The sequence below is a fragment of the Candidatus Eisenbacteria bacterium genome (genome assembly GCA_035577985.1).
GTDB lineage: Bacteria > Desulfobacterota > Binatia > DP-6 > DP-6 > DATJZY01.
On record DATJZY010000103.1, the window covers coordinates 1 to 55,954 of the forward strand.

The window sequence follows — 55,954 nt, forward strand, 5'->3', positions numbered from 1 at the left end:
TCGCGCACTTCGCGGAGCGCCGTCTCCTCCATGCTCTCGCCCTCTTCGACGTGCCCCTTGGGCAGGATCCACACGAGGTCGCTGCCGGGATGGATGCGACGGCCCGCGAGGCACACCGTCCACGCCCCGCGGATGCGTCGAGCCACGAGGCCGCCCGCCGAGAACTCGCGCACGACCGGCGGTCGCAGCGCGGGCGATCTCAGCCGCCGTGCCTGGTCGCCTCGTCGAGCCATGCCAGATACGCCGCCGAGCCGTCACCGATCGGCAGCGCCAGGATCTCGGGCACTTCGTACGAATGGAGCGCGCGAATGCGGGCCTCGAGCCGCGCGAAGTCGGGGGCGCGCGCCTTCACGACGAGCAGATGCTCGTGCGCGTCCTCGACCGTGCCTTGCCAGCGGTAGATCGAGCGCACGCGCCCGACCACGTTGACGCACGCCGCGAGCCGCTCCTCGACGAGCGTCCGTGCGATGCGCTCGGCCTCGTCCTCGCTCCCCGCGGTCACCAGGACGACGATCACGTCGCGTGCCGTCATGCGGAGGCCTTCGCCGCTTCGAGGCGATCCAGGATGGCCTCGTAGTCGAGCGGCGTCGCGCGCGGCAGGCGCGGGATCGCGGAGCCCATCCGGGGCCGGTGACCGAGCCGCCCGACCGCGCGCCGGAGCCACCCGTGACGTTTGCCGGCGACGGCGGGCAAGAGGTCGGCCTGGCGGAGCGGGCCTGCGAGCAATCGCCCGGCGTCCGCGGTGAGGAGCTGGCGCCGCACGAGATCCGAGAGCGAGTTCTCGAGTCGTCGCGGCGTGTAGCCCGAGCGGTCGACGAGCGAGCGGGCGACCCGCTCGACGTCTCCCGAATCGACGTATCCTTCGGCGGCCAGCACGAGTGCGGTCTGAAAATAGTTGAACGTCGGCACCAAGCGAACCCCGTACAGGCGCAGGACCGCCGGCGGTGTCCGGCGGGCCAGGTTGATGAAGATGTGCTCGACGCCCCCCGACCCGCTGAGATCCCGGGCCAGGTCGCGCAGCTCCGGGACGAGCGCCGGATCCGCCCCGATCCGGCCGAGGAGCCGGGTGAAGCCCTCGACGCCGAGCGTGCCGTCGAGGAGGTCGGCGTACATCGAGTAGGTGAGCGGATCCGACTCCCAGTCGTCCCCGAACAGCAGCTCGCGGGTGGCGGGTGGGGCCCCGGCCCGCCCGCGCAGCAGTGCGCCCAGCTTGAACCCCACGTGCTCGCGGAGCTGCCGCAGCCGCCCCCGCCGCAGGTGCTGGAGCTGATCCTTGAAGACGATGCCGTCGTAGGGCACGCCGTCGAGGCCGAGCTTGTCGCGGATGGCCTTGCCGATCTGCGGGGGGCTCGCGGACACGAAGAAGATGCCGAGCCACCGCCCGCTCCGATCGGCCGCCGCGCGCAGCGCCTTCAACACCTCGGGCACGCCCGGCACCTCCACCTTGTCCTCGCCGCGCTCTCGCGCCGTGCGCCAGAGCTGCCCCAGGGTCTCGAACTCGCTGTGGAGGTACGTCTTGTCGAGATCCCAGCGGCACAGGAGCGGCGGCGGGGCGGCGACCGCACGGCGGCGGGCGAGGCGGAGCGCCATCACGTCACCGCCCGCGCCCGAGCGCGTCGCGCATCTCGTCCGGAACGCGATCGCGGACCGCCTTGGCCGCGACCTTGATGGCGTTCGCGATCGCGCGTGCGTCCGCCTGCGCATGACAGACGACGACGACGCGCTCGAAGCCGAGGATCGGCGCGCCACCGTAGCGTGCGTAGTCGGTGAGCGCCTGCACCCGCTCGACGCCTTGCGAGAGGAGGCGCAGGCCGACGCGCCAGACGAGCCGCTGCTCGGCGGCGGCGCGCGCGAGGCCGGCCACCGTCTCCGACATGCCACGCAGGAGCGACGCCGCCACGCTGCCGAGAAGCCCCTCGCAGACGACGGCGTCGGCTTTGCCGCGCACGAGCTCGTCGCCCGTGACGTTGCCGACGAAGTGGAGGCGCGGATGCTGCCGCAAGCGGCGGTGCGTCTCGGCGAGGACCGGTCCTCCCGTCGTCTCGTCGGCGCGCATGTTGAGGAGGCCGATGCGCGGCTCCGCGACCTTCGAGACGCCACGCGCCCAGGCGTTCGCCATGAGCGCGAGCTGCACGAGCTCGTCCGCGTCGCAGCGGACGGTCGCGCCGGCGTCGACGAGCAGCGCCAGTCGATCCTGCCCCTCGTGCTCGATCTGGCGCGGATGGACGCTCGCGAGGACGGGGCGCTTCACACCGGAGAGAAGCGAGAGATGCTTCGCCGCCACGACGATGGCGGCCTCCGCGCCGCCCGCGGAGACGATCGCGTCGGCTCGTCCGTCGGCGACGGCGCGGATCGCGTCCTCGACGCCGCTTGCGCGGGCGCCGGCGATCGCGATGTGCTCGGGGTCGTAGGGAACGCGATCGAGGATCGCCTGCAGGCGCATCTCGTCACCGACGAGCAGCGTCTCGATCTCGGTCGTGGTCGAGACGAGCGCCGCGCCCTTCACCACCTCGTCCGGGGCGTGATCGCCGCCCATGGCATCGACCGCGATGGTCGGCATCCGGGGCTACCTCGCCCCTCGCGCGAGCCGGGCGCGGAGCGCGGCAGCCGTCACTTTCACCGAGAAGGCCTTCTCGCCGTCCACGCACAGGACCGGGATCTCGAGGTCGTACTTCGCCGCCGCCACCGGATCGGTGTCCACATCCATCTCCTCGAATCTCGCGCCGACCTCCCGCGCGACGGGCTCGGCGATCGCACGCATCGACTCGCAGAGGTGGCAGCCCGGGCGGGTGTAGAGGGTGATCGTCACGGTTGACACCCCGCGGAGCCTCAAGTACAGACGATCCCCCGGCGCAGCAAGCGGCTGCGCCCTTTCTCGTCATGGCGTTCGCCGTCATCCGTACCGGTGGGAAGCAGTATCGGGTCGAGCCCGGCGCGGTGATCCGCGTCGAGAAGCTCCCCGGCGACGTCGGTGCGGCCGTCGAGTTCGGCGAAGTGCTGCTCGCCGGCGGCGACACCATCCGCATCGGCACGCCGCTCATCGAGGGCGTGAAGGTGCGCGGCGAGATCGTCGCGCAGGGGCGCGACCGGAAGGTCCTCATCTTCAAGAAGAAGCGCCGCAAGAACTACCGGCGCCGTCGCGGCCACCGGCAGTCGATCACGACGGTGCGGGTCACGGAGATCGGCTGATGGCGCACAAAAAGGGGCAAGGCTCGAGCCGCAACGGGCGCGACAGCCAGGGACAGCGGCGCGGCATCAAGATGTACGGCGGCGAGCGGGCGCAGGCGGGCAACATCCTGGTGCGCCAGGTGGGCACGCGCATCCACCCCGGGCCCAACGTCGGCGTCGGCCGCGACTGGACCCTGTTCGCCATGGTCGACGGGCTCGTGAAGTACGAGCGGTACGGCAAGGACCGCACCCGGGTCCGCATCGTTCCGCCGCAGGCCTGACCCTACCGCCCGGTCGTCGGCGCTCGGGCTGCCTGCCCCCCGGCCTTCGGGTACGATGGCACGGGGATGAAGTTCGTCGACGAGGTCCGCATCCGGGTCGAGGCCGGTGACGGCGGCGACGGGTGCGTCGCGTTCCGGCGCGAGAAGTACGTCCCGCGCGGCGGCCCGAGCGGCGGCGACGGCGGGGACGGCGGCGACGTCGTCCTGCGCGTCGATCCCGGGCTCTCGACCCTGCTCGACCTGTCGTATCCGCAGGCGCTCCGCGCCGGCCGCGGCGAGCACGGGCGCGGCAAGGAGCAGTCGGGCGCGCGCGGCGCCGACCTCGTCCTGCGCGTGCCGCCCGGGACGCTCGTCTACGACGAGGACACGGACGCGGTGCTCGCCGACCTGCGCGCCGACGGCGACGAGATGATCGTCGGGCACGGCGGCCGGGGCGGCCGCGGCAACCAGCACTTCGCGACCTCGACACGGCGGGCGCCGCGGCGCGCCGATCCGGGCGGCCCCGGCGAGCGGCGTACGCTGCGACTCGAGCTGCGCGTGCTCGCCGATGCCGGTCTGCTCGGCTTCCCCAACGTCGGGAAGTCGACGCTGATCCGCGCCGTCTCGGCGGCGCGCCCGCGCGTCGCCGATTATCCGTTCACGACGCTCGTGCCGCACCTGGGCGTGGTGCGCGTGGACGAGGAGATGTCGTTCGTCCTCGCCGACGTGCCGGGGCTCATCCCCGGCGCACACGAGGGCCACGGTCTCGGGACGCGTTTCCTGCGCCACCTCTCCCGCACCGCCGTGCTCGTACACCTGCTCGACGTCTCCGGCCTCACCGGCCGCGATCCGATGGACGACTACGACGTCATCTGCGACGAGCTCGGGGCGGCGAGCCCCGAGCTGGCGGCGAAGCCGCAGATCCTGGTCGCGGGCAAGCTCGACCTCGTCGAGACGCGCGAGCGCCTGCCCGCCGTGCGCGAGCGCTTCGCGGCCCGCGGCATCGAGCTGATGGCCGTGTCGGGTGCGACCGGCGAGGGCACGCGCGAGCTCGTGCGCCGGATCGCCGCCGCGGTCGTGGACGCGCGTCGCAGGGCACGCGCCCTCGCGGACGCCGCGGTGGCGCCGTGAGCCAGGACGCCGACCACAAGCGGCTTCTCCGGCGCGTCCGGCGGGTCGTCGTCAAGGTGGGAAGCAACGTGCTCGCCGGGGCGGACGGGCTGCGGCCCGCGCGCGTGCGCGCGCTCGCCGGCGACGTCGCGGCGTTGGTCGCCGGCGGCAAGCACGTCGTGCTCGTCAGCTCGGGAGCGGTTGCCGCCGGCGCGGGGCGGCTCGGACCGCGCCGGCCCGGCCTCGAGTGGCGGCAGGCCGCCGCGGCGGTCGGCCAACCGGCCCTCATGGCGGCCTACACACGCGCCTTCGCGCGCCATGAACGACCGGTGGCGCAGGTGCTCCTCACGCACGCCGATCTCGCCGATCGCCGCCGCTATCTCAACGCGCGCCACACCCTGCGCACGCTGCTGGGCCTCGGCGTCGTCCCGATCGTCAACGAGAACGACACGGTCGCCGTCGAGGAGCTGAACCTCGGCGACAACGACAACCTCTCCGCGCTGACGGCGACCCTCGTCGAGGCCGACCTGCTCGTGATCCTCTCGGACGTCGCGGGGCTCTACACCGCCGACCCGCGCGTCGACCCGGGCGCCACCCGCATCGGCTTCGCGCGCGCCGACGATCCCGCGCTGACGCGCATCGCCGGCCCGTCGCGATCGGGCCTCGGCCGCGGCGGGATGGTCTCGAAGCTCGCCGCCGCGCGCACGGCCGCCGCCGCCGGGATCGCGACCGTCATCGCCGAGGGCTCGCATCCCCACCCGCTCACCCGCATCTTCGATCCCGAGGGCGACGCGGGAACGCTGCTGGTCGCCGACGGCGACGCGCTCCAGCACCGCAAGCACTGGATCGCGCACACCCTGAAGCCGCAGGGCACGCTGCACCTCGACGCAGGCGCCGTACGTGCGCTCGCCCAGGGCGGCCGGAGCCTGCTGCCGTCGGGCGTGCGCGCCGTCGACGGCCGCTTCGGCGTCGGCGACTGCGTGTGCTGCGTCGGCCCGGACGGCGAGGAGGTGGCGCGCGGTCTCGTGACGTACGGCGCCGCCGACCTCGACAAGATCAAGGGCGTCCACACACGCGAGATCCCCGCCCTGCTCGGCTACAAGGGCAGCGACGAGGTGATCCACCGCGACGACCTCGTGCTCGTCGGCGGCGATCGTCGCTGACGCGGGTTGGCACGGCCGAAGTCGAGCGGCTACACTCGAACCGATGCAGGCCCCGGCTGCCAGCGGCGACGTCGAACGCACCGTCGACGCGCTCGTGCGCGCGGCGCGCGGGGCGGCGCGGCAGCTCGCGGGTGCGTCGACGAGCGCCAAGGACGATGCGCTGCGCCGCGCGGCGGCCGGGCTCAGGGGGGCGGAAGCCGCGCTGCTCGAAGCGAATCGCGGCGATCTCGAGCGCACGCGCGCGCTCGGCGAGAGCGCCGCGTTCCTCGACCGCCTGACGCTCACGCCCGCGCGCATCGAAGCCATGGCGAAGGGCTTCGAGGAGATCGCCGCCCTGCCCGATCCGATCGGCGAGACGATCTCGGCGTGGCGGCGGCCGAACGGGCTCGAGATCGCGCAGGTGCGGGTGCCGATCGGCGTCGTCTTCAGCATCTACGAGTCGCGGCCGAACGTGACCGCCGACTCGGCGGGGCTGTGCCTCAAGACGTCCAACGCATGCCTCTTGAAGGGTGGCTCCGAGTCCCAGGGGACGAGCGGCGCCATCGCCGACGTCGTGCGGCGCGCCCTCGCCGACGCCGGCCTGCCGCCCGACGCCGTGCAGCTGGTCACCGGCGGACGCGAGGTGACGCGCGGGCTCCTGCATCGCGACGACCAGATCGACGTCGTCATCGCGCGCGGCGGCGAGGCGCTCAAGCGAACGATCCTCGCCGAGAGCCGCATTCCGGTCGTGAAGCACTTCGAGGGCATCTGCCACCTCTACGTCGACGCGCGCGCCGACCTCGCGATGGCCGAGCGCATCTGCCTCGACGGCAAGGTGCGGCGGCCGAGCGTCTGCAACGCGCTCGAGAACCTGCTCGTGCACGAGGCCGCCGCGCCGGCGTTCCTGCCACATATGGTGCGCGCGCTGCGCGACGCCAGGTGCGAGGTGCGCGGCTGCGCGAAGACGCGAACCGTCGTCCCCGACGTCGTCGCAGCGACCGACGCCGACTGGGACACGGAGTACCTGGACCTGGTCCTCTCGGTCTGCGTCGTGCCGTCGCTCGACGAAGCCATTGCGTTCATCGCGCGCCACGGGACCGGCCTCGCCGAGACGATCGTCACCGAGGACTACGCCCATGCGGAGCGTTTCCTGCGCGAGGTCGACTCGGCCGCCGTGTACGTCAACGCCTCGACGCGCTTCACGGACGGCTTCGAGTTCGGCTTCGGCGCCGAGGTGGGCATCAGCACGAACCGGCTCCACGCGCGCGGGCCGATGGGCCTCCGCGAGCTCACGACCTACAAGTACCAGGTGCGCGGGAACGGTCAGATCCGGGGCTGATGCCCGGCGGCATCGGCATCCTGGGCGGCACGTTCGATCCCATCCACCTCGCGCACCTGCGCGTCGGCGAGGAGCTCTTCGAAGCCGAGGCGCTGGACGAGCTGCGCTACGTCCCCTCGGCCGTCCCGCCCCACAAGGCGCGCGCCGACGTCGCCGGGGCCGCGCACCGGCTGCGGATGGTCGAGCTCGCGATCGCGGGACGACCGGGCTTCCGCGCCTGGGACGTCGAGCTGGGGCGTTCGGGGCCGTCGTACTCCGTCGACACGCTGTGCGCGCTCCGCGCCGAGATCGGCGACCGCGCGCGGGTCGTCTTCGCGCTCGGCCGCGATGCGTTCGCGGAGCTCCACACGTGGAAAGAGTACGCGGCGATCTTTGCGCTGTGCGATCTGGTCGTGTTCACGCGCCCGCCACAATCGACCGGGCTCGCGATCGAGGATTTTCCCGTTGCCACACGAGAGGCGTTTCGTTATGATTCGGTCAGTGCGGGATTCCGACACGTGTCGGGGCATCGGGTGACGCTCCTGCGGGTCACCGGCCTCGACATCTCGGCGACGGACATCCGCGTGCGCGTGCGTGCGGGCCGCTCGATTCGCTACCTCGTGCCCGATTCCGTGCGTGACTACGTGCAGGCACACGGGCTCTATGACGCGTCACGGAGGATCTCACAGGTTGAGTAGTCTCTCGAGCCGGGAGCGCATGCTCGAATGCACGCGCGCGGCTCTCGACAAGAAGGCCTACGATCTCGTCGTGCTCGACACGGCCGAGTTCACGTCGATCGCCGACTACTTCGTCATCTGCAGCGGCCGCTCCGACACGCAGGTGCAGGCCATCGCCGACGCCGTCGCCGGGCACATGGAATCGTTCGGCGTCCGGCCGCTCGCGATCGAGGGCTACGAGCGGGGCCAGTGGGCGCTCCTCGACTTCGGCGACGTGGTGGTGCACGTCTTCTACGTGCCGGTGCGCGCCTTCTACGACCTCGAGCGCCTGTGGGCGCGCGTCCCCCGCCTCGAGCTGCCCGAGCCCTTCCAGACGCAGGCCCGCAGCCTCAAGACCGGCACCGAGCACGCCTGACGAGACGGACCGTGGGCCGCTGGCTCGTCGCCGTCGTGATCGTCCTGGCCGCCCTCGCCGCAGGTGCCGTCGCGTTCTTGAACGGTGGCGAGCCGGTGACGATCCGCCTGACGCCGTCGCGCTCGACCGCCCTGCCCCTCGGCACGGCGCTCGCGCTCGCGTTCGCGACCGGCGCCGCCGCGACCGCCGTGCTCGCGCTCGGGGGCGCCGCCGTGCGCAGCGCCCGCACCTGGCGCGCCCGGCGGGCGAGCGAGCGCGCGGCGGCACGCCTGCAGCGCGAGCGGGTGCGCGCGGAGTCGCTCCTCGCACAGGGTGAGGCCGACGAGGCGCGCACGCGCCTGTCGGAGGCCCTGGAAGCGCACGGTGCCAACGAGCGCCTGCTCGAGCTGCTCGCCGGTGCGTCCGAGCGCAGCGGCGATCTCCCCGGGGCGATCGCGGCGGTGGAGGAAGCGCGCCGGGGTCGACCGCAGAGCCCGCTCCTGGCCCGGCGCCTGCGCGCGCTGTACGTCGCCGCCGGCCGGTGGGAGGACGCCCTCGCCCTCGAGAGCGACCTGCTGCTGGACCTCCGGTCGCCCGCGGCCCTCGCCGACGAGACGCAGGTCTTCTGCGGGCTCCGCTACGAGGCCGCCATGGCCGACCCCGACCAGGACCGCGGCCTGCGCCGTCTGCTGTCCCTCGCGCGCGAGCACCCGCCGTTCGTCCCGGCGTGGGTCGCGGCGGGCGATCGCCTGCGCGCCGCCGGTCGGCTCTTCCGCGCCCGGCACGCCTACGAGCGCGGCGCCCGCATCCGCCCGGCGGCCCCGCTCCTGGATCGCCTGGTGGCCGTCCACACCGAGGCCGGACGGCCCGACCGTGCGCGGAGCGCGCTCCGCCGCCTGCACGCCCGCCATCCCGACGACGTCGCGCTCGCCGCCCACCTGGTGCGGATCGACCTCCGCGACGGTGCGCTCGACGACGCCGAGGCCCTGCTCGCAGCCTTGCCGACCGACGCCGCGGCACCGGCCACGATCGAGGCGTTGCGGGGCGAGGTCTGCCGCCGCAAGGGACGAGCCGAGCAGGCGCTCGTCCACTTCGCGCGGGCTGCCGCCGAGCACGTCGCCCCCACCGGCGCGCAGCGCTGCCGCGCGTGTGGGCAGATGACGACGTCGTGGGCAGCACGCTGCGCGCGCTGCGGGCGTTGGAACACGATCGACGAGGACTCATCAGCCGATCTTATGCCGGCCGGAAGCCGATCTACGGCCGGCGACCATTGCGTAGAAGACGCGCCCGGTTAACACTCGGCGGCGTTCATGCCGCAGACCTTCCACCGCAGCACGAACACGCTGTCGCGGCTCAGCATCTTCGGCGCGCTGTTCGTGGTGGCGGGAGGTCTCTGGGGTCTGGCGACGATCAACCGGTCGTCGTACGTGACCGAAGTCGGCGTCGCACGCCAGCAGCCGGTGCAGTTCAGCCACAAGCACCACGCCGGCGAGCTCGGCATCGACTGCCGCTACTGCCATACGGGCGTCGAGCGCGGCACGATCGCGAACGTGCCGCCGACGGCGACGTGCATGAACTGTCACGCGCAGATCTGGCGCGACAGCCCGTTCCTCGAGCCGGTGCGGCACAGCCTCGCCGCCGACGTCGCGATCGACTGGATCCGCGTGCACGACCTTCCGGACTTCGTCTACTTCAACCACCAGGTGCACGTGCTGAAGGGCGTCGGCTGCGCCACCTGCCACGGCCGCGTGGATCAGATGAACCAGATCTATCAGAGCTCACCGTTGCAGATGGAGTGGTGCCTCGACTGCCACCGCCATCCCGAGCGCTACGTACGGCCGCTCGATCGCGTCTTCGACATGGGATGGGCGGCGGACGACCAGACGACGCTCGGCCCCGAGCTCGTCCGCGACAACCACATCCGCACCCGAACCGACTGCTCGACGTGCCACCGATGACCGACCTCGCCGCCATCCGCGAGCGCCTGCGCGGCACGACCGGCCGCGCCTTCTGGCGCAGCCTCGACGAGGTCGTCGAGACACCGGAGTTCCTCGAGTTCCTGCGCTACGAGTTCCCGCGGCAGGCCGCGGGCATCGTCGCCGCGCTCGATCGCCGCGACTTCCTGCGCCTCATGGGCGCGTCGTTCGCGCTCGCGGGCCTGGGCGCGTGCACGAAGCAGCCCGAGGAGAAGATCGTCCCGTACGTCCGGCAGCCCGAGCGCCTCGTGCTCGGCGAGCCGCTCTACTACGCGACCGCGATGCCGCTGCACGGGTTCGGGCTCGGGCTCCTGGCCGAGAGCCACGAGGGGCGGCCGACGAAGGTCGAAGGAAATCCCGAGCACCCCGGAAGCCTCGGCGCGACCGACGCCATCGCGCAGGCGTCCATCCTGGGACTCTATGATCCCGACCGCTCGCAGACGGTCGTCTCCGCCGGCGCGATCCGCACCTTCGACGCGTTCCTCGCCGCCATGCGTCCCGCGCTCGAAGCGCAGGAGCAGAAGCAGGGCGCGGGGCTCCGCGTGCTCACCGAGACGGTGACCTCGCCGACCCTGGCGCGCCAGCTCCGGGACCTCCTGAAGAAGCATCCGCGCGCCACCTGGGTGCAGTACGATCCCGACGGCCGCGACAACGTGCGCGCCGGCGCGCGGCTCGCGTTCGGCGAGATCGTGGAGTCGCAGTACCGCCTCGCGGAGGCGAAGGTGATCCTCACGCTCGATGCGGATCTCTTCGGGCGCGGCCCGGCGCGCCTGCGGCACGCGCGCGACTGGAGCCGTGCGCGGCGCATCGACGGCCCGACGGCGACCCCCGTGCGCCTGTACGCGGTCGAGGCCACGCCGACCACGACCGGCGCGGTGGCCGATCATCGGCTCCCGATGCGCGCGGGCGACGTCGAGACCTTCGCCCGGCGGGTGGCCGCCCTCGTCGGCGTCCCCACGCCGGGGAGGACGATCGCCGTGGCGCCGGAGCACAAGCCGTTCACCGATGCGCTCGTGCGCGACCTCGCCGCGCATCGCGGCCGGAGCCTCGTCGTCGCCGGGCAGGATCAGCCGCCGGCCGTCCACGCCCTGGCGCACGCCATGAACGCGGCGCTCGGCAACGTCGGACACACGGTCGTCTACACCCAGCCCGTCGAGGCCGCACCGCAGATCCAGCTCCCGGCGCTCGCGACGCTCGTCGACGACATGCGTGGCGGGCGGGTCGACGTGCTGCTGATCCTCAGCGGCAATCCGGTCGTGACCGCGCCCGCCGATCTCGCCTTCGAGGACGCGCTCGGCAAGGTCGGGCTCCGCGTCCACCTGGGGCTCCACGACGACGAGACGTCGCTCGCCTGCCACTGGCACCTGCCGGAAGCGCACTACCTCGAGAGCTGGGGCGACGTCCGCGCCCACGACGGCACCGCGACGCTGATCCAGCCGCTCATCGCGCCGCTCTACGGCGGCCTCTCCGCGAGCGAGGTCCTGGCGGCGCTGCTCGAGTCGACCGAGCGCAGCGGCTACGACGTCCTGCGCGCGACATGGCGGGCCGAGCACGCCGGCGACTTCGAGACGTTCTGGCAGAAGGCGCTGCACGACGGCGTCGTTCCGGGCACCGCCGTCGCGCCGGCGACCGTGGCGATGCGGGCCGACTGGGACACCCAGCCCGCGGGCCCCGCGAACGGCGCCGGCGTCGAGGTCGTCTTCCGTCCCGACCCGTACCTCGTGGACGGTCGATTCGCGAACAACGGCTGGCTCCAGGAGCTGCCGCGTCCGATCACCAAGCTCGTGTGGGACAACGCCGCGCAGATCGCGCCGGCGACGGCCGAGCGCCTCGGGGTCGGGAACGGCGACGTCGTCGAGGTGCGCCACGGCGATCGCGGGCTCCGCACGCCGGTCTGGATCGTGCCGGGCCACGCGCCGGAATCCGTGACGCTCAGCTACGGCTACGGGCGCGTCCGGGCCGGCCGGGTCGCCACGGGCGCGGGCGTCGACGTCTTCCGCCTGCGCACCAGCGCCGAGCCGATCATCCTGCGTGGCGCGACGATCACGCCGACCGGCGACCGGACCGAGCTGGCGACGACCCAGGATCACCATTCCATGGAGGGCCGCCCGCTCGTGCGGACGGCGACGCTCGCGCACTATCGCGAGCACCCCGACTTCGCCGCGCACATGGAGCACATGCCGTCGCGCGACGACACGCTCTACCCGAACCGGGAGTACCCCGGCTACGCGTGGGGCATGGCGATCGACCTCGGCGCCTGCATCGGCTGCAACGCGTGCGTGTCCGCGTGCGTCGCCGAGAACAACATCTCGATCGTCGGCAAGACCGAGGTGCTGCGCGGGCACGAGATGCACTGGATCCGCGTCGACCGCTACTGGTCCGGCGAGCTCGACAACCCGACGACCGTGCACCAGCCCATCCCGTGCATGCAGTGCGAAAACGCGCCGTGCGAGGTCGTGTGCCCGGTGAACGCGACCGTGCACTCGAGCGAGGGCTTGAACGACATGGTCTACAACCGCTGCGTCGGCACGCGGTACTGCTCGAACAACTGCCCGTACAAGGTCCGCCGGTTCAACTACTTCCTGTACTCGAACTGGACCGACGAGACGGTGAAGATGGCGATGAACCCCGACGTCACGGTGCGTTCGCGCGGCGTCATGGAGAAGTGCACCTACTGCGTGCAGCGCATCGAGTACGTTCGCGGCAAGGCCGAGTCCGAGGGCCGGCAGATCCGCGACGGCGAGATCGTGACCGCCTGCCAGCAGGTGTGCCCGGCGGAGGCGATCGTGTTCGGCAACGTCAACGACCCCGAGAGCCGCGTCGCGAAGACGAAGAAGGACCCGCGCAACTACGCGCTCCTGGGTGAGCTCAACACGCGCCCGCGGACGACGTACCTGGCCCAGGTGCGCAATCCGAGCCCCGATCTGGAGACGCACGAAGGATGAGCACGCCCGAGCGCCGCGCGCTGCGCGATACGCCGCTGGTCGAGCCGGGGCACGACTTCGGGTCGATCACCGACAAGATCAGCGCCGTCGTCCTCACCAAGCCGACGCCGCGCTTCTGGTACATCGGCTTCGGCATCGGCTTCGTGCTGACGATGGTGCTGCTGACGACGATCACGCACCTCGTCTTCACCGGCATCGGCATCTGGGGCCCGAACGTGCCCGTCGGCTGGGGCATGGACATCATCAACTTCGTCTGGTGGATCGGCATCGGCCACGCGGGCACCCTCATCTCGGCGATTCTGCTCCTGCTCCGGCAGGAGTGGCGGAACTCGATCAACCGCTTCGCCGAGGCGATGACGATCTTCGCGGTCGCGTCGGCCGGCCTGTATCCCGCGCTCCACACCGGCCGCCCGTGGCTCGACTACTGGCTCTTCCCCTATCCGAACACGATGGGCGTCTGGCCGAACTTCCGCAGCCCGCTCATCTGGGACGTGTTCGCCGTCTCGACCTATGCGACGGTCTCGCTGCTCTTCTGGTTCGTCGGCATGATCCCCGACCTGGCAACGCTCCGCGATCGCTCGCCGACCCGCACCGGCCGCTTCGTCTACGGCATGCTTGCGATGGGCTGGCGCGGCTCGGCGCGCCACTGGCAGAAGTACGAAACGGCGACGCTGCTCCTGGCCGCGCTCTCGACCCCGCTCGTCGTCTCGGTGCACACGATCGTGTCGTTCGACTTCGCGGTCGGCATCATCCCCGGCTGGCACGCGACGATCTTCCCGCCCTACTTCGTCGCCGGCGCCATCTTCGCCGGCTTCGCCATGGTGCTGACGCTCGCGATCCCGCTGCGCCGCATCTACGGCCTGCAGGACTTCATCACCGCGCGGCACCTGAACTACATGGGCCGCATCATCCTCGCGACCGGCCTCGTCGTCGCCTACGGCTACATGATGGAGACGTTCATGGCCTGGTACTCGGGCAATCGCTACGAGTCCTACATGATGTGGAACCGGTTCACCGGTCCGTACGCGCCGGTCTACTGGTCGCTCATCCTGTGCAACGTGATCGTCCCGCAGCTCCTGTGGTTCGAGCGGGTGCGCCTCAACGAGGTCGCACTGATGATCGTGTGCATGTTCGTCAACGTCGGCATGTTCCTCGAGCGCTACGTCATCATCGTGGTGAGCCTCTCGCGCGACTTCCTGCCGTCGTCGTGGGGCATGTACCACGGCACGTTCTGGGACTGGAGCATGTTCATCGGCTCGATGGGCCTCTTCCTCACGCTCTTCTTCCTGTTCATCCGCTTCCTCCCGATGATCTCGATCTTCGAGATGCGCGTCCTCCTCCCCCAGGCCGAAGTGAAGGAGGAGCACGCGTGAGCGTGCGACGACGCCCAGCGGAGGAGGGCCGCGCAGCGGCCCGACGCACGGGGGCACGTCCGCCGGTGCGCTCCGCGCACCCGCTCTCAACCGGAGCACGCGTGAGCGTGCGACGCCCATCGGAGCACGGCGCCGCAGGCGCCGCGCGCACGGGGGCACGTGCGCGGGTGCGCGGAGCGCACCCGCTCTCAAACGAGACCTTCGCATGACTCCGGCCACCCGTTCGAAGCGCCCGCCCATCCACGGCCTCATGGCCGAGTTCGACGACGTGACCGAGCTCGTCGACGCGGTGAAGGCGACGCGCCAGGCGGGCTATCGGCACTTCGACGCGTACACGCCGTTCCCCGTCGAGGCCGTCGCCGAGGCGATGCACGAGCATCACAACCGGCTGCCGCTGCTGGTCTTGATCGGCGGCATCGTCGGCATGCTGTCGGGCTACGCGCTCGCGTACTGGACGTCGGTCGTCGACTACCCGATCAACGTCGGCGGGCGGCCGCTCCACAGCTGGCCGGCCTTCATCCCGATCACCTTCGAGACGACGATCCTCGGCGCCGCGCTCACCACCGTGTTCGGCATGCTGGCCCTCAACGGCCTGCCCATGCCGTATCACCCGGTCTTCAACGTGCCGCGCTTCGCGCTCTCGACGCGGAGCCGCTTCTTCCTCTGCATCGAGGCGACCGATCCCCTCTTCGACCGCGAGCACACGCGGCGTTTTCTCGAGCGCTTCGTTCCGCGCCAGGTCTCCGAGGTGGAGCACTGATGACCGGACGCCGGATCGCGCTCGCCGTGGGCCTGCTCGCGCTCGGCGCCTGCCGGCGCGACATGCAGGACCAGCCGAAGTACAAGCCGCTGCGGCCGAGCCCGTTCTTCGCCGACGGGCGCACCTCGCGGCCGGTCGTCGCCGGAACGATCCCCCGGGGCGCGCTCGATCTCGACCGCGGCCGCGCGACCGGCAAGGCCGGCGATACCTACGTCGCGAATCCCCTCCCGCGGACCGAGGCCGTGTTCCTTCGCGGACGCGAGCGCTACGACATCTACTGCTCGCCCTGCCACGACCGGGTCGGCAACGGCGCCGGCATGATCGTCGAGCGCGGCTTCAAGGCGCCGCCGACCTTCCACCAGGATCGCCTGCGCGATGTCGCCGACGGCTACTTCGTCGAGACCATGACGCAGGGGTTCGGCGTGATGCCGAGCTACGCGCAGCAGATCCCGGTGGACGATCGCTGGGCGATCGCCGAATGGATCCGCGTGCTGCAGCGCAGCCAGCACGCGACGCTCGCCGACGTTCCGGCGGCGGCGCGGCCACAGCTCGACGCGCCGCCGGCGGAGGCACACCCGTGATCCGCCTGCCGGACGACCACCCGCTCCATCGCATCGGACGCGCGGCGCTCCGGCTCGCGGGCGTCGCGGCGATCGCGTGCCTGCTCGGGCTCCTGGTCGATCGCACGCAGTTCTTCCGGTCGTACCTCGTCGCCTACGTCTACTGGACCGGCGCGGCGCTGGGCTCGCTCGCCCTCCTCACCATCAACCACGTGACGGGTGGCGCGTGGGGCGTCGCGATCCGGCGCTTCCTCGAAGCCACCGTGCGGCTCCTGCCCGTGCTCGTGCTGCTCTTCCTGCCGATCGCGCTCGGGCTGCCGCACCTCTACGAGTGGGCCCGACCCGAGGACGTGGCGCACGACGCGCTCCTGCAGCACAAGGAGCCGTACCTGAACGTCCCCTTCTTCCTCGCGCGCACGGCCTTCTACTTCGCGGCGTGGTTCCTGCTCGCCCGTGCGCTGCTGCGCTGGTCGGAGGCACAGGACGCGAGCACCGACGCCCTGCCGACCGAGCGCCTCGAGCTGATCTCCCGCGGCGGCCTCCTGCTCATGGGCCTCACGATGACCTTCGCCGCCATCGATTGGATGATGTCGCTCGAGCCGCACTGGAGCTCGACGATCTACGGCGTCATCTTCATGGCCGGCTCGGCGCTGACGGCGCTCGCGCTGGCGATCGTGCTTTCGGCGATCGCCCGCGACGGCACGCGCATCGCGGACGCCATCTCGCCCGATCAGTTCCACGACCTGGGAAAGCTCCTGCTCGCGTTCATGATGCTGTGGGCCTACTTCAACTTCTCGCAGTTCCTCATCACGTGGTCGGGGAACCTGCCCGAGGAGATCCCCTGGTACCTGGCGCGCACGCGGGGCGGCTGGCGGTTCGTCACGATCGGGCTGGTGATCTTCCACTTCGCGCTGCCGTTCATGATCCTGCTGCTGCGCAGCGTGAAGCGGCGCCCCATGCAGCTCGCCGTCATCGCGGCCGCGATGCTCGTGGCGCGCTACTTCGACGTCTTCTGGATGATCGCGCCGGCATTCCAGTCGACCGGCCTCACCCTGCACTGGCTCGACGTCGCGGCGTTCGCCGCCGTCGGCGGCCTCTTCATCGGCCTCGCCATCCGCCAGCTCGCCGGCCACTCCCTCGTCCCGATCCACGACCCCTCACTCCCGCTCGAAGGGGAGGCGGCGTGAGCCGCCGACGCCCATCGGAGCACGGCGCCGCAGGCGCCGCGCGCACGGGGGCCCTCCTGTGGGGGTTCGCCTTGGGAACCCCCTGTCGACCGGAGGCGGCGTGAGTACCGGGGCGGGTTACGAGGAGCGAGACGTTTCGTTCCGGCCGGTCGTGGCGGCGGCCTTCGCCCTCCTCGCCGTCATCGTCGGAACCTTCGTGCTCATGTGGGTGCTCAATCGCGGGCTGGTCGCGCGTGAAACCGAGGAAAGCCCGCCTGCGAGCCCGCTCGCGGCGTCGTACGGGCGACAGGAGCCGCCGGCGCCGCGCCTGCAGGACAATCCGCGGCGCGATCTCGCCGAGCTGCGCGCCCGCGACCAGAAGCTGCTCGACACCTACGGTTGGATCGACCGCGACGAGGGCCGGGTGCGCATCCCCGTCGCGCGCGCGATGGAGCTGATGCTGGCGGAGGGGAAGCCGTGAAGCTCCTCGTCGGCCTGGCGCTCCTGCTCGTCGCCCCCTGGGCCGCCCACGCCGGCGAGGAGCGGCCGGCGGCCCTGCGCGACGTCGCGTTCGCGCAGCGGCTCGGCGACCGCGTGCCGGTCGATGCGCCGCTGCGCGACGAGACGGGACGCGCGGTCACGCTGCGCGAGTACCTCGGGAAGCCGCTGCTGCTCGTCCCCGCCTACTACACGTGCCCGATGCTGTGCACGCTCGTGCAGAACGGCGTCGTGAGCGCGCTCCGCGCCCTCCCGTTCGACATCGGGAAGGAGTTCACCGTCGTCACGTTCAGCTTCGACCCGACCGACGGACCGGAAGCGGCGGCGAAGAAGAAGGAGGCGTACCTCGCGGAGTACCGGCGTCCCGGCGCCGAGGCGGGCTGGCACTTCCTCACCGGCGGCGAGGCATCGATCAAGGCCCTGACCGACGCGATCGGATTCCGAGCCACCTACGACGAGGCGCACCACCAGTACGCGCACGCGAGCGGCATCGTGCTGCTCACGCCCGAGGGACGCATCACGCGCTACTTCTTCGGCGTCGAGTACGCGCCGCGCGACCTGCGGCTCGCGATGGTCGAGGCGTCGGCCAACAAGATCGGCACGGTCGTCGACCAGCTCCTGCTCTTCTGCTTCCACTACGACCCGGCGACGGGTCGCTACAGCCGGCTCGCGCTCGACGCCGTGCGAGCGGGCGGCGTCGTGACGATCGTCGCGCTCGGCGCCGCGATCGGCTGGTGGCTGCGGCGCGAACGCCTGCGAGGCGCGGCGGCATGATCGGCTTCCGCCTCTTCCCCGAGCAGGCGTCGACCATCGCGCCGCAGGTCGACGCCCTCCTCTTCTTCCTGATCGGGCTCTCGCTCTTCTTCTCGCTCCTCATCGCGGGGCTGATCGTCGTCTTCATGATCCGCTATCGGCGCCGCCCCGGCGGCGACCACGTGCCGGACATCCACGGCTCGCTCGCGCTCGAGGGGTTGTGGACGGCGATCCCGTTCGTGCTCGCGATGATCGTCTTCTTCTGGGGGGCGTCGATCTTCGCGACGATGCAGCGGCCGCCCGACGACGCGCTCGAGGTGCACGTCGTCGGCAAGCAGTGGATGTGGAAGCTGCAGCACATGGAGGGCCGGCGCGAGATCAACGAGCTGCACGTGCCCGTGGGGCGGGCGGTGAAGCTCCTCATGACCTCGGAGGACGTCATCCACAGCTTCTACGTGCCCGAGTTCCGGGTGAAGCAGGACGCGGTCCCGGGCCGGTACTCGCGCGTCTGGTTCGAGGCGACGAAGCCCGGCACGTACCATCTCTTCTGCGCCGAGTACTGCGGCACGCTGCACTCGGGCATGATCGGGCGGATCGTCGCGATGGAGCCGGCCGCGTTCGAGGCCTGGCTCGGCGGGCGACAGGCCGGGGCGAACGTGCCGATCGAGGTCGCCGGCGAAGGCATCTTCCGCGCCCAGGGGTGCGGCACCTGTCACCGCGCCGACGGCAGCGGCCAGGGGCCGGCGCTCCAGGGCGTGTTCGGAAAGACCGTGATGCTCGCCTCGGGCCAGACGCTGACGGCCGACGAGGGCTACCTGCGCGAATCGATCCTCGACCCGAACGCGCAGATCGTCGCCGGCTACAAGTCGGTCATGCCGACCTTCCAGGGGCTCCTCTCCGAGGAGGACGTCATGCGGCTCATCGCGTACGTGAAATCGCTCAAGGCGGGCGAGGGTGGATCATGAGCGAGCCCGAGGGACGCAGACACTACCTCAACGTCGACTACGGGGTGCGCTCGTGGCTGCTCACGACCGACCACAAGCGCATCGCGATCCTCTACCTGTGCTCGATCACCGTCATGTTCATCCTGGGTGGGCTGTTCGCGGTCGGCATTCGCCTGGAGCTGCTGACGCCCCAGGGCGACTTCGTCCAGGCCGACACCTACAACAAGCTCTTCACCATGCACGGGGTCGTGATGGTGTTCTTCTTCCTCATCCCGTCGATCCCCGCGGTGCTCGGGAACTTCCTGATCCCCATGATGATCGGTGCGCGCGACCTGGCGTTCCCGCGCCTGAACCTCCTCTCCTGGTACCTCTACGTCGTGGGCGCCCTGTTCACGCTGTTCGCGATGATCACGGGCGGCGTCGACACGGGCTGGACGTTCTATACGCCGTACTCGACCGCGTCGTCGGCGACCAACGTCATTCCGACCGCGATCGGCATCTTCATCACGGGCTTCTCGTCGATCCTCACGGGTCTCAACTTCATCGCGACGATCCACACCATGCGCGCGCCGGGGCTCACGTGGTTCCGCCTGCCGCTGTTCGTGTGGGCGCACTACGCGACGAGCCTCATCATGGTGCTCGGCACCCCCGTGATCGCGATCACCGTCGCGCTGGTCGGCCTCGAGCGCGGGCTCCACATCGGCATCTTCGATCCAGCCCTCGGCGGCGACCCGATCCTCTTCCAGCACCTCTTCTGGTTCTACTCGCACCCGGCCGTCTACATCATGATCCTGCCCGGCATGGGCGTGATCTCGGAAGTGGTCACGTGCTTCGCGCGCCGCCGCATCTACGGCTACGGCTTCATCGCCGCGTCGAGCCTCATGATCGCGCTGCTCGGCTTCCTCGTGTGGGGACACCACATGTTCGTGTCCGGGCAATCGCAGTACGCGGCTTTCGTGTTCTCGTTCCTGTCGTTCTTCGTCGCGATCCCGTCCGCGATCAAGGTCTTCAACTGGACGGCGACGCTCTACCGCGGCTCGATCGCGTGGGAGTCGCCGATGCTCTACGCGCTCGGCTTCATGGGGTTGTTCACGATCGGCGGCCTCACCGGCCTCTTCCTCGCCGCGCTCGGCCTCGACGTCCACGTGCACGACACGTACTTCGTGGTCGCGCACTTCCACTACATCATGGTGGGCGGGACGATCATGGCGTATCTCGGCGGCGTCCACTTCTGGTGGCCGAAGATCACCGGCCGCATGTATCCCGAGGCGCTCGCCAAGGTATCGGGCCTCGTGATCTTCCTCGGCTTCAACCTCACGTTCTTCCCGCAGTTCATCCTCGGCTACCTCGGCATGCCGCGGCGCTATCACTCGTATCCCGACGAGTTCCAGGTGCTGAACGTGTTCTCGACCGCCGGCGCGTCGATCCTGGGCATCGGCTATCTGCTCCCGCTCTGCTACTTCCTGTGGTCGCTCCGCTACGGCGCCAGAGCGCCGGCGAACCCGTGGAACGCGGCCGGGCTCGAGTGGCAGACGCCCTCGCCGCCGCCGACCGAGAACTTCGAGACGACGCCGGTCGTCACGGCCGACGCGTACGACTACGGCCCAGACGGGGCGCGCGTGACTGCGCCGGAGGCCGCCGTTGCATAGCCTGTCGGACGCGCAGCCGCTCGCCCATCAGTTCGACGACACCGGCCAGCAGCGTCGCGCCGTGGCGTTCGGCATGTGGGCGTTCCTCGTGAACGAGATCATGTTCTTCGGCGGCCTGTTCGTGACGTACACGGTGTATCGCGTGCTCTACCCGCACGCCTTCCACGACGGCTCGCACCACCTGGACATCACGCTCGGCACGATCAACACCGCGGTGCTGATCGCGAGCTCGCTCACCATGGCGCTCGGCGTCTGGTCGGCCGAGCATGGCAAGCGCCGGCCGCTCATGGCGTGGCTCCTGATGACGCTCCTCCTGGGCGGCGTCTTCGTCGGCATCAAGGCGGTCGAGTACCACGGCAAGTGGGTCGACCACCTGGTCCCGGGCCCCGGGTTCGTCTGGCACGGCGAGGGCGCGCAGCACGTGCAGATCTTCTACTCGCTCTACTTCGCGATGACCGGCTTCCACGCGCTCCACATGCTGGTCGGCTTCGGCCTGCTCACCTGGCTCATCATCGACGCGCGGCGCGGCCGCTTCGGCCCGGCCTACTACGCGCCCGTCGAGGTGGTCGGGCTCTACTGGCACTTCGTCGACATCGTGTGGATCTTCCTCTTCCCGCTCCTCTACCTCATCGGGAGACATTGATGAGCGACTCCGCCCACCCCGGCCCGACCCTCGGCGTCTACTTCGCCGTGTTCACCGCCCTGGTCGTCTTGACGGGCATCACCGTCGCGGTCGCCTTCGTCGACCTGGGGGCGCTCAACAACGTCGTCATGCTCGGGATCGCCGTGACCAAGGCGACGCTCGTCGTGCTGTTCTTCATGCACGTCTTCTACGGGCCGCGCCTGGTGTGGGCGCTCGCAGCGGGCGGCTTCGCGTGGCTCGTGATCCTGATCGGCTTCACCTTGTCCGACTTCCTGACGCGCGTCGCGGTGGGCTGATCTCGGCATGTGCGGGCGGGCGAGGGCGCCGGGTGGGGGCGCCGGCTCATGATCCTCGCGCACCCCCGCCCCGGCCGCCCCGCCGCCCCCCGCGCTGCGGAAATCGCCGGCGCCCCCACCCGGCGCCCTCGCCCACCCTGGCGATGTGCGATCGACGCCGAGTTCGGCGCGCGTCAATCGCCGTACTTTACCGAGCAGCCGTACGGCGCCGTCGTGGCGACCGTGACGGGTTTGCCGGCGGTCGTTTCCTGGTAGGCGGCGAGCACGTAGTTCTTCGCGCCGTCGACGTCGGAGGCGTCGGCGCTCGGGCGATCGTCGATGGCGCCCGCGTAGACGAGGACGCCCTTCGCATCGACCAGGTACATGTGGGGCGTCGTCTTCGCGCCGTAGAGGCGGCCGACCTTGCCGTCGCCGTCGAGCAGGACCGCCGTGGGCACGGCGTTCTCGGCGGCGAGGTAGGCGTCCTCCTCGGCGGGCGTGACGAATCCCTGCTTGCCCGGCGCCGACGAGATGACGGTCAGCCACACGCCGCCCTGCGCGGTGATCTCCTTCTGCAGGCGCTGCATGTTGCCGCTGCCGTAGTGCTTCTTCACGAACGGGCAGCCCTGGTTGTGCCATTCGAGCACGACGACCTTGCCCTTGAAGTCGGACAGGTGGCGGGTCGCGCCCTTGGTGTCGACGACGGCGAAGTCGGGCGCCGGCTCGCCGACGCGCGCGACCTCGGTCGCGGCGATGGTGCGCGGCGCGCCGGCGATGGTCGAAGCGGCCAGGACCGCGGCGGCGAGGATGGTCTTCGATGCGCTCTTCATGTGGGGCTCCTTCTCTCGAGTTGATCGAGCTCGGTCAGAACCGTCTCGGTGGTGAGGATCTGCGGGAGGATGCGGGGCGGGTCCTTCTCGCGCCCCGTGTACAGGACGTAGAGCGGGACGCCGTCGCGCCCGAAGCGCTGCAGCGCCCGCGCGATGTCGGGGTCGGGCCGCGTCCAGTCGGCGCGCATGGGCACGACGCCCATGGCCTTCATCTTGGCCGTGACGGCGGGCGTCGCGAGCGCGAGCCGCTCGTTCACCTGGCACGTGACGCACCAGGCCGCCGTGAAGTCGACGAACACGGGCCGGCCGGCGCGCAGGTGCTCGCCGACGCGCTCCGCCGAGTACGGCTCCCAGGCGAGCGCGCCGCCGGCGCTGGGAACCATCGCCGTGGGCACGATCGTCGCGAGGACGCCGAGCGCGCCGGCGACGGCGGTTCCCGCGACAAGCCGCGATCGGCCGCGCGGCCGGCGCCCCGTGATCCACATCGCGAGCGCGACCAGGAGGATCGCCGTCAGCACCGCGAGCACGCCGGCGGGTCCCGCCTGCAGGCTCACGACCCAGACGAGCCACACGACGGTCGCCAGGAGTGGAAACGCCAGCACGTGCTTCAACGTCTCCATCCACGCGCCCGGCCGCGGCAGCCGCGCGCCGATCGCCGGCACGAGCGTGATGGCGACGTACGGCAGCGCGAGCCCGAGGCCGAGGCTCGTGAACACGCCGAGCGCGACGGCCGGCGGCTGCACCAGCGCATAGCCGAGCGCGGTGCCCATGAACGGCGCGGTGCACGGGGTCGCGACGACGGTCGCGAGCACGCCCGTGAAGAACGACGCCCGGTACCCGCCGCCGGCGGCGAGCCGGTTCCCGAGCCCCATGAGCGAGGCACCGACGGGCGAGACGTCGAGGAGCGTCAGTGCCATCCAGAAGAACAGCGTCGCGAGCAACGCCACCACGACCGGGCTCTGGAGCTGGAAGCCCCAGCCGAGCTGCGCACCGCCCGCGCGCACCGCGAGCAGCACGCCCGCCAGCGCCCAGAACGACACCAGCACCCCGAGCGCGTAGACGATCCCGTGCACACGCACGTCCCGTTGCGCCTCGCCGGCGAGCCCGACGAGACCGAGCGCCTTCAGGGCCAGCACCGGGAACACGCAGGGCATGAGGTTCAGGAGCAGCCCGCCCGCGAACGCGAGCACGAGCGGCATGAGCGCGAGACCCGCGGTGCCGACGGCGACGTCGATCGCGTACGCATGCCCGCCGACCGTGAGCACGCCCGCAACGGCCGCAAGCGGCGAGCGCGCGCCGCTCCACGGCGTCAGATCGAGGCGGAAGCCGTCCGGCGAGAGCGTCACCTCCTGCGGCTCGGCGTGCTCGATCGCTTCGCGCGCGAACGGGAAGAAGAGCGGCCGCGGGTCGAGGGCGCCGGTGACGCCTCGCGCGACCAGCGTGATCGCCTCCGGGCTCGCGTCCGCGGAGAGCTGCCAGCCTGGGGGAACCGCCGCCGGAAGCCGCGCGCGCGTCGCGTCGAACAGCGGCGTCGCGTCGGTCGGCCCCGGCGCCCCGCCGGCGACGGGGAGTCGGAGCGAGAGCGGGGCCGAGCCCGGGATGCACTCGTCACGGTCGCACACGAGCCACGTCGCCTTGGCGCGGATGTCGACCGTGCCGAAGCTCGGGAGATCGGCCGGAACGCGCAGCGTCACCGGCAGCAACGCTACGCCCTCGTAGCCGAAGTTCGTGAGCGGTCCCACCGGAATGCGCTCGGGTGTCGGCCACTCGATCGGGCCCGCGCTGAAGCCGGGAGGGAGCGTCCACTCGACACTCGGCGCTTCCCCCGAGTCACCCGGATTGCGCCAGTACACGTGCCAGCCGGGCTCGAGCGCGAACCGGAGGCCGACGGCGGCGGCGTGGCCGGGCTGGATCGAGGCGCGGTCCGCTACCAGCTCGACCTGCACGTGCGGCGCGACGACGGGCGCGGACAGCGCCCGTGCCGACGCCAGCGCGAGGCCGAGCAGCGCGAGGAGGGTTCGAGGCATTCCGGTGCGCCATTTAGGTCGCAATTTCGGAACTCGGTCCAGTCCCGAAATCCAACGACCCGGGCAGCACAGGGTTGACGCACGGTCGACGGCGTCCACGGCGACGATGCGCCCCACACGATCGCAGACGATCCTCGGGGCCGTCCTCTTCATTGTGTCGGCCGTCAGGGTCGGCTCGCTCTCCGGCCGCAAGGCGATCCCGAAGGGCACGGCGACCGCGATGGAAGGCCCCGGCGAGCCCCAACGTCGCCGACATGAAGACACTGGTGAAGACCCTCTGAGCGACGGCCTCTGCGGGGGGACGGAGCCCCATGGTTGACACCGAGAGTTCCCCAGGGCTACAGCGCGGCCCGCAGTGCACGTACGGACCGGCGCCGAGCCGTCGCTCGATTACCTGTCGGCGCGCGATCCGAGCGAGCGCGTGCTCGCCCTCGCGACGATGCTTTGGGGCGCCGTGCTCTCGACTTGGCTCACGTGGTTGTTCTTCAGGGCCCCGCCGGATCTGTTGCACTGGAACCACGAGGGAGCATCGTACATCTACCGGCTCGTCGAGTTCGTCGACTGTCTCCGGGCTGGCCAGCCCTTCCCGCAGTGGGCGAGCGACTTCCGCGGCGGCCTCGGGAGCCCGTACTTCGGGTACTACCAGCCCGGCTTCTTCTACGTCGCAAGCGCGTTCACGTTGTTTTTCTCGACCGCGAGGGAAGCGCTCGGCGGCGCGCTCTGGCTCTTTTCGCTCGCGGGCTTCCTCGCCACCGCCGCACTCGTCCGTGCGCGCTTCGGTGGTGTGGCTGGTGTGCTCGCCGGGTCGGCGCTCCTTCTCTCCCACTATCCACGTCTCGAGATCTATGTCCGTGGCGATCTCTCCGAGTACGCCGCCATGATGACGTTGCCCATTGCGCTCTGCGCGCTCACACGGTGGCTCGAGGACGCTCGCCCGCGCTCCTGGAGCGCGCTCGCCCTTGCGAGCGGTGCACTGGTCGTCTTACACGCAGGCGTCGGTCTCATCGGCTATGGCTTCCTTACGCTCGCGACGCTCTGGTACGCGGCGGCGCTCGGAGCCTGGCACCGCGGCCTTTCGGCGGTGGGAGCGCTGCTGCTCGGAATGGGATTGGTCGCCTTCTACTGGTTTCCCGTTGCGTTCGAGTGGTCGCTCGCGAGCGGCGATCGCGTCGCCTACGGTCCATACCACTACGGGTACCATTTCATCGATGCGCGTCAGCTCTTGGGCTGGGAGGGCCGCCTCACGTTCGTGTCGGTCGACCTCGAGCCGGTCGTCCCGGCGCTCGCGATCGTCGGTCTCGTAATGCTTGGTGTACGGCGCGGTGAGCATAGATCGACACAGCGACGCCTCGTCGGGCTCCTTTGGACCGTCACCGCGCTCAGCATGTTCCTGATGACACCGGCATCGCAGTTCGTCTGGGAGCGGCTACCTCTCCTCCGGCTGCTTCAGTTCCCGTGGCGGCTGCTCGTCGCGCTGACCGTGGCAACCGCGATGCTCGCGGGCTGCCAACCCCTGTTGCCTCGCGTCGTTGCAGGGGGCGGGATCCTGGCCTTGCTCTGGTGGGCGGCGGTCGGGCTCACGCCTGGACCCCTCATCCGGTACCCGGTCGTACATGACGGCGCGGACCTTCGGGGTATTTTTTTTGTACCGGATCTCGCCGGCGAGTGGCTACCGCCCGATGCGCAGGCGTTCCGTGCAAGAACGGTCCCGCGTGAGCTGCGCTGCATCCCCGAGTGCGAGAGGGCGTCGATCGATCGGGGGCAGGGCTGGATCCGGGTCCGGGTCACAACGGAACAGGGCGCGTCCGTGGTCGTGCCACAGTACTTCTTCCCTGCCGGCTGGCGGGTCACCCTCGACGGACAGCCGGTCGAGACGGACAAGGATCCGGCCGGCCTGCTGCGCGTGACGGTACCACCCGTGCGCGACGGCGTAATCGAAGCACGCTTTCACATGACGCCGATGCGCCGCCTGGGGGTGGCCGTCTCCGCGGTCGCGTTCGTTCTCTGGCTCGCGCTAGTCGCGATGTCGCGCGACGGAACTGTGCGCACGATTGGTCGCCGACGGCCCTCCACGTCTGGGCCCCGATGAGCGCCCCGCCGCTCGACGTCAAGTCCGAGCGGATCCTTTGGATCGGCGCACTGGTGGTGTGCGCACTGTCACTCGGCCGCGCGGTCCCTTCGTGGCGTGACGAACTCGCGGCCAAGTACGACCTGGTGTACGAAACGCCGAGCCTGCGTACGATCGAGTTGTTGCGTGACGACCGGAATCCCTACGACCCGGCGGTGTACGCGCACGCTCCTTTCTGGATCACGATGTACACGCCGCTGTATCACGCGATCAGCGCGACGATGCCGAGCGATCCGCAGCGTCCGTTCCTCGCCGGGCGCATCGTCAATCTGAGTTGCGTGCTGCTGCTCGTCGCGCTGCTCTTCGTCGTCCGCGAGGGCGAGAGCTCGCTCGCGGCACTCGCACTCGGCGCGTTTTTCCTGGTGCGACCGGTGTGCAGCAACGCGGCGATCCTCAAGGGCGACTTCCTCGGCGTGATGTTCGCGTTCGTAGCGGTGCTGTGCGCGGACCGAGCTCGCGTGAGATCTGCTTGGATCCTACCCAGCGCGCTCTGCTGCGTGCTCGCCATCGCGTCCAAGCAATCGATGGTTGCGGCGAGCGCCGCGTGCGTCGCCTTCATGCTGCTCGCGAACCGCCGCCGCGGACTCGCCTTGAGTATCCTGCTCGTCTCACTGCTGGGCGCGTTCGCTCTCCTCGCGCAACTCAAGTGGGGCGACGGCTTCTGGTTCTCGATCTGGACGGCGCCGCAGAACCCGATGAGCGGCGCGATCTTCCGATGGCTGTGGAGGGAGATGTTGTGGCAACCGGTAGCGATGCTCAACTTGGTGTTCGGTCTGACGATGCTCGCTGTCCTCGTCGCACGCCGTGGTCGTGGAGCCTTCACGGAGTCGCCCTTCGTGATCTACTGGATCGCGTCGGCCGCGGTGTTGCTCGCGACGCTCGGCAAGCTAGGCGCGGCGGCGAATTACTTCCACGAGTGGGAGTTCGCTTCGCTCGCATTGATGGTGTTCGCCGGTCGCGAGGTCGCAGCGGCGTTCGGCGGGCGGCGATTCGCGATCACGGTCTCGGCCGTGATGATCGTAGCCGCGGGCACCGAGCTCCTCCTGACGCGCGGTAATCCGATGAGCTACACCTTTGCCACGCCCGAAGGTAATCGTCGGGCCGCGGAGCAAGCCGAGAAGGACGCGGCCGACATTCGGCAGATCTCAGGTGATTCGCCCAAGATCCTCAACCTCTACTACCCCGGCATCGGCTACCCGCTGCCAGGAGAAATCTGCGTCAACGATCCCTACCTGTACGCGCTGCTATTCCAGAGCGGCAAGCTTTCGCCGGAAATTCTCCAGGACGCGCTCGCGGCGCGCGAGTTCGACTCGGTCATAGTCCCGATCAATTTCCTTTCAGGTGGCTACCCGGTCGCTCGCGAGCTGCTGACGCCCTTGCGGGAGAACTACGGAATCGCCAAACGTTTCGCCCACCGAGCAACGGGGCCCACCGCGGGGTTCGACTACCTCGTACCCCGGCCCAGCAATTGAGCGATCTCGCGCTCCGCCGTCGGCTTCAGCGCGCGGCGAACCGTCGGGCGTGTTGGGGTAGTCGCAACGGCACGCCGCCGTACGCTTCTCGGCGCTTCCCGTGTGGCGGCTTCACGCTCAGTGCGTGCGAGGCGTATCTGCCGCCGTCGACGAAAAGCCCGCACAAACCTGTTCGCGAGGAGATCCCGTAGGGGCGAGCCCCTCCTTCGCCCACATGAAGGCGTAGCTTCGCACGCCCTGCGTCACAGCGGAGCCCGACGACCGGGTCGTGCGGCGGCTTGACGCCCACAGAGAGCGAGGCGTATCTGCCTCGTCGACCGAGAAGCCGGCATCGGGCTAGCCCGAGCAACCCTCCCGAGGAGGCGAAGTGGACTTTACGAACCTGCTCGTCCCGCTCATCTGTGGTGCGGTCGGCGGCAACCTCGCGGCGGGCGCCATCCCGCAACGGAGCCTCGGCATCGTCGGCAACTCGCTGGCCGGCATCTTCGGCGTCGGGATCGGCGGCTCGTTGCTGCACGCCCTCGGGCTCTTCGCCACCCTGGACGCAGGTGGCGGCCTCGGCTCGATCCTCGGCCAGGTCGCGAGCGGGGGAGTCGGCGGCGTGGTGGTCCTCCTCGCCGTCGCCCTCGTCAAGGGCGCGCTGTCGAAGGCCTAGACGCGCAGCGGCCGATTACGCGAACAGGTGCGCGTGCATCGCGGCGAGCGACGCGAGGTCGTGCACGTCGCGCGCGAAGTTCGGGACCTCGACGAACGGGATCGCCCGCGGCAGCTCGCTGCGGAACTGCTCGGTGCGGAGCTGCTCCCCGCGCGCGAGCGCCTGGTAGTCGGCAAAGTTGGCGGCGAGCGCCGCCGCTTCCGCGGCGCCGACGGCGCGAGCCAGCAGCCGCTCCATCTCGGTCGCGTCGTCCGGATCGACGACGTCGCCGCGCGCGCTCGCGCGGAGCTCCGGATGCACGCGATTCATGACGACGCCCTTGAGCGGCATGCCGAGCTCCGCCATCTTCCCGGCCAGGTACTCCGCGTCGCCCAGCACCTGCTCCTCCGGGCTCGACACCACGACGAAGGCCGTCCCGGGGCCCCGCAGCACTTCGTAGGCCCGCTCGATGCGCACGTGGAAGTTCTCGAAGAGCCCGCTCATGCTGGCGAAGAAATCCGATATTTCGGCGAGCGCGGCGACGCCGGTCGCCTGCTCGAGGCGATGCAGGAGGAAGCCCGCCGTGCGGTTGACGGCGCGCAGCGCCGACCAGCCGGCGCTCCAGTAGGGCCGCACGAACCACTTGATCACGCTGCGATCGAGGAAGTCGTCGATCCGGCGCGGCGCTTCGAGGAAGTCGAGCGCGTGGCGCGTCGGCGGTGTGTCCACCACGATGAGGTCGTAGGCCCCGCTCTCGACCAGCACGCAGAGCTGCTCGATGGCCATGTACTCCTGCGAGCCGGCGAAGGTCTGCGACAGGTGCTGGTAGAACGCGTTGCCCAGGATGCGGGCGCGCGCCTCGGGCGGCGCGTGGCGTTCGACGAGCGCGTCCCACGCGCCCTTCTGGTCGAGCATCATCGCGGAGAGTGGCGCGCGCGGCTCGAGCCCCTGGGCGACGAAGAGCTCGCGGGGGATCTCGCGCGGCTCGTGACCCAGCGTCTCGAGACCGAGCGAGGTCGCGAGACGGCGCGCCGGATCGATCGTGAGCACGGCCGTCCGCCGGCCCTGGAGCGCCCCCCACACGGCGATCGAGGCCGCGACGGTCGTCTTCCCCACCCCGCCGCTGCCAGCGGAGATGACGACCTGGTGGCGCTCGACGAGCTTGCGGAGCTTCATGCCCGGCGCGCGGCCGGTAGGGCCGCACCCTCCTCGAGGTGCCGCGACAGGAGGTCGATCTCGGCGGCGCCGAACTCCTCGGCGAAGAGGTACGGCAGCTCGACGATCGACGCCTGCCCGAGCGCGGCGCGCAAGCGCTCGGCGTGCTGCGCGTTGATCGCGGCCCAGCCGCTCTCCTCGGTCGCGCGCGCGGCGACCGCGGCGAGGATCGTGCGCTCGTCGCCGTGCGCCGCCTCCGCCGCGCGCTCGACCCGCTCGATCACCTCGGCGGTGAAGCGACGCGCGTGCATGCGGTTCACGATGACCGCGCCGATCGGCAGGTGGAGCGGGCCGGCGATCTGCGCGTGCGCCTCGAGCGTCTCGGTGACCGGCATGTCCTCGGCCAGCGTCACGAGGTGCACCGCGGTCGTCGCCGGATCCTGCAACAGCTCCACGACCTTCGTCGCCTCGCGCTCGACGAGCCCGGCCCCGAACGTGTCGCGGGCGGCCTGCGGCATGCGGAGATAGTGCAGGCCGTGACCGGTCGCCGGCGCGTCGACGACGATCACGTCCCACGCCGGACGCGTGCCCTCGCGACGCGTCGCCTCGTACCAGACCTTGCCGACCGTCATCAGCTCCTTCAACCCCGGCGCCGCGGCCACGAAGTACTGGTAGATGCGGCTCGAGAACACGGTCGAGAGCAGACGGCGCACCGGGATGATGAGGCCGAGATACTCTTCGAGCGCAGCGCGGCCGTCGATCGAGACCACGGAGAGGTTCGCGTCGATCGCGCTCGGCGTGCCAACCGACGCAGGTGCCCCGAGCACGGCGGGCAGGCGCCCGCCCGCCTCCATCTCGACCGCGAGCGTCCGAAACCCCCGCCGCGCGAACAGGCGCGCCAGCGCGCACGCGACCGTCGTCTTCCCCACCCCGCCCTTGCCGACGACGAAGTGCAGCCGCCGCGCGAACGGCGCGGTCACGACAGGCGCCGGAACGCGAGGCAGACGTTCGTCCCGCCGAACCCGAAGGAGTTGGAGAGCGCCACCTCGACCGACGCTTCACGCGCCGTGTGCGGGACGTAGTCGAGGTCGCACGCGGCGTCGGGATGGTCGAGGTTGATCGTCGGCGGCAGGACGGAGTCGCGGAGCGCCAGCACGGTGATGCCGGCCTCGACGGCGCCGGCCGCACCGAGAAGGTGGCCGGTCATGGACTTCGTCGAGCTGATGGCGAGCCGCCGGGCATGCTCGCCGAAGACGCGCTTCACCGCCAGCGTCTCCGCCTCGTCATTGTACGGCGTGCTCGTGCCGTGCGCGTTCACGTAGCCGACGGCCTCGGGCGCGATCGCGGCGTCCTCGAGGGCGAGCGCCATGCACTCGGCGGCGCCGACGCCCTCGGGCGCGGGCTGGGTCATGTGATAGGCGTCGCAGTTCGCGCCGTAGCCCGCGATCTCGACCAGCGGCCGCGCGCCGCGCGCCGTCGCGTGCTCGAGCGACTCCAGCACGAGCATGCCGGCGCCCTCGGCGATGACGAAGCCTTCGCGGTCCTGGTCGAAGGGGCGGCTCGCGCGCGTCGGATCGTCGTTGTAGCTGGTCGCGAGGGCGCGCATGGCGGCGAACCCGCCGACGCCGATCAGCGTCACCGGCGCCTCGGCGCCGCCGGCGAGCATGACGTCCTGGGTGCCGTCGCGGATGAGACGCACGGCCTCGCCGAGCGCGTGGGCGCCCGACGAGCAGGCGCTCGTCGTGGCGAAGTTCGGGCCGCGCGCCCCGAAGCGCATCGCCACGTGGCCAGCGGCCATGTTCGGGATGATTCGCGGGATGAAAAACGGCGAGACCTTTCGGAACTCCTTGCGTACGAAGAGGCCGTAGGCCTCCTCGATGCTCGACACCCCGCCCATGCCGACGCCGACGATCACGCCGGCGCGCGCCGGATGCGCGAACGGCACCGGCAGCCCGGCCTCGGCGACCGCCATCTGCGCCGCCGCGAGCGCGTACTGGACGACCAGGTCGGTCTTCTTGAGGTCCTTCTTCTCGAGCCACTGCAGGGGCTCGAAGTCCGGGACCTCGCCGCCGATGCGCACCGGCAGGTACGAAGCGTCGAAGCGCGACACGGGGCGAACGCCCGATCGTCCGGCAATCAACCCCTTCCACGTCGTCTCGGCGCCGGTCCCGAGGGGCGTGACCAGCCCGACGCCCGTCACGACGACGCGGCGCCGTCTGCCGTTGCCGTACAAGGTTGCGATGCTAGGGGCCGCCCCGCGGGTAGTCAACTCATCGTGCGAGCACGCCGAGCCCGTGCGCCCACAGCGCGAGGTAGCTCACCATCACGCCGAGCGCGGCGAGACCGGCGACGAGATCGCGCCGCGCCGGGCGCGCCCGCAGATACGTCGTCCGCGGGCGACCCGAGTTGAAACCGCGCAGCTCGAGCGCCATCGCCATGCGATCGGCGCGACGGAGCGCGCCCACGAACACCGGAACGATGACGGGGACGAACCGGCGCAGGCGGACGATCACTCCGCCCTCGTCCATGCGAAGCCCGCGGCAGCGCTGGGCCTGGACGATCGTCCCGGCCGCGTCGAAGAAGAGTGGCACGAGGCGGAAGGCGAGCGTCAGCACGAACCCGATCTTGTACGGTACGCCGAGCCGTCCGAGGGCGTACGCGATCTCCTCCACGCGCGTGGTGGCAAGGAAGAGGAGCCCGGTCGCGAGGAAGGTGTCGAGCCGGATGGCGGTCGAGAGGCCGAACTCGAAGCCCGCGCGGGTCGGCACGAACACGGTCTTGAAGAAGAACGTCCACACGACGAGCGTGAACACGAACACGACCACGAACAGCGTCCGGAAGCGGCGGACCACCGGCAGCGCATCCGCCACGACGAGCAGCACGCCCACGATCGCGCCGAGCGGCAGGAGGTACGCCGGCGCGTCGACGACGAAGGCCGCCAGCACGAGGGCGACCAGCCCCGCGAGCTTCGTCACCGGATGCAATCGGTGGAGCGGGCTCGGCGTCGGCACGTAGAGCGAGAGCGTCACGAGCGTCCCCCGCGTGGCATCCAGGCCAGGAGCTCCTCGACCGTGAGCGGCGTGCAACCGAACGCCTGTCCGAGCCGCGTCACGTCGGGGGCACGGAACGAGGCGTGCGCGACGAGGGCCGGATCGGCGAAGAACCCGCGCACCGGTCCGTCGTAGCCGATCCGGCCCTGCGCCAGGAGGACGACGCGCTCGGCGTACTCGGCGATCACCCAGGGCGTGTGCGTGATGATGACGATCGTGCGGCCGGCGGCGTTGAGTGCGCGCAGGAGCTCGAGCATCCGCACCTGCTCGGGATGGTCGAGGCCCGTCGTCGGCTCGTCGAGGACGAGGGTCTCGGGGCGCATCGCGAGCACCGAGGCGACGGCGAGGCGTTGCCGCGCGCCCTTGTCGAGGAGGAACGGATCGGCCGACCGGTCCGCCAGGCCGACTGCGGCCAGCGCTTCGTCGACGCGGGCCGCGACCTCGTCCGCAGCGAGGCCGAGGTTGCGGGGCCCGAACGCGACCTCGTCGGCGACGGTGGCGGCGAAGAGCTGGTGGTCGGGATCCTGGAAGACGAAACCGACGCGCCCGGCCACGCCTTCGAGCGAGAGCGTCGCGATGTCGGTCCCGGCCAGGAGGACGCGTCCGTCCGTGGGCGCGAGGAGCCCGTTCATGTGCTTCGCGAGGGTCGTCTTGCCCGATCCGTTGCGTCCGACGAGCGCCAGGAGATCGCCGCGGCCGACGGTCAGGCTGACGTCGCGCAGGGCTTCGCGTCCGTCGCCGTAGCGGTGCGTCACGTGCTCGATCCGCACGAGCGGCTCGCGCGCGCGCGGCGGTGGGTCGGGAGCCGTCGGCGGCACTGGCACGAGGCGGCGAGCCCGCAGGCGATCGGCGGCCGTCTCGACGTCGAGCGGCGGATCGGCGAGACCGAGCGCGGCGAAGACGCGCGCCGCATCCGGCGGCCGAACCCCGGCGGTCTCGCATCGCTTCGCATCCCCGAGGACGAGCGCGGGCGGACCGGCCGCGATCACCCGACCCGACTGCAGGAGCACGACGAGGTCGGCCCGCTCGGCGGCAACCGTGTCGTGCTCGACGAGGACGACGGTGCGGCCGCGCGCAGTCGCGCCGTCGAGCACGCCCAGCACCTCGCGCCGCCCGACGGGATCGAGATCCGTCGTCGGCTCGTCGAGCACCAGGATGTCGGGCTCGAGTGCCAGCAGCCCCGCGATCGCGAGCCGCTGCTTCTCGCCGCCCGAGAGGGTCGTCGGATCGCGCCCCTCGAAGCCCGTGAGCCCGACGGCGCCGAGCGCCGCGGCGATCCGCTCGGGCATCCGGGCAGGCGGCACGCCCATCTGCTCGAGCCCGAAGACGACCTCCTGCGTGACGTCGGTCGAGAAGAGCTGCGCCTCGAAGTCCTGGAACACCATGCCGATCGTGCCCGCGAGATCGCCGACGGTCCGGTCGGAGACGAGCTGGTCGCCGAGCCGCACCTCGCCCGACACCGTGGCCGGCGTGAAGCAGGGCACGATACGGGCAAGGCAGCTCGCCAGGGTGGTCTTGCCGGCGCCCGTCGCGCCCATGACGAGGGTGAGCGTCCCCGCGCCGAGACGCAGCGATACGTCCTCGAGCGCCGGACGCTCCCGCCCGTCGTAGCGGCACGTGAGCGCGCGCGTCTCGACGCCCGCGCTCACAGGAGCGCGAGCCCCACCGCCGCCGTCGCGATGATGGGCAGGAGACCGAGCCCCATCTCCGCCGTCCCACCCGTCGTGTGCACGACCGACCACGGCGGCGTCCACCGTCCGAGCCCGATGAGCTCGCCTGCGGCGAACCCACCGACCGTGCCGGCGACGACGAGCGCGACGCCGAGCGCCCGGCGCGCGCGAGACGTCGGCGCGCGCGGCGGCAGCAGATCGCGGAAGAGCAGACGCGCCCGCGCGATGCGCGGATACAGGACGCCCAGGAGGAGCGGCGCCAGGACCGCCGCCGCGACGAGGTTGTTCGCGAGCACGAGCGGCCCCAGCACCGTGAACGGATGGAAGCCGAGCGTGTGCAGACCCCAGCCGACGATCGTCGCGCAGAGCGTGCTCGCGAGCGCGATGACGAGCAGGAGCCCGAGCCAGCGCACGGGGCCGCCGCCGACGGGCGGCGCGTCCGTCACGGCGCCCCAGACCGCGTACGGCACGAGGCCGTAGCCCAGGTTCGCCACGAAGCCGAACAGGTCGCCCGGCCCGAGACCGCCGAAGAAGTCGCCGATCAGGTTGCCGAACGCCGCGCCCCACGCCCCCGCCGGCCCGAACAGGAAGGAGCACACGATCGGCACCGCGTTGGCCGGCCGGAACTCGGTGACCCCGGGGATCAGGGGAACCACCTTGAAGGGAATGAGGATGGCGGCGTAGAGCGCCGCGCAGATCGCGGTGAGCACGACCATGCGCGTCGAGCGCCACATCGCGAAGAGCCCGGCCACGTGGTTCGCCCGTTATCCGCCCGCAGGTGCTCCTTCAACTCGCGCGCGTTGACTCCCCGTGGGCCATCCTCTAGGTGCCTCGCATGTCGCTGCGTACCCTGGTGGTCGCCGTCGTGCTGGTCGCGGGCGCGCTCGGCTGCGCCGGCAAGAAGCCGACGCTTCCCGCCGACGAGCTGTGGACCGAGGCCAACGAGGCGTTCGAGGACGAGGCCTACGACTACGCCGTCCAGAAGTACAAGGCCCTCCTCGACCAGTATCCGTTCGACGCCCACGCCGAGGAGGCGGAGCTGAAGATCGCGCAAGCGTACTACCAGGCCGATCGTTACCCGGAGGCGATCGCCGCGTTCGGCAACTTCGAGCGCATGCACCCGACGAGTCCGTTCCTGCCGTCGGTCGAGTACTACCGCGGCCTCTCCTACATGGCGCAGTACACGACCGCCGATCGCGATCAGCAGGCGATCAAGAACGCGCTCACGTCGTTCCACAACATCGTCGACCGGTTCCCGAATACGCCCTGGGCCGAGCGTGCCAACATTCGCATTCGCGAGTGCCGCGAAGCGCTCGCACGGCACGAGGCCGAGGTCGCCACCTACTACCTGCGGCGCAAGAGCATCCGGGCGGCCGAGAGCCGGCTGCGGGGCCTGCTGACCGAATACCCCGAGACCGACGCGACCGCCGACGTGCTGGCGACGTTCGGCGCAGCGTACACGGACCGCGAGGAGACCGAGGGTGCGAAGCTCGCGTACGAGACGATCCTGCAGCTACGCCCGCAGGGCCCGCTCGGCGAGGAAGCCCGCAAGGAGCTCGGCAGCGACCCGCCTCCGACCGACGAGGCCCTACCAAAGCTGGTCGCGTTCATCGACAGCTCGCGCGTGCGTCCCGATCGCGTCGCCGTCCCCAAAGCCGTGTCGGCGTATCCCGACACGGGCAACACGACCGGCCAGCGCTACTGAAGCTGCTCTCCGTCCTCGACGACGGGCTCATCGCGGCGCTTCGCGCGTCGGACCGGCGTCTCGTCCGGCTCGAGACCGGCGGGGAGGGGTGACGGCGGAGCGGTCCGCGAGGTCGGGGGCAGGGCTTCGGCTTCGGCTACGCCGCGCGACAGGACACGCGGCTCGTCTCGGGGCTACATTTCGTCGCGCCGCTTCGCAGGCGCCTCCGCCCTGCCCCCGACCTAGCGACGCCACGCCGCCGCACGCCCGCGCGTCGCCGGTCGGCGCGACGCCGCTTTCGCGCTCCGACGCTTCGGCCACGTGGAGCCCTACGAAGCTTCGAACACCGTCCGTCCCGCGACGACGGTGCGGAGAACGCGTGTGGACGGCAGGTCGTCGAGCGAGCAGGCGAGCGGGTCGCGGTCGACGACGATGAAGTCGGCGTGGCTGCCGGGGGCGAGCGTGCCGATGCCGTCCCAGCCGAGCACGCGCGCGGCGTCGCGGGTCCACATGGAGAGCGCCTCGGCGCGCGTCACCTTCTGCGCGGGGCCGTCGTTGCGATGGCCGCTGCCGCAGAATCGGTGCGTCTCGGCGAGCTGGACGTGCTCGAAGACGTTCTTCGGCCCCCAATCGGTGCCGCAGCCGACGACGAGGCCGGCGTCGAGCAGCCGGCGCAGCGGGATCAGATCCGCCCAGACGTGCCGCCCCACGCGCTCGGCGAAGAGATCGCCCTTCCCCCACGAGAACGACATGCTGGTCGTCACGCGAAAGCCGAGCGCGGCGTAGCGGCGTGCCTGCTCCGGGGTCACGAGGTAGGCGTGCTGCAGGATCCAGCCGCGCTCGCGTATCGACGGATCGCGCGCCGCCACCGCCTCGGCGCGCGGCAGGAAGTCGTCGTGGTCGCGGTAGCCGGCGCCGATGAAGTTGAGTCGCAGCCCGCGCGCCGCGCAGAACCCGAGCGCACGCTCCTCCTTCTCCGGCTCGACGAACGTGACGCCCGTGGTCGGCTCGCCGTACGGACCGCGGTAGGGCTCGTGCATGCGCAGGAAGCCGGGCCAGCAAGGGCCGCCGCGCGAGAGCGTGACGCCGTCGGCGCGTAGCCAGTCGTCGCTCCGGTCGGTCATGGCGAGCGCTTCCTCCAGGTGCTCGTCGAACTCCGCCATCGACAGCCCGTGCGTCCAGGGAAGCCCGTACGCCTCCGCCTCGAGCGCGGTCAGCACCCGAACGGTGAGCGCTCCCTCGGCGCGTAGCGCGCGGTAGGCCCCGATCTCGCCGTGACCCATCGCGTGGCCCTCGTACACCGCCGTCACGCCGAGACGGTTGTACGCCGCCATCGCGCGGCGCGCCCCGGGCAGCACCGTCTCCGGTCGCAGGAGCGGGAGCTCGCGGAGCAGCCGGTTCATGAACGCGTCGTTCGTGTAGTAGTTGTTGACCGAGCCCGTGAGGCGGCCGGTCGGCTCGCCGCCCGCGTCCTTCTCGATCCACACGTTCTCGACCCGAGCCGGCGTCTCGCGCCCGAGGCCGAGCGCCGCGAGGCCCGCGGAGTTGAACGCGCACACGTTGGGGATGACGGGCGCCCACGCCTGGATCCACACGGGGTGGTCGCGCGTCGCGCGATCGAGGACGTGCCGGTCGGGCAGCATGCGCTCGGGAAGGTCGCGCCACGAGCGACGCAGGAAGTAATGGGGCTCGCCGACCGGCGTCGCCATGACCCACTCGCCCGGCGGCGTCCCGGCGGCGCGACGGGCCAGGCGCGCGACGATGTCGTCGTGGTCGCGCGCGTCCGAGAGGTCGACCAGCGGCTCGGCGAAGGCGCCGAAGTGGATCAGGTGCGGATGCGTGTCGACGAGGCCCGGCATGATGGTCGCGCCGCCGACCGGCACGCGCACGGCGCCGGCACCCGCGACGCGCGCCATGTCGGACGCCGTCCCGACGGCGGCGACCTTCCCGTCGCGCACGACGAGCGCCTCGGCCGGCGGCGTCCCGCCGTCCATCACCAGCACGCGGCCACCGTGGTAGAGGGTCGTCCCCCGCTCCATCGCTCGCTCCTAGTCGCGCAGGTAGTGGCAGGTGTAGCCGTCCGGGTGCTTCTGCAGGTAGTCCTGGTGGTACTCCTCGGCGGGCGTGAACGGACCGGCCGCGACGATCTCGGTGACGATCGGCGCCGGCCACCTGCCGCTCGCGTCGACGCGCGCCTTCACGCGCTCGGCGACGGTGCGCTGGGCGTCGGAGGTGACGAAGATCGCGGAGCGATACTGCGAGCCGACGTCGTTACCCTGGCGGTTCTTCGTGGTGGGATCGTGCATGCGGAAGAACCACTTCTCGAGCAGGTCCTCGTACGAGAGCCGCGCGGGATCGAACATGATGCGCACCGCCTCGGCGTGCCCGGTCGTCCCGGTGTGCACGTCGCCGTAGGTCGGGTGCTCGATCGTCCCGCCGGTGTAGCCGACCTCCGTATCGAGCACGCCGGGAATGCCGCGCAGGATCTCCTCCATGCCCCAGAAGCAGCCGCCGGCGAGGATCGCGGTCTCGGTCGCGGACGCGGACGCGCATCCGGCAGCGTCGTTCGCCGTGCACGCGGTGGTTCCGGGGACGCCTGCCGACGCCGTGGGCGCCGCGGTGGCCGTGATCGCCGCGCGGGTCGGCGCCGTGCGCTCGCCTTCCCGGCAGGCGACGGCGAGCAGCGCCGCGAGCGCGAGGGCCGCGACGGCGCCGAGGGCGCGCGACACGCTCACCACCGCGTCGGCCTGTAGTCCTTCAGGAACAGGCCCCAGACGTGCTCGCCGGTCTGGAAGCCCGAGAAGATGGGATCCAGGATGCGCGCCGCCCCGTCGACGACGTCGAGCGGCGGGACGAAGCCGTGCTCGCTGCGCTTGCGCTCCGCGACGGGCGCAGGATCCTCGTCGGTGATCCAGCCGGTGTCGACGCTGTTCATGTGGATGCCGTCCTTGACGTAGTCGGCGGCCGACGTCCGCGTCATCATGTTGAGGGCCGCCTTGGCCATGTTCGTGTGCGGATGCTTGTCGGTCTTGAACGCGCGGTAGAACTGCCCCTCCATCGCCGACACGTTCACGATGTGCTTGTCGTACGTCCGCTCGCGCAGCATGAGCGCCTTCAGGCGCGCGTTCAGGACGAACGGCGCGACCGCGTTCACGAGGTGCACCTCCAGCAGCTCGACCGCCGACACCTCGTCGAGCGCCAGGCGCCAGCTGTTGCGATCGCGGAGGTCGACCTGCTGGAGATCGGCGTCGAGCTCACCGGCGGGGAAGATGTCGTGTCCGCGTCGCAGGTCCTCTTCGAGCAGCGCCACCTGGCTCGCCCGCACCGAGTCGACGAGCGCGCGGGGCGCCGCCACCCCGGTGGTCCCGCCCAGCCGCTCGTGCCCCTCCAGCAGGCGCTGCTCGGCCATGGGGCGGGAGGCGATCGGCTCGGTCTCCGTGCGCAGCAGATGATCGTAGAACCCGGCCGGTCGCCGCACGGTCTGGCACGCGTTGTTGACGATGAAGTCGAGGCGATCGAAGCGGGAGATCACCTCGCGGCAGAACGTCTCGACGCTCGGCGTATGGCGGAGGTCGACGCCGTACACGGCGAGGCGCTCACCCCACTGCGCGAAGTCGGGCTCGCGCGCGTAGCGTTGCGCGGCATCGCGCGGAAAGCGCGTGGTCGCGATCACCCGCGCGCCGGCGCGCAGCAGCATGATGGCCGCGTGGTACCCGATCTTCACGCGGGCGCCCGTGACGAGGGCCACGCGGCCGCGGAGATCGGCCGTCTGATAGCGCTTGCGCCAGTTGAGAGCGGCGCACGGCTCGCAGAGCGAGTCGTAGAAGAAGTGCACCCGCCGGAACTCCTCCTTGCAGACGTAGCATGTGCGCGCCTCGCGCAGCTCGTCGCTCACGGGCTCGGGCGACGGGAGCTCCGCCGCGCCCGGCCGCGGCGTCGGGTAGACCGCCGCCCGTCGCAGCGCGCGTGCGCCCGTGCGCTCGAGGACGGCCCCGTCGGTCCGGCGCTGCTCGTCGCGCTCGCGGCGCCGGAAGGCGCGGGCGAGGCGGCGTCGCGAAACGGGATCGGGACGCGCGATCCGGCCCGCTGCCGTGAGCAATCGCGTGCGCAGGTCGAGATCCAAGAGCGCGAGGAGGCTCCGGTCGTCGACGATCGCCTCGAGGAGGTCGGTCGCACGCGCGAGCTCCGCGACCCAGTCGGTCTGCGTCGGCACGGGGCGAGCCACTACGACACCGGCTTCACGAATCCCAGCACGAACCGGTCGCTCGTCCCGCGGCGCTCGGCGGCGACGCGCGGCGAGGCGTTCCAGTCGCGGGAGTCCTGAGGATTGCGCAGGAAGTCGGCTTCCCATGCGAGCTGGAAGCCGGCGGCGCGCACCTCGTCGCGCACGACCGACTCCTCGATGCGGTGGAGCGTCTGGGTCTGCGTCGCGCCGGAACCAGCGCCGCCGCTGTGATCGACGACGACGTAGAGGCCGCCCGGCCGGAGCGCCCTGTAGACGGCGCGATTCATCTGCGCCCGGTCGACGCCCATCCACACGGTGTCGTGGTAGAAGAGGACGATCAGCACCGCGTCGAGGTCGTGCGCCTCGGGCGGGAGGGGATCCGCGAACTCGCGATCGACCCGCACGACGTTGCGCATGACCGGCTTCGCGAGGCGCTCGCTCCAGGGCTTCTCCGCGAACCGCTCGAGGATGAGAGGCGAGTTCTGCCCGTAGACGACGCCGGTCGGCCCGACCGACCGCGCGAGCAGCTCGCTGGTGTAGCCGCCGCCCGCCCCGAGCTCAGCCACGTGCTGCCCCGGTCCGACGCGAGCGAACGTGAGCAGCTCGGCGGGGTGGCGTCCGGCATCGAGCGTGCGGTCGGCCTCCGATCGATCGGGCGCCGAAACGACGGCACGCGCGGCGTCGGACGCGCCCGCCGTCTTCGGCGCGGCCGCCTGGCGCGAGCAGGCGAGCGAGAGGAGCGCGCAGGCGAGCACCACCGCACGTGACATGGCTCCGCGACGTACCCGATCGTCCGGGAGCACACAACGCGATCGGCCGGCGGCGAGACCGCCTCGACACGCCCCGGACCGCCGGATAAGGTCGCCCCTGCGATAGGGGAGTAGATCACCCGCCGGTTCGGCGTGTCGTCATCACGGTCGCTCGCGCGGCCCGGTACGCCGGTAGAGGGCACGCCCTCCGGATCGAGACCTCTCGCGAAATCGTCGCGGGAGGTTCGTTTCGATGGGACACATGGTGTCACTGCTGCTGGCTTCGGGGCTCGCCCTGCAATGGCTCGTGCTGCGCGCGCTGGGGCTCCACCTGCCCCCGGGGCTGGAGGCGTTCGCCTCCGGGCTCGCCATCTTCGGCGCAGCGTTCCTGCTCTCGTGGGCCGCGGAGGTGGCGCAGCTCGACGTCCCGCGCGGCGTCGCGCTGGCCGGGCTCGCCGTCATCGCGGTGCTCCCCGAGTACGCGGTGGACCTCTATCTCGCCTGGCAGGCCGCGCGCGATCCCGCCTACGTCGGTTACGCGACCGCGAACATGACGGGCGCGAACCGCCTGCTGATCGGCGTCGGTTGGGCGTCGCTCGTCTTCGTCCTGTGGGCGCGGAGCCGGGGCGCGTCGCGCGAGATCGTCCTCCGTCCCGCGCAATCGGCCGAGATCCTGGCCCTGCTGGTCGCGACCCTCTACGCGCTCGTGATCCCACTCAAGGCGACGCTCTCGCTCCTCGACACCGTCGTCCTGCTCGCCATCTTCGCGTGGTACACCCGCACGCTGCTGCGCCAACCCGTCGAGGCGCCGCACCTGGTCGGCCCGCCGCTCCTGATCGCGCGGCTCTCGGCCGGACGCAGGCGTGCGGTCATCGTCGCCATGTTCCTCGGCTCGGCGCTCGCGATCTTCGCGGCGGCCGAGCCGTTCGCCGAATCGCTCATCACCATCGGCCGATCGCTGGCGGTGCCGGAGTATCTGCTCATCCAGTGGCTGGCGCCGCTCGCCTCCGAGGCGCCCGAGTTCATCGTGGCGATCCTCTTCGTGCTGCGCGGGGCCGCGACCGAGGGGTTGAGCGTGCTCCTGTCGTCGAAGGTGAACCAATGGACGCTGCTCGTGGGTGCGCTGCCGCTCGCCTACGGGATCTCGCTGGGGCGGCTGGATCCGATGCCGCTCACCGCGACGCAGGCGCGCGAGATCTTCCTCACTGCCGCGCAGTCGGGTCTGGCGGTCGTGATGCTCGCGTCGTTCGCCCTGTCGGTGCGGGAGGGCGCCATGCTCTTCGTCCTGTTCTCCGTGCAGGTGGCGACCCAGCTCGTCCCCGAGATCGCGCCGTCCCTGTTCGCGAACCCGCGCGAGTTCGAGGCCCAGGCCGGCTACGCCTTCGCCTGCGGCTACGTCGTGCTCTCGCTCGCCTGGCTCGCGAACCGCGCGACCCGGCGCGGGCTCGCGAGCCTCGTCGCCACGCGGGCGAGGGTTGCGGAAGGCGGAGATGCTGCATGACCGGCGCAGGGCGGCGACGGCTCGACCGCTGGTGCGGCGCGGCGCTGGTCGGCGTCGGCTCGTTCGCGATGCTGCACCCCGAGCTTCCGAGCGGACCATCGCTGATCCTGCTGGGCGTCGCGGTGATCGAGCGCGGTGGCTGGACCCGGCGCACCGCACAGGTTTGACAGGGCTTCGCCTTTCGGGTTACCTCGACCGAAGAGACGAGACGACTCCCACATACCTTATCCAGAGTGGCGGAGGGATCGGCCCTGCGAAGCCACAGCAACCGGTTTCGGGACACAACGAAACGCTGGTGCTAAGTCCGACGAGAGGCGCGAGCCTCGAGGAAGATAAGGAAGCGCAGCGCCCTGGACGACCCCTCTCCCCCCTTTCGGTTGGAGTGGGGTTTTTTTGTTGCCATGAGCGTGCGAAACGAACCATCGACGTCGAGCGGGATCCGGGCCCTGGTGATCGGGGTGGGCGGGCTCGGCTGCTCGGCCGCGCTCGCCCTCGCGCGCGGCGGCGTCGGCACGATCGGCCTCGTCGACCCCGACGTCGTCGACGTCTCGAACCTGCCCCGCCAGCCGCTCTACGACGACGCGGCCATCGGACGCCCGAAGGTCGACGTCGCCGCCGAGCGCCTGGGCCAGATCGCGCCGGGCCTGCGCATCGACACGCTGCAGGCGCGCTTCACCGAACGCGACGCGGGCCGGCTCGCCGGCTTCCACGTCGTCCTCGACGGTACGGACTCGATCGCCTCGAAGTTCGTCGTGAGCGACGCCGCGGTCGCGGCGCGCGTGCCGCTCGTCCACGCCGGCGCGATCGATTTCCGCGCCCAGCTCCTGACGGTCCTCCCCGGCGTCACGGCCTGCTACCGCTGCATCTTCGAGGAGGCGCCGCCCGACGGCGACCTCGCCCCGTGCCAGGACTCGGGCATCCTGGGGCCGGTCGTCGCGCTCGCCGGCTCGCTGCAGGCGACCGAGGCCCTGCGCCTCGTCGCCGGCGAGGCGCCGCTCTTCGCCGACCGTCTGCTCTCGATCGATCTTCGCACGGGGAGGTGGCGCAGCGTTCGCGTCGCCCGCTCCCCGCGCTGCGCCGCATGCGGCGCCACGCACGAGCGTGACGCCGCCAGAAGGAGTGCTCCATGAGCTTCGTGAAGGGTCTTCGATGTCGTGAGTGCGGGGGCGAGACGCCCGTTGCGCCGCTGCACGTCTGCGAGACGTGCTTCGGTCCGCTCGAGGTGGTCTACGACTACGACGGCATCAAGCGCGTGCTGACGCGCGAGGTGATCGAGTCGCGGCCCCGCAACCTGTGGCGCTATCGCGAGCTGCTGCCGGTCGAGCGCGAGCCGCACGTCGGGCTGTGGTCCGGCATGACGCCGCTCGTCCGCGCCGAGCGTCTGGGCGCGATCCTCGGCGTGAAGGAGCTGTACGTGAAGGACGACTCGGTGAACCACCCGACCTTCTCGTACAAGGATCGCGTCGTCTCGGTCGCGATCTCGAAGGCGATGGAGTTCGGCTTCGACACCGTGTCGTGCGCGTCGACCGGCAACCTCGCGAACTCGGTCTCGGCCCACGCCGCGCGCGCCGGGCTCAACTGCTACATCTTCATCCCCGACGACCTCGAGCAGGGCAAGGTCATCGGCTCGACCATCTACGGCCCGCGCGCGGTCGCGGTGCGCGGCAACTACGACGACGTGAACCGCCTGTGCAGCGAGATCGCCGACAAGTACGGCTGGGCCTTCGTCAACATCAACATGCGGCCGTACTACACCGAGGGCGCCAAGACCTACGGCTTCGAGGTCGCGGAGCAGCTCGGCTGGAAGCTCCCGAAGCACATCATCGTCCCGACGGCGGGTGGCACGATCCTCCCGAAGGTCGCCAAGGGCTTCAAGGAGCTCCGCGACCTGGGCCTCGTCGACGGCGACTTCAAGATCTACTCGGCGCAGGCGGGCGGCTGCGCGCCGGTCGTCCAGGCGATCCACAAGCAGACCGACCTCATCGCGCCCGTGAAGCCGAACACGATCGCCAAGTCGATCGCGATCGGGAATCCGGCCGACGGCTTCTACGTCCTGAAGGCCGTGCGTGAGTCGGGCGGCTGGGGCGAGTCGGTGACCGACCAGGAGATCGTGGAAGGCATCCAGCTCCTCGCCCGCACCGAGGGCATCTTCACGGAGCCCGCCGGCGGCACCACCGTCGCGGTGACGAAGAAGCTGATCGCGCTCGGCCGCATCCCGCGCGACGAGTCGATCGTCATCAGCGTCACGGGCAACGGCTACAAGACGCTCGAGGCGGTGCTCGACACGGTCGAGCAGCCGTTCCGCATCCCGGCGCGCCTCGGCGACTTCGACGCGCTCTTCGAGCGGCTGCGCGGCGCCGTGCCCGAGGCGTCGGCGGGTTGACACAGGTGCCCCCGACCGAGTGAAACGCACAGGCAACCCCGAAGGAGGACCCAAGACCATGGCTCAGGTGAGAGTTCCGACCCCGCTCCGCAAGTACACCGGCGGCGCGGAGGCGGTGCAGGCGGACGGCAGCACGGTCGCGGCGCTGGTCGCCGACCTCGACAAGCGACACCCCGGCATCAAGGACCGGATCTGCGACGAGAACGGCGCCGTGCGGCGGTTCGTCAACATCTTCGTCAACGGAGAGGACATCCGCTTCCTGCAGAACCTCGAGACGCCGGTGAAGCCGGCCGACGAGGTCTCCGTCGTCCCGGCGATCGCCGGCGGCTGCTAGCTCCGCCGCACGCATGAGCACGCTCGCCGCACAGGCCGGCCGAGCCCGCGCGAGCGGGAGGCCGGACGGGCCCGGCGCAGCGCGGTCGGTCCTCGACCTGATCGGCAACACGCCGCTGGTCGAGATCCGGGTGGTGCGCGACGGCGTCCCGCCCGGCGTCCGCGTGCTCGCGAAGCTCGAGGGCTTCAATCCCGGCGGCTCGGTGAAGGACCGCCCGGCCAAGAAGATGATCGAGGCCGGCATCGCCGACGGGAAGCTCGTTCCCGGCAAGACCATCCTCGACTCGACCTCCGGCAATACGGGCATCGGCTTGGCCATGGTCGGCGCGGCGCTCGGCTACGCCGTGAAGCTCGTCATGCCCGAGAACGTCTCGACCGAGCGCAAGCGCGTGATCACGGCCTACGGCGCGGAGATCGTGTTCAGCGATCCGCTCGAAGGATCCGACGGCGCGATCCGCCTGTGCCGGCAGGTCCTGGCCGAGGATCCGGAGCGCTACTTCAAGCCCGACCAGTACAACAATCCGGCGAACCCCCTCGCCCACTACGAGGGGACCGGTCCCGAGATCTGGCGGCAGACCGACGGCGAGGTGACGCACGTGATTGCGGCCATCGGGACGAGCGGCACCATCATGGGAGTCGGCCGCTTCATGAAGGAGAAGAATCCGGCCGTGCAGGTGATCGCCGCCGAGCCCGAGGACGCCTTCCACGGCCTCGAGGGCCTGAAGCACATGGCCACCTCGATCGTGCCGGGGATCTACGAGGAGCACGAGCTCGACCGGAAGATCGGAATCGCCACCGACGACGCGTACAACATGGTGTACCGTCTCGGCCGCGAGGAAGGCATCCTCGTGGGACAGTCCTGCGGCGCCGCGCACCTGGCGGCGCTCGAAGTTGCGCGCACGCTCACTGCAGGTACGATCGTCGAGATCTTCCCCGATTTCGGCGACCGCTACCTCTCGACGAATTTGTGGATGGGATGGCAAAAACTTCCGTGAAGAAGGTCCGGCGCGTCGCCCCCAAGGGCGAGCAGCACCGCGCGAAGCTCTACCTCACCTACCCGAAGAAGCTCGTGCGCGAGCCGCTCATCTGGCGCATCTCGCGCGACTTCGATCTCGTCTTCAACATCCGGAGCGCCAGCGTCTCCGAGGAGATCGGAATCATCGCGATCGAGCTCGACGGCACCGAGCGGGCGATCGAATCGGCGATCGCGTGGCTGCGCGAGCAAGGGGTGACGGTGGAGCCGATCGAGAAGAACGTGATCGAGTGATGCTCGCCGACGCCCTGGTCGAGCGCTACAGCCGGCAGATCCTGCTCGCCGAGGTCGGCGGCCGTGGCCAGGAGCGCCTGCTCGCGTCGCAGGTCGCGATCGCGGGCGACGACGCGGCGGCCCGCTTCGCGGCGACGCTCGTCCGGGCCGCGGGCGCCGAGGTGACGATGACGTCGGGGGCGCCGGGCCGCATCGAGGTCGACGCCGCGCCGGCGGGCACCGTCGTCGGGCGGTGGCGGGGCTGCGCCGGGACGGTGGCGACGCTCGTCGGGCGACCCTGCGCGCGATGCCTCGACGCCTCCGTGCTCGCGCTCGCGGCGGCCGGCCCGGGCGGCGATGCCGCGCAGCCGGTCGGCGCGCTCGTCGCGGTCGAAACCCTCCGGGTGCTGCTCGGCCTCGCCACGGAGGGCCGCGTGCAGAGGCTCGACGCCGGGCGCGGCACGTTCGGCGGGGAGACGCTCTCGGGGCCCGGCTGCGCCGCCTGTGGGGCGAGCGCGTGACGGGCGCGCCGAACGCCGTGCAGCTGAAGATCGCGCTCGCGACGCGCGGCGTGCGCATCGACGACCGCATGCGGGCCGAGCTCGGCCTCGTCCCCGACTTCACGCCCACCACGCTCGACCTCGTTCTGCCGGGCGACGTGCGCGTCATCGCCCCGATCGAGAACGGCGCCCTCGCCGCCTACGCCGTCGTCGCCGAGCACGGGCGCGCGCACGTCGTGGGTGACGACACCGTGCGCGTCGAGGTCCGCACGGGCTCCATCCCCCGCTTCTACGGGCGGCGGACGAGTGCCGGCCGGCCGATGTGGCAGGTCGGGACGGTGCACGGGGCGCACCTGCTCGTGACGCCGACGGCCACGTGCGGCTTCAGCGTGCGCGGGGCGCCCTGCAGCTTCTGTCGCGAGGGAGCGCGCCCGCCCGGCGAGCGCGAGAGCGCGATCTCGATCGCGGAGGTGATCGAGGTGGTCCGGGCCGCGTTCGAGGAAGGGGCAGCCGACTTCGTCTACTTCAACTCGAGCGTGTTCGACGCCGAGGACGGCGGGATCGGCTTTCTCACGCCGTACGTCGAGGCGGTGCGCAAGCACTTCGACACGTTCGTCGCCGTCCAGGTGCACCCGCCGCGCACGAACGCGTGGATCGAGCGCACCTACGCGATGGGGGTCGACGCGCTCTCGTACAACCTCGAGCTCTTCGACCCGCAGGTGCTCGACCGTCACTGCATCGGCCGCATGCGCTACATCGGGCGCGAGCGCTACCTCGAAGCGCTCGCGCACGCGGCGTCGGTCTTCCCGGCCGGAACGGTGTGGAGCGACCTCGTCCTCGGAATCGAGCCGGCCGCATCGACCATGGCCGGCATCGACGCGCTGGCGGCCATGGGCGTCGTGCCGGTGCTCTCGATGTACCACCCGGCCGGCGGGACGGCGCCCGAGGTGACGGCCGAGGACGCCGCATCGGTGGGTGGTCACCTCTACCGGACGGCCCGCGAGCGGAAGCTCACCATGACCTGGGTGCGCGACCTGGCGCTCGGCATCACACCGTTCGAGGCCTCGCAGCTGACGGGCGAAGCGGCGCCCGGCGGCGCCGTCCAGGCCCTCACCCGCTCGCGCCTGGGCGCGTTCGCGGCGCGCGGCCTCGCCCGCTTCCGGCGGCGCCTGCGCGTGCGCGCGATCAGCGACTCGCTCGACTCGTCGCACCTCTAGTGGCCGATCGCCCTTCCGCGCCGTCGCCGTACGCGAACGTCCGGGTGGACACGCGTCCGCTCTGGCGCCTGCTGCTCGAGCGATCGTACCGGCCGTTCGTCCTCGGCCTCGGCGTCGCCCTCTACGCCCTCGCCCGCTTCGCGCCGGCGCAGGAGGGCCTGTCGGACGGCGGGCAGAAGGCGCTCGCCGTCTTCCTGCTCTGCCTCGTCTACTGGGTGACGAACGCGATCCCGCTCATGGTGACGAGCCTGCTGGCGATGGTCCTCCTGCCCGTCACGGGCGTGCTGTCGGCCAAGGAGACGTACGGCTTCTTCGGCAACGAGGCCGTCTTCTTCATCCTCGGCGCCTTCATCCTCGCGGCGGCTCTCATGAAGTGCGGCCTCTCGACGCGCATCGCCCTCGCCGTCCTGCGCCGCTTCGGGCGCACGCCGCGCACGCTCCTGCGGTCGCTCTTCCTCATGAACGCCTTCATGGCGTTCTTCATGTCCGAGCACGGCGTCGCCGCCATGACCTTCCCGATCACGATCGAGATTGCGAGCGTGCTGCGACTGCGGCCGCGCCAGAGCAACTACGGCAAGGCCCTCTTCATCGCGATGGCATGGGGCACGCAGATCGGCGGTATCGCGACGCTGCTCGGCGGCGGCCGCGCGCCGCTCGCCCTCGGCATGCTCCGGCAGGCGAGCGGCCAGACCTTCACGTTCCTCGAGTGGTCGCTGACCGCGCTCCCGATCGTCGCGGTCCTTCTCGTCGTCGGGTGGCAGGTCCTGGTGCGATGGTTCCCGATCGACGTCGATTCGGTGCGGGCCGCGGACGAGATCATCGACGAGAAGATGCTGCGCATGGGACGCATGTCGGTGCGCGAGCGCTCGATCGGGATGCTGATGCTCGGGACGCTCGCCATCTGGATCGTCGGCGGCGAGGAGCTGGGGCTCGCGAACGTCGCGCTCGGCGCGGTGGTCGCGATCTTCGTCTTCGGTCTCCTCACGTGGAGCGACGTCGAGCCCTACGTCAACTGGGGCGTGCTGCTCATGTACGGCGGCGCGATCGCGCTCGGCTCGGCGCTGAACCGCTCCGGCGCCTCGGGCTGGGTCGCGAGCCTCACGATCAGCCACTGGGCGACGAATCCCATCCAGGTGATCGCGATCATCTCGGCGATCGGCATCGTCCTGACCGAGGCGATGAGCCACTCGGCGGTGGTCGCGCTCCTCATGCCCGTCGCGCTCAGCCTCGCCACGCAGTACCACATCGATCCGCGCATCATGGCGCCGGCCGTGGCGCTTCCCTCGGGGCTCGCGTTCACCCTGCCCGTGGGCACGCCGGGCAACGCGATCGCATACTCGTCCGGCTACATGCAGCTCCGCGACATGCTCGTGCCCGGCGCCATCCTCGTCGTCGTCGCGTGGATCGCCTTCAACCTGACGGCGATCTACTTCTGGCCGCTCATCGGCCTCACGATGGCCGCGCATTGACGCCGGCGCCCTGCCGGCGCCGCACACAGCAGGTGCCTCGTCCAGTTCCGTTTGAGCCGGGTCCGGCTTTCGCCTAGGTTTGGGCGTTCTTCACCCAGACGTCGAAAGGAACACCGTACTCATGGCCGATCTCATCCCTCCCCACGGCGGACTCGCCGAGCCGGTCTCCTGCACGGTCCCGGAAGCGGACCGCAAGGCGTTCGCCGACGAGGCGGCCGGTCTCCCGAAGGTCCCGGTCTCCGACGCCGACCTCTCCACCGTGTATCGCTTCGGCGACGGCGGACTCTCGCCGCTCACGGGTCCGATGGATCGCGCGACGTACGACCGGGTGCTCGACGAGGAGCACATCGTCCACGGCGGCAAGAAGTACGCCTGGACGATTCCCCTCTCGCTGCCGGTCACGAGCGATCTCGCCGCGAAGCTCGGCAAGGGCCAGCCCGTCGCGCTCGTGAACACGGCAGGGACGGTGGTCGCGACGCTCGAGATCTCCGACGTCTTCCCGTGGGACAAGATGCGGTACCTCGCGAGCGTCTACGGCACCGAGCGCACCGATCATCCCGGCGCCGACATGGTGCTCAAGAACGACGCCGACAAGACGCACCTCGTCGGTGGGACGATCCGCGTGCTGCCGCAGCCGAAGCACCCGCGCTTCGGCAAGTTCGTGCTCACGCCGCGCGAGGTGCGCGCCCTCTTCCGCCAGAAGGGCTGGGAGCGCGTGGTCGCGTTCCAGACCCGCAACCCGCTCCACCGCGCCCACGAGTACGCGCTCGTCTACGGTCTCGAGACGTTGATCCGCCAGGGCCTCAACGCGGGCGCGGTGCTGAACCCGCTCATCGGCGAGACCAAGGGCGACGACGTCGACGCCGACACGCGCATGAAGACGTACGAGGCCTTGATCGACCAGCGTGCGCTCGGCGACGGCGACAGCGACCAGGCCCTGTGGGGCCCGCGCAAGGAGTCGGTGCCGGACCGCGTGATCCTGCTCGGCCTCGACATCAAGATGTTCTACGGCGGCCCCAAGGAAGCGGTGATGCACGGCATCTACCGCCAGAACTTCGGCTTCACGAACATCATCATCGGCCGCAAGCACGCCGACGCGCCGTACCACGACGGCAGCGCCATCTGGGGCGACTTCGACGCGCAGGAGATCTTCGGGAAGCTGCGGGGCGACCTCAGGATCCAGCCGATCAAGGTCGGCTTCGCCGCCTTCTACGAATCGATCGGCCGCGTCGATCTCACCGAGAACCACCAGGGCGAGAAGCCGGTGTCGATCTCGGGCAAGGACGTCCGCAAGACGCTGCTCGAGGGACGCGAGGTCGACGCGCGCATCATGCGGCCGTCGACGTCGCGCATCCTGGCGGCGAAGATGAAGCAAGCGTAGCCGGCGCGTGCGCGTCGACGTCTCCTGCAAGAAGTGCGGCGCGCAGCAGCGCCTCGACGTCGGCGCGCCCGCGGCGGGGCAACCGCTCGAAGAATACCTGCACCTGGTGCAGGAGCGCCTCACGCACCGGCCGAGCTTCGAGTGCTTCGGCGGTCACATGGAGCTGCGGCCGCCGGTCCCCGAGTTCTGGGACGTCCGCTGGGAGACGCTCGGCGACTGAGCGCCTGCGCTGTCCTTGACAGGACATCGAAAACGGGGGAAGGCGTAGCCGTAGGCATGAATCGGCGCGTGCACCGTTGTTGCTGTATCGAGGCCCGGGGATGCTTCCGGGTCCGGGGCGCCGCGTGATGACCGGCCTGCCGTTCTGACGGCCGACTCGACGCTGTGATCTCCAGGGCCCGGGGACCGACTCCTCGGGCCTTGTTGCATCCGGCTCGGCACGCGCAGGTGCCGCCGGTTCCCCGACCCGTCCTCGGGCGGACACGAGAACCCCGATGTCGTCGACCGGACCCACCGGAGGCCGTCATCGTCGAACGACAGGAGCATCCCATGTCCCATGCATCTTCCGCGGTCCGCGTCCACGACGTGGCCGTCGCCACAGCCGCGTCCGATACGTGGCTCCGAACCCTGGTCGCCGATCGCCTCGGCATCGACGAGGAGGCGGTCAGCCCCGCCGTCTCGCTGCGCGACGACCTCGCCGCCGATTCCCTCGACTTCGCCGACCTCGCCGCGGCGATGGAAGCCGACCTCGGCATCACCGTACCCGTCGCGCTCTTGGCGCGGGTGCGCACGTACGGCGACCTCCTTCTCGTCGCCGAGACGCTCGTGACCGAGCGCGCCCGTCGCGCGCGCGACGGCGTCGCGCTGTTGCGCGCGAGACTCTCGTCGCCGTCGCGCGCTCCCGCGGCGGTCCTGGAGCGCGTCTTCTGGCTCGACCCCTACGCGGTCGAGGTCCTCGCCGAGGACGCCGAGCGTGCCGAGCCGGGCACGCGCCTGGAGGTGATGGTGGCGCTCAGCACGCCCGCCGCCGTGATCGCGCGCATCCGGGCACGTCTCGCACGCGTGGAGCGACGGGGCGTCGCGGTCGACATCCGGCGCGACTGGCGCACCGCCTGAGGGAGGATGGCGATGCGCTACGCAACCAATTTGCGCTCGGCCGAGGCCGCACGCGAGACCTTCGTCTGCCGCGGCGAGCGCCGTCTGATGCTCGCCGTGCTCGAGGACGCGCTCCGTTCGATCCTCAGGATCGGCCGCGGTCCCTGGGCCGCGGCACACGTGCGCGAGGAGATCGACTGGCTCGTCGCTTCCGGGCGGGCCGACCCGTTCGCCTTCGAGAGCATCTGCGACGCCCTCGACATCGACCCCGGGTGGCTGCGGCGCCGTGTGCTCGACGCGGTCCGCTCGCAGACGACGGCGGCTCCGGCCATCTGGCACGGCGTCGCCCGGCGATAGCCGCGTGGCGTCAGTACACCCAGGGGACGAGGCGCCACGTGCGCCGCCGGTAGGAAGCGTACTCGTCGCCGAACTCGGCGCCGAGCAGGCGCTCCTCGTCGTTCATGCGCCACACCGCGATGCCCACGAATGGCGGCACGAGGAGAAAACCGAGCGCGCTGCGGAACACGAGGACCCACCCGATCAGCACGATCAGTCCGCCGAGGTAGCTCGGATGCCTGACCCACCGGTAGACGCCGTCCGTGACGAGCGTGTGCCCCTCCTGGATCGCCACCAGCGGGCTGAATCGATAGCCGAGAACGAACATCGGCACGATGCGCAGCACGCAGCCGGCGGCGAACAGCGCGAGCCCCGCCCAGCGTACCGTGTCGCCGTCGAGGACGAACAGATCGCGCCGGTCCGCCCACGGCGGCAGATACAGGAAGAGGAACGACAGCGGGAGCATCGGCAGGAAGATCAGACGGTCGCGCTCATCGACCACCCGCGCGCCGGTGAGACCGCTCATCGGGGCCGCGAGCGCCACGACGCACGCGGCGGCCGAGAGCACGACCAGGCCGAGGCGCGCCGGGTTCTGCCAGAAGGTCGACCAGTCGCCCCAGCCCCACAGCATGATCCCGATGCTGGCGACGAAGAGGACCACGCTCCCGACGATGAGGCGGCCCCTGTCCCGTCCGCCGCGCATCGGCGCAGCCGCCCCGGCGTCAGCGGGGGCCGAACGGATGCAGCTCGACCGAGACCCCGAAGACCTGGACGAGCAGGAGGTACATCGCGAGCAGCACGAGCACGAGGCTGCCGAACGCCGTCACCGCCATGCCCGAGAGCAGCATGATCGCGAGCAGGCCGCCGACCGCGACCGCTGGCGAGAGGAATCCGGGACGGTTGAAGGGCGGCACCGGCTCGAGTAGGGGCAGAATGCCATGCTGCCGGACCTCGCCCCACACCGCGTCGACCACGCCGCGGAGCTGGGTGCGGACGTCCTCGAGCCAGGAGTCGCCGCGCGTCGCCATCACTTCATGTCCGCCTTCAGCAGGATGATGAGCGCGCTGTCGCCGATGCGCGGATCGCGCCCGACGCCGAACATCATCGTGCCCCCGCTCACCACTCGCACGTTCGTATCCACCAGACGCCTGCGCCCTTCTAGCAGACGCACCTGCATGTTCACCACGTCGTCGTCGGCCCCCTTCGGCAGGAGCTGGAGGTGGCGGCCGCCCGGCAGCGCGAAACGTGCCTCGCTCCGCCAGTCGCAGGTCCGCACCTCCTGGTTCACGATCTGGAAGGCGCGGTAGCCCACCAGACGGCGCAGGCGCGGCCGCAAGCTCACGAGCTGCGGGTCGGACGGGCCCGACTCGGCGGCGCGCACGGAGGTGACCTGGATCTGCAGGGGGTCGGCCAGGGCCGGCCGGAGACAGAGCGAGGACGCCGTCAGCGCCAGGGCCAGCGCCCGCGTCACCATCCGCTACCCTCGACCTCGTGGTTGACCCAGATGATGGTCGTGCCGCTCTTGGCCTCGCGGCGGAGCGCGATGTCCTTGCCCGCCAGGCGATCGATGTAGACGTGGTTCGGGAGACGCTTCGACGCCACCCGGACGGCGGAGGGCGCCGGATTCGTGACGGCGACGGGCCCGATCGGCCGGACGTAGAGCGCCGCGCCGGCGGCGATCGCGGCGATCGAGCCCCACACGGGGATGCTCCGCGGCAGGCGGCCGCGTTTCGCGTCGCCGCGCTGCCGCCAGTGGGCCTGTCCCTCGGTGCGCGCGATCGCGGCGTCGACGTGGGACCAGACGCCGGAGAGATCGAGCCCCTCGACCTGGCGATCGACGTCGGCGACGAGGACCTCGCGAATGGCGAGCACGTCCTGCACGGCACGCTCGCATCGCGCGCAGTGGCCCGCGTGGCAGGCGACCTCGAGCAGGGTTGCCGACGGCAGCTCGGTGTCGACGAAGGCGTCGATCAGGGTTCCGACTTCGTCGCAGGTCATCGACACGTCAGCGCAGCCCGTGCAGTCGCGCCTGCAGTTGGCGGCGCGCGTAGTGGAGACGGCTCATCACGGTTCCTTTGGGACAGTCGAGCACCTGGCTGATCTCCTCGTAGGAGAGGCCGTCTACCTCTCGCAGGAGTATGACGGCGCGATGTTCGGGGGTCAACTCATTTATGGCGGCAGTCACGCGCGCACCGATCTGCGTGCTGCGCGCCCTCTCGAAGGGCTCGTCCTCTGCAAGATGATCGGGTGAGGGTGGCACCAGCTCGTCCCCGGCGTCGTCGGCGTCGGCGCCGACTTGCACGTAGCGCGACTCGCGGCGCTGGTGGTCGATGCAGAGGTTCACCGCGATGCGATACACCCACGTGTAGAAGCTCGAGTCGCCCTTGAACTTGTCCAGGCTCTGGTAGGCCTTGGTGAACGTGTCCTGCACTATGTCCAATGCGTCCTCGCGGCTTCGCAGCATTCCGACGGCGAGCGCGGCAACCTTGCGTTGATAGCGTTCGACGAGCTCACGAAATGCCTCCCGATCGCCCCGGCGAGCGCGGTCCACGAGGTCGAGATCGCCGGGAGACACCGCGTGCTGTTCCTTCTGACGCTCCATAGGGGGCGCTATTCAGGCGGGAGGGGGTCCTGACCCCCGGCTAGTGGGCCTCGGCCCAGTTCGGGCCGTCGTGAACGTCGACACGCAGGGGTACGCGAAGGTTCCAGACCCCCTCCATGGCCTCCCGCACGACGTGCCGCACGCGCTCGACCTCCTCGGCGGGCGCCTCGATCACGAGCTCGTCGTGCACCTGCAGCAGCATCTGCGCTCGCGACCCGGCCTCCTGCAACCTGCGCCGGAGGGCGAGCATGGCGAGCTTGATGAGGTCGGCCGCGGACCCCTGGATGGGCGTGTTGGTGGCCGCGCGCTCCGCGAACTGGCGCACGGCCGGGTCCCTTGCCCCCAGCTCCGGAAGGTATCGCCGGCGGCCGAGCACGGTGGTCACGTAGCCCCGCTCGCGGGCCTCCGCGACCGTCGCGTCGAGATAGGTACGGACGCCCGCGTAGCGTCCGAAGTAGTTCCGGATGTAGGCCTCGGCCTCCTTCATCGACACGCCGAGCTCACGGGCGGCCCGCGCCGGACCCATGCCGTAGACGATCCCATAGTTGATCACCTTGGCGAGCCGCCGCCCCTCGGCCGGCGGCAGGTCGCCGAACACGTCGGCCGCCGTCCGGGCGTGGATGTCGTCGCCGCGCGTGAAGGCCTCGATGAGGGCC

General features: G+C 70.9%; 60 protein-coding genes, 1 pseudogene and 1 riboswitch (1 of these 62 cut by a window edge). Of the genes and pseudogenes, 38 read left to right on the top strand and 23 right to left on the bottom strand.

Features of this window, described 5'->3' with window-relative positions; genetic code table 11:
• From VMS22_14070 to VMS22_14090, 5 genes are all read right to left on the bottom strand, one after another.
• A partial coding sequence (locus tag VMS22_14070) for an NUDIX domain-containing protein (protein HXJ35154.1) occupies positions 1-233 on the bottom strand: 233 nt, incomplete at its 3' end.
• Positions 200-532, bottom strand: a complete 333-nt coding sequence (cutA, locus tag VMS22_14075; GenBank protein ID HXJ35155.1) for a divalent-cation tolerance protein CutA — start codon at positions 530-532, stop codon at positions 200-202. The genes cutA and VMS22_14070, both read right to left, overlap by 34 nt.
• Complete coding sequence (locus VMS22_14080) at positions 529-1,590, bottom strand: phosphatase domain-containing protein (GenBank protein ID HXJ35156.1); 1,062 nt, start codon at positions 1,588-1,590, stop codon at positions 529-531. The genes cutA and VMS22_14080 overlap by 4 nt, the downstream gene beginning before the upstream one ends.
• Positions 1,591-1,594: 4 nt before the next feature.
• A complete protein-coding gene (locus VMS22_14085; protein ID HXJ35157.1) occupies positions 1,595-2,560 on the bottom strand; it encodes a phosphate acyltransferase PlsX in 966 nt (321 codons plus the stop codon).
• 6 nt (positions 2,561-2,566) lie between these two features.
• Positions 2,567-2,809, bottom strand: coding sequence for a glutaredoxin family protein (locus VMS22_14090; GenBank protein ID HXJ35158.1), 243 nt, complete (start codon positions 2,807-2,809; stop codon positions 2,567-2,569).
• Between the two features lie 71 nt (positions 2,810-2,880).
• Between VMS22_14090 and rplU the strand changes: the two genes are divergently transcribed.
• The 20 genes from rplU (at position 2,881) to VMS22_14190 (ending at position 21,632) form a co-directional block, all read left to right on the top strand.
• Entirely contained in the window at positions 2,881-3,189 is a 309-nt protein-coding gene (gene rplU / locus VMS22_14095) for a 50S ribosomal protein L21 (GenBank protein ID HXJ35159.1), read from the top strand.
• The gene (gene rpmA / locus VMS22_14100) at positions 3,189-3,449 is read left to right on the top strand and encodes a 50S ribosomal protein L27 (GenBank protein HXJ35160.1); all 261 of its coding nucleotides are present in this window, start codon (positions 3,189-3,191) and stop codon (positions 3,447-3,449) included. The genes rplU and rpmA overlap by 1 nt, the downstream gene beginning before the upstream one ends.
• Positions 3,450-3,515: 66 nt before the next feature.
• Positions 3,516-4,559 carry a GTPase ObgE gene (gene obgE, locus VMS22_14105; GenBank protein ID HXJ35161.1) on the top strand — a complete coding sequence of 348 codons (1,044 nt, stop codon included), beginning with the start codon at positions 3,516-3,518 and terminating at the stop codon, positions 4,557-4,559.
• On the top strand, positions 4,556-5,701 hold the full coding sequence (gene proB, locus VMS22_14110) for a glutamate 5-kinase (GenBank protein ID HXJ35162.1): 1,146 nt from the start codon (positions 4,556-4,558) through the stop codon (positions 5,699-5,701). The genes obgE and proB overlap by 4 nt, the downstream gene beginning before the upstream one ends.
• Before the next feature lie 43 nt (positions 5,702-5,744).
• Positions 5,745-7,019, top strand: coding sequence for a glutamate-5-semialdehyde dehydrogenase (locus VMS22_14115; protein HXJ35163.1), 1,275 nt, complete (start codon positions 5,745-5,747; stop codon positions 7,017-7,019).
• Positions 7,019-7,696 carry a nicotinate-nucleotide adenylyltransferase gene (nadD, locus tag VMS22_14120; GenBank protein HXJ35164.1) on the top strand — a complete coding sequence of 226 codons (678 nt, stop codon included), beginning with the start codon at positions 7,019-7,021 and terminating at the stop codon, positions 7,694-7,696. The genes VMS22_14115 and nadD overlap by 1 nt, the downstream gene beginning before the upstream one ends.
• Entirely contained in the window at positions 7,689-8,090 is a 402-nt protein-coding gene (gene rsfS / locus VMS22_14125) for a ribosome silencing factor (GenBank protein ID HXJ35165.1), read from the top strand. The genes nadD and rsfS overlap by 8 nt, the downstream gene beginning before the upstream one ends.
• Before the next feature lie 11 nt (positions 8,091-8,101).
• Complete coding sequence (locus tag VMS22_14130) at positions 8,102-9,364, top strand: tetratricopeptide repeat protein (GenBank protein HXJ35166.1); 1,263 nt, start codon at positions 8,102-8,104, stop codon at positions 9,362-9,364.
• 15 nt (positions 9,365-9,379) lie between these two features.
• Complete coding sequence (locus VMS22_14135; GenBank protein HXJ35167.1) at positions 9,380-10,027, top strand: cytochrome c3 family protein; 648 nt, start codon at positions 9,380-9,382, stop codon at positions 10,025-10,027.
• Positions 10,024-12,990: a TAT-variant-translocated molybdopterin oxidoreductase gene (locus VMS22_14140; GenBank protein HXJ35168.1), complete on the top strand. Its 2,967-nt coding sequence runs from the start codon at positions 10,024-10,026 to the stop codon at positions 12,988-12,990. The genes VMS22_14135 and VMS22_14140 overlap by 4 nt, the downstream gene beginning before the upstream one ends.
• A complete protein-coding gene (gene nrfD, locus VMS22_14145; GenBank protein ID HXJ35169.1) occupies positions 12,987-14,363 on the top strand; it encodes an NrfD/PsrC family molybdoenzyme membrane anchor subunit in 1,377 nt (458 codons plus the stop codon). Before VMS22_14140 ends, nrfD begins: the two co-directional genes overlap by 4 nt.
• A 205-nt stretch (positions 14,364-14,568) precedes the next feature.
• Positions 14,569-15,123, top strand: a complete 555-nt coding sequence (locus VMS22_14150) for a DUF3341 domain-containing protein (GenBank protein ID HXJ35170.1) — start codon at positions 14,569-14,571, stop codon at positions 15,121-15,123.
• Positions 15,123-15,704, top strand: coding sequence for a cytochrome c (locus VMS22_14155; protein ID HXJ35171.1), 582 nt, complete (start codon positions 15,123-15,125; stop codon positions 15,702-15,704). Before VMS22_14150 ends, VMS22_14155 begins: the two co-directional genes overlap by 1 nt.
• Positions 15,701-16,870, top strand: a complete 1,170-nt coding sequence (locus tag VMS22_14160; protein ID HXJ35172.1) for a hypothetical protein — start codon at positions 15,701-15,703, stop codon at positions 16,868-16,870. Before VMS22_14155 ends, VMS22_14160 begins: the two co-directional genes overlap by 4 nt.
• Before the next feature lie 100 nt (positions 16,871-16,970).
• Positions 16,971-17,330: a hypothetical protein gene (locus tag VMS22_14165; GenBank protein HXJ35173.1), complete on the top strand. Its 360-nt coding sequence runs from the start codon at positions 16,971-16,973 to the stop codon at positions 17,328-17,330.
• Positions 17,327-18,121: an SCO family protein gene (locus tag VMS22_14170; protein HXJ35174.1), complete on the top strand. Its 795-nt coding sequence runs from the start codon at positions 17,327-17,329 to the stop codon at positions 18,119-18,121. The genes VMS22_14165 and VMS22_14170 overlap by 4 nt, the downstream gene beginning before the upstream one ends.
• Positions 18,118-19,065 carry a cytochrome c oxidase subunit II gene (gene coxB / locus VMS22_14175; GenBank protein ID HXJ35175.1) on the top strand — a complete coding sequence of 316 codons (948 nt, stop codon included), beginning with the start codon at positions 18,118-18,120 and terminating at the stop codon, positions 19,063-19,065. The genes VMS22_14170 and coxB overlap by 4 nt, the downstream gene beginning before the upstream one ends.
• Positions 19,062-20,693, top strand: coding sequence for a cytochrome c oxidase subunit I (gene ctaD / locus VMS22_14180; protein HXJ35176.1), 1,632 nt, complete (start codon positions 19,062-19,064; stop codon positions 20,691-20,693). Before coxB ends, ctaD begins: the two co-directional genes overlap by 4 nt.
• Positions 20,686-21,336, top strand: a complete 651-nt coding sequence (locus tag VMS22_14185; GenBank protein ID HXJ35177.1) for a cytochrome c oxidase subunit 3 family protein — start codon at positions 20,686-20,688, stop codon at positions 21,334-21,336. The genes ctaD and VMS22_14185 overlap by 8 nt, the downstream gene beginning before the upstream one ends.
• Positions 21,336-21,632 carry a cytochrome C oxidase subunit IV family protein gene (locus tag VMS22_14190; GenBank protein ID HXJ35178.1) on the top strand — a complete coding sequence of 99 codons (297 nt, stop codon included), beginning with the start codon at positions 21,336-21,338 and terminating at the stop codon, positions 21,630-21,632. Before VMS22_14185 ends, VMS22_14190 begins: the two co-directional genes overlap by 1 nt.
• 173 nt (positions 21,633-21,805) lie before the next feature.
• Here VMS22_14190 and VMS22_14195 read toward each other — a convergent pair whose 3' ends face one another.
• Entirely contained in the window at positions 21,806-22,441 is a 636-nt protein-coding gene (locus tag VMS22_14195; GenBank protein ID HXJ35179.1) for a thioredoxin family protein, read from the bottom strand.
• A complete protein-coding gene (locus tag VMS22_14200) occupies positions 22,438-24,468 on the bottom strand; it encodes a protein-disulfide reductase DsbD domain-containing protein (protein HXJ35180.1) in 2,031 nt (676 codons plus the stop codon). The genes VMS22_14195 and VMS22_14200 overlap by 4 nt, the downstream gene beginning before the upstream one ends.
• Before the next feature lie 355 nt (positions 24,469-24,823).
• Here VMS22_14200 and VMS22_14205 point away from each other — a divergent pair, with 355 nt between their 5' ends.
• The 3 genes from VMS22_14205 (at position 24,824) to VMS22_14215 (ending at position 28,723) form a co-directional block, all read left to right on the top strand.
• A complete protein-coding gene (locus tag VMS22_14205; protein HXJ35181.1) occupies positions 24,824-26,557 on the top strand; it encodes a hypothetical protein in 1,734 nt (577 codons plus the stop codon).
• A complete protein-coding gene (locus VMS22_14210) occupies positions 26,554-28,068 on the top strand; it encodes a hypothetical protein (protein HXJ35182.1) in 1,515 nt (504 codons plus the stop codon). Before VMS22_14205 ends, VMS22_14210 begins: the two co-directional genes overlap by 4 nt.
• A 367-nt stretch (positions 28,069-28,435) precedes the next feature.
• Positions 28,436-28,723, top strand: a complete 288-nt coding sequence (locus VMS22_14215) for a hypothetical protein (protein HXJ35183.1) — start codon at positions 28,436-28,438, stop codon at positions 28,721-28,723.
• Between the two features lie 15 nt (positions 28,724-28,738).
• On the opposite strand, the gene VMS22_14220 is transcribed toward VMS22_14215, so the two are convergent.
• The 6 genes from VMS22_14220 to VMS22_14245 are packed head-to-tail and all read right to left on the bottom strand — an operon-like array spanning position 28,739 to position 35,329.
• Positions 28,739-29,878, bottom strand: a complete 1,140-nt coding sequence (locus VMS22_14220) for an ArsA-related P-loop ATPase (protein HXJ35184.1) — start codon at positions 29,876-29,878, stop codon at positions 28,739-28,741.
• The gene (locus VMS22_14225; protein ID HXJ35185.1) at positions 29,875-30,837 is read right to left on the bottom strand and encodes an ArsA family ATPase; all 963 of its coding nucleotides are present in this window, start codon (positions 30,835-30,837) and stop codon (positions 29,875-29,877) included. The genes VMS22_14220 and VMS22_14225 overlap by 4 nt, the downstream gene beginning before the upstream one ends.
• The gene (gene fabF, locus VMS22_14230; protein HXJ35186.1) at positions 30,834-32,090 is read right to left on the bottom strand and encodes a beta-ketoacyl-ACP synthase II; all 1,257 of its coding nucleotides are present in this window, start codon (positions 32,088-32,090) and stop codon (positions 30,834-30,836) included. Before fabF ends, VMS22_14225 begins: the two co-directional genes overlap by 4 nt.
• 37 nt (positions 32,091-32,127) lie before the next feature.
• On the bottom strand, positions 32,128-32,886 hold the full coding sequence (locus VMS22_14235) for an energy-coupling factor transporter transmembrane component T (GenBank protein HXJ35187.1): 759 nt from the start codon (positions 32,884-32,886) through the stop codon (positions 32,128-32,130).
• Positions 32,883-34,556, bottom strand: a complete 1,674-nt coding sequence (locus VMS22_14240; protein ID HXJ35188.1) for an energy-coupling factor transporter ATPase — start codon at positions 34,554-34,556, stop codon at positions 32,883-32,885. Before VMS22_14240 ends, VMS22_14235 begins: the two co-directional genes overlap by 4 nt.
• Entirely contained in the window at positions 34,553-35,329 is a 777-nt protein-coding gene (locus VMS22_14245; protein HXJ35189.1) for a QueT transporter family protein, read from the bottom strand. The genes VMS22_14240 and VMS22_14245 overlap by 4 nt, the downstream gene beginning before the upstream one ends.
• A gap of 83 nt (positions 35,330-35,412) precedes the next feature.
• On the opposite strand from VMS22_14245, the gene bamD reads away from it, so the two are divergent.
• Positions 35,413-36,282: an outer membrane protein assembly factor BamD gene (gene bamD / locus VMS22_14250; GenBank protein ID HXJ35190.1), complete on the top strand. Its 870-nt coding sequence runs from the start codon at positions 35,413-35,415 to the stop codon at positions 36,280-36,282.
• A gap of 308 nt (positions 36,283-36,590) precedes the next feature.
• On the opposite strand, the gene VMS22_14255 is transcribed toward bamD, so the two are convergent.
• From VMS22_14255 to VMS22_14270, 4 genes and pseudogenes are all read right to left on the bottom strand, one after another.
• The gene (locus VMS22_14255; GenBank protein HXJ35191.1) at positions 36,591-38,300 is read right to left on the bottom strand and encodes an amidohydrolase family protein; all 1,710 of its coding nucleotides are present in this window, start codon (positions 38,298-38,300) and stop codon (positions 36,591-36,593) included.
• A gap of 9 nt (positions 38,301-38,309) precedes the next feature.
• Positions 38,310-38,792 (bottom strand): annotated as a pseudogene (msrA, locus tag VMS22_14260) (peptide-methionine (S)-S-oxide reductase MsrA).
• 200 nt (positions 38,793-38,992) lie between these two features.
• On the bottom strand, positions 38,993-40,474 hold the full coding sequence (locus VMS22_14265) for an SDR family oxidoreductase (GenBank protein HXJ35192.1): 1,482 nt from the start codon (positions 40,472-40,474) through the stop codon (positions 38,993-38,995).
• Positions 40,475-40,485: 11 nt separating this feature from the next.
• Positions 40,486-41,256: a methyltransferase domain-containing protein gene (locus VMS22_14270; GenBank protein ID HXJ35193.1), complete on the bottom strand. Its 771-nt coding sequence runs from the start codon at positions 41,254-41,256 to the stop codon at positions 40,486-40,488.
• A 232-nt stretch (positions 41,257-41,488) separates the two neighbouring features.
• Between VMS22_14270 and VMS22_14275 the strand changes: the two genes are divergently transcribed.
• The 14 genes from VMS22_14275 to VMS22_14340 all read left to right on the top strand — a co-directional run bounded on the left by VMS22_14275 (position 41,489) and on the right by VMS22_14340 (position 52,717).
• The gene (locus VMS22_14275) at positions 41,489-42,736 is read left to right on the top strand and encodes a sodium:calcium antiporter (GenBank protein ID HXJ35194.1); all 1,248 of its coding nucleotides are present in this window, start codon (positions 41,489-41,491) and stop codon (positions 42,734-42,736) included.
• Positions 42,733-42,903, top strand: coding sequence for a hypothetical protein (locus VMS22_14280; GenBank protein ID HXJ35195.1), 171 nt, complete (start codon positions 42,733-42,735; stop codon positions 42,901-42,903). Before VMS22_14275 ends, VMS22_14280 begins: the two co-directional genes overlap by 4 nt.
• Before the next feature lie 54 nt (positions 42,904-42,957).
• A riboswitch (SAM riboswitch) is annotated at positions 42,958-43,075 on the top strand.
• Positions 43,076-43,137: 62 nt separating this feature from the next.
• Positions 43,138-43,866, top strand: a complete 729-nt coding sequence (locus VMS22_14285) for a HesA/MoeB/ThiF family protein (protein HXJ35196.1) — start codon at positions 43,138-43,140, stop codon at positions 43,864-43,866.
• Entirely contained in the window at positions 43,863-45,119 is a 1,257-nt protein-coding gene (locus VMS22_14290; protein HXJ35197.1) for a threonine synthase, read from the top strand. Before VMS22_14285 ends, VMS22_14290 begins: the two co-directional genes overlap by 4 nt.
• A 58-nt stretch (positions 45,120-45,177) precedes the next feature.
• Entirely contained in the window at positions 45,178-45,453 is a 276-nt protein-coding gene (locus VMS22_14295) for a ubiquitin-like small modifier protein 1 (GenBank protein HXJ35198.1), read from the top strand.
• A 13-nt stretch (positions 45,454-45,466) separates the two neighbouring features.
• Positions 45,467-46,447 (top strand): PLP-dependent cysteine synthase family protein, encoded by a 981-nt coding sequence (locus VMS22_14300; protein ID HXJ35199.1) that lies wholly within the window; start codon positions 45,467-45,469, stop codon positions 46,445-46,447.
• Complete coding sequence (locus tag VMS22_14305; protein ID HXJ35200.1) at positions 46,429-46,719, top strand: NIL domain-containing protein; 291 nt, start codon at positions 46,429-46,431, stop codon at positions 46,717-46,719. The genes VMS22_14300 and VMS22_14305 overlap by 19 nt, the downstream gene beginning before the upstream one ends.
• The gene (locus tag VMS22_14310; protein HXJ35201.1) at positions 46,719-47,219 is read left to right on the top strand and encodes a hypothetical protein; all 501 of its coding nucleotides are present in this window, start codon (positions 46,719-46,721) and stop codon (positions 47,217-47,219) included. The genes VMS22_14305 and VMS22_14310 overlap by 1 nt, the downstream gene beginning before the upstream one ends.
• On the top strand, positions 47,216-48,415 hold the full coding sequence (locus VMS22_14315; GenBank protein HXJ35202.1) for a radical SAM protein: 1,200 nt from the start codon (positions 47,216-47,218) through the stop codon (positions 48,413-48,415). The genes VMS22_14310 and VMS22_14315 overlap by 4 nt, the downstream gene beginning before the upstream one ends.
• Positions 48,416-48,459: 44 nt before the next feature.
• Complete coding sequence (locus tag VMS22_14320; protein HXJ35203.1) at positions 48,460-49,884, top strand: DASS family sodium-coupled anion symporter; 1,425 nt, start codon at positions 48,460-48,462, stop codon at positions 49,882-49,884.
• Between the two features lie 121 nt (positions 49,885-50,005).
• Complete coding sequence (locus tag VMS22_14325; protein ID HXJ35204.1) at positions 50,006-51,265, top strand: sulfate adenylyltransferase; 1,260 nt, start codon at positions 50,006-50,008, stop codon at positions 51,263-51,265.
• 7 nt (positions 51,266-51,272) lie between these two features.
• A complete protein-coding gene (locus VMS22_14330; GenBank protein ID HXJ35205.1) occupies positions 51,273-51,485 on the top strand; it encodes a hypothetical protein in 213 nt (70 codons plus the stop codon).
• A gap of 329 nt (positions 51,486-51,814) precedes the next feature.
• Positions 51,815-52,381, top strand: coding sequence for a phosphopantetheine-binding protein (locus VMS22_14335; GenBank protein ID HXJ35206.1), 567 nt, complete (start codon positions 51,815-51,817; stop codon positions 52,379-52,381).
• Positions 52,382-52,393: 12 nt separating this feature from the next.
• Positions 52,394-52,717: a hypothetical protein gene (locus VMS22_14340; protein HXJ35207.1), complete on the top strand. Its 324-nt coding sequence runs from the start codon at positions 52,394-52,396 to the stop codon at positions 52,715-52,717.
• Between the two features lie 10 nt (positions 52,718-52,727).
• On the opposite strand, the gene VMS22_14345 is transcribed toward VMS22_14340, so the two are convergent.
• The 6 genes in view from VMS22_14345 to polA are tightly spaced (at most 40 nt apart) and all read right to left on the bottom strand, a layout consistent with a single transcriptional unit that may run on beyond the window.
• Positions 52,728-53,399: an isoprenylcysteine carboxylmethyltransferase family protein gene (locus VMS22_14345; protein HXJ35208.1), complete on the bottom strand. Its 672-nt coding sequence runs from the start codon at positions 53,397-53,399 to the stop codon at positions 52,728-52,730.
• A 19-nt stretch (positions 53,400-53,418) separates the two neighbouring features.
• Positions 53,419-53,724, bottom strand: coding sequence for a hypothetical protein (locus VMS22_14350; protein HXJ35209.1), 306 nt, complete (start codon positions 53,722-53,724; stop codon positions 53,419-53,421).
• Positions 53,724-54,170, bottom strand: coding sequence for a hypothetical protein (locus tag VMS22_14355; protein HXJ35210.1), 447 nt, complete (start codon positions 54,168-54,170; stop codon positions 53,724-53,726). The genes VMS22_14350 and VMS22_14355 overlap by 1 nt, the downstream gene beginning before the upstream one ends.
• Positions 54,164-54,694: a hypothetical protein gene (locus tag VMS22_14360; GenBank protein HXJ35211.1), complete on the bottom strand. Its 531-nt coding sequence runs from the start codon at positions 54,692-54,694 to the stop codon at positions 54,164-54,166. The genes VMS22_14355 and VMS22_14360 overlap by 7 nt, the downstream gene beginning before the upstream one ends.
• A 7-nt stretch (positions 54,695-54,701) precedes the next feature.
• Positions 54,702-55,298 (bottom strand): sigma-70 family RNA polymerase sigma factor, encoded by a 597-nt coding sequence (locus VMS22_14365; protein HXJ35212.1) that lies wholly within the window; start codon positions 55,296-55,298, stop codon positions 54,702-54,704.
• A gap of 40 nt (positions 55,299-55,338) precedes the next feature.
• Positions 55,339-55,954: the final stretch of a DNA polymerase I gene (polA, locus tag VMS22_14370; GenBank protein ID HXJ35213.1), read on the bottom strand. It continues 1,982 nt past the right edge of the window; only the last 616 of its 2,598 coding nucleotides appear in the window; its start codon lies beyond the right edge, outside the window; its stop codon occupies positions 55,339-55,341.

Bases quoted from the DNA above. Each gene is read 5' to 3' on its own strand.
- VMS22_14115 (HXJ35163.1), top strand. From the start codon at position 5,745: ATGCAGGCCCCGGCTGCCAGCGGCGACGTCGAACGCACCGTCGACGCG.
- VMS22_14335 (HXJ35206.1), top strand. From the start codon at position 51,815: ATGTCCCATGCATCTTCCGCGGTCCGCGTCCACGACGTGGCCGTCGCC.
- VMS22_14325 (HXJ35204.1), top strand. From the start codon at position 50,006: ATGGCCGATCTCATCCCTCCCCACGGCGGACTCGCCGAGCCGGTCTCC.
- VMS22_14280 (HXJ35195.1), top strand. From the start codon at position 42,733: ATGACCGGCGCAGGGCGGCGACGGCTCGACCGCTGGTGCGGCGCGGCG.
- VMS22_14255 (HXJ35191.1), bottom strand. From the start codon at position 38,300: ATGGAGCGGGGGACGACCCTCTACCACGGTGGCCGCGTGCTGGTGATG.
- VMS22_14355 (HXJ35210.1), bottom strand. From the start codon at position 54,170: ATGGTGACGCGGGCGCTGGCCCTGGCGCTGACGGCGTCCTCGCTCTGT.
- VMS22_14305 (HXJ35200.1), top strand. From the start codon at position 46,429: ATGGCAAAAACTTCCGTGAAGAAGGTCCGGCGCGTCGCCCCCAAGGGC.
- VMS22_14350 (HXJ35209.1), bottom strand. From the start codon at position 53,724: ATGGCGACGCGCGGCGACTCCTGGCTCGAGGACGTCCGCACCCAGCTC.
- VMS22_14360 (HXJ35211.1), bottom strand. From the start codon at position 54,694: ATGACCTGCGACGAAGTCGGAACCCTGATCGACGCCTTCGTCGACACC.
- VMS22_14080 (HXJ35156.1), bottom strand. From the start codon at position 1,590: ATGGCGCTCCGCCTCGCCCGCCGCCGTGCGGTCGCCGCCCCGCCGCCG.
- rpmA (HXJ35160.1), top strand. From the start codon at position 3,189: ATGGCGCACAAAAAGGGGCAAGGCTCGAGCCGCAACGGGCGCGACAGC.
- VMS22_14195 (HXJ35179.1), bottom strand. From the start codon at position 22,441: ATGAAGAGCGCATCGAAGACCATCCTCGCCGCCGCGGTCCTGGCCGCT.
- VMS22_14300 (HXJ35199.1), top strand. From the start codon at position 45,467: ATGAGCACGCTCGCCGCACAGGCCGGCCGAGCCCGCGCGAGCGGGAGG.
- VMS22_14085 (HXJ35157.1), bottom strand. From the start codon at position 2,560: ATGCCGACCATCGCGGTCGATGCCATGGGCGGCGATCACGCCCCGGAC.
- VMS22_14275 (HXJ35194.1), top strand. From the start codon at position 41,489: ATGGGACACATGGTGTCACTGCTGCTGGCTTCGGGGCTCGCCCTGCAA.
- VMS22_14135 (HXJ35167.1), top strand. From the start codon at position 9,380: ATGCCGCAGACCTTCCACCGCAGCACGAACACGCTGTCGCGGCTCAGC.
- VMS22_14220 (HXJ35184.1), bottom strand. From the start codon at position 29,878: ATGAAGCTCCGCAAGCTCGTCGAGCGCCACCAGGTCGTCATCTCCGCT.
- rplU (HXJ35159.1), top strand. From the start codon at position 2,881: ATGGCGTTCGCCGTCATCCGTACCGGTGGGAAGCAGTATCGGGTCGAG.
- VMS22_14140 (HXJ35168.1), top strand. From the start codon at position 10,024: ATGACCGACCTCGCCGCCATCCGCGAGCGCCTGCGCGGCACGACCGGC.
- VMS22_14345 (HXJ35208.1), bottom strand. From the start codon at position 53,399: ATGCGCGGCGGACGGGACAGGGGCCGCCTCATCGTCGGGAGCGTGGTC.
- VMS22_14200 (HXJ35180.1), bottom strand. From the start codon at position 24,468: ATGCCTCGAACCCTCCTCGCGCTGCTCGGCCTCGCGCTGGCGTCGGCA.
- VMS22_14365 (HXJ35212.1), bottom strand. From the start codon at position 55,298: ATGGAGCGTCAGAAGGAACAGCACGCGGTGTCTCCCGGCGATCTCGAC.
- bamD (HXJ35190.1), top strand. From the start codon at position 35,413: ATGTCGCTGCGTACCCTGGTGGTCGCCGTCGTGCTGGTCGCGGGCGCG.
- VMS22_14270 (HXJ35193.1), bottom strand. From the start codon at position 41,256: ATGTCACGTGCGGTGGTGCTCGCCTGCGCGCTCCTCTCGCTCGCCTGC.
- nrfD (HXJ35169.1), top strand. From the start codon at position 12,987: ATGAGCACGCCCGAGCGCCGCGCGCTGCGCGATACGCCGCTGGTCGAG.
- VMS22_14285 (HXJ35196.1), top strand. From the start codon at position 43,138: ATGAGCGTGCGAAACGAACCATCGACGTCGAGCGGGATCCGGGCCCTG.
- VMS22_14210 (HXJ35182.1), top strand. From the start codon at position 26,554: ATGAGCGCCCCGCCGCTCGACGTCAAGTCCGAGCGGATCCTTTGGATC.
- obgE (HXJ35161.1), top strand. From the start codon at position 3,516: ATGAAGTTCGTCGACGAGGTCCGCATCCGGGTCGAGGCCGGTGACGGC.
- ctaD (HXJ35176.1), top strand. From the start codon at position 19,062: ATGAGCGAGCCCGAGGGACGCAGACACTACCTCAACGTCGACTACGGG.
- nadD (HXJ35164.1), top strand. From the start codon at position 7,019: ATGCCCGGCGGCATCGGCATCCTGGGCGGCACGTTCGATCCCATCCAC.
- VMS22_14340 (HXJ35207.1), top strand. From the start codon at position 52,394: ATGCGCTACGCAACCAATTTGCGCTCGGCCGAGGCCGCACGCGAGACC.
- VMS22_14150 (HXJ35170.1), top strand. From the start codon at position 14,569: ATGACTCCGGCCACCCGTTCGAAGCGCCCGCCCATCCACGGCCTCATG.
- coxB (HXJ35175.1), top strand. From the start codon at position 18,118: ATGATCGGCTTCCGCCTCTTCCCCGAGCAGGCGTCGACCATCGCGCCG.
- VMS22_14295 (HXJ35198.1), top strand. From the start codon at position 45,178: ATGGCTCAGGTGAGAGTTCCGACCCCGCTCCGCAAGTACACCGGCGGC.
- VMS22_14290 (HXJ35197.1), top strand. From the start codon at position 43,863: ATGAGCTTCGTGAAGGGTCTTCGATGTCGTGAGTGCGGGGGCGAGACG.
- cutA (HXJ35155.1), bottom strand. From the start codon at position 532: ATGACGGCACGCGACGTGATCGTCGTCCTGGTGACCGCGGGGAGCGAG.
- VMS22_14310 (HXJ35201.1), top strand. From the start codon at position 46,719: ATGCTCGCCGACGCCCTGGTCGAGCGCTACAGCCGGCAGATCCTGCTC.
- VMS22_14155 (HXJ35171.1), top strand. From the start codon at position 15,123: ATGACCGGACGCCGGATCGCGCTCGCCGTGGGCCTGCTCGCGCTCGGC.
- VMS22_14190 (HXJ35178.1), top strand. From the start codon at position 21,336: ATGAGCGACTCCGCCCACCCCGGCCCGACCCTCGGCGTCTACTTCGCC.